At 56.4% G+C, this 57,671-nt stretch carries 40 protein-coding genes (2 of these 40 running past the window's edge); 23 read left to right on the top strand and 17 right to left on the bottom strand.

The features are described from left to right. Positions 1–1,464: the 3' portion of a glutamine-hydrolyzing GMP synthase gene (gene guaA, locus ACZA91_RS06545; RefSeq protein WP_099532244.1), read on the top strand. The gene continues 144 nt to the left of window position 1, outside the view; only the last 1,464 of its 1,608 coding nucleotides appear in the window; its start codon lies beyond the left edge, outside the window; its stop codon occupies positions 1,462–1,464. A 290-nt stretch (positions 1,465–1,754) separates the two neighbouring features. Here guaA and cdf31 read toward each other — a convergent pair whose 3' ends face one another. From cdf31 to ACZA91_RS06520, 5 genes are all read right to left on the bottom strand, one after another. Continuing rightward, entirely contained in the window at positions 1,755–2,696 is a 942-nt protein-coding gene (cdf31, locus tag ACZA91_RS06540; RefSeq protein ID WP_099532243.1) for a CDF family zinc efflux transporter Cdf31, read from the bottom strand. A 114-nt stretch (positions 2,697–2,810) separates the two neighbouring features. Continuing rightward, positions 2,811–3,146, bottom strand: coding sequence for a hypothetical protein (locus ACZA91_RS06535; protein WP_463185419.1), 336 nt, complete (start codon positions 3,144–3,146; stop codon positions 2,811–2,813). A 290-nt stretch (positions 3,147–3,436) separates the two neighbouring features. Further along, positions 3,437–4,222, bottom strand: coding sequence for a hypothetical protein (locus ACZA91_RS06530; RefSeq protein WP_463185416.1), 786 nt, complete (start codon positions 4,220–4,222; stop codon positions 3,437–3,439). A 444-nt stretch (positions 4,223–4,666) separates the two neighbouring features. Beyond that, on the bottom strand, positions 4,667–8,650 hold the full coding sequence (locus ACZA91_RS06525) for a PAS domain S-box protein (protein ID WP_463185414.1): 3,984 nt from the start codon (positions 8,648–8,650) through the stop codon (positions 4,667–4,669). A gap of 376 nt (positions 8,651–9,026) precedes the next feature. After that, positions 9,027–10,028: a phosphoribulokinase gene (locus tag ACZA91_RS06520; protein WP_099532239.1), complete on the bottom strand. Its 1,002-nt coding sequence runs from the start codon at positions 10,026–10,028 to the stop codon at positions 9,027–9,029. An 825-nt stretch (positions 10,029–10,853) separates the two neighbouring features. Here ACZA91_RS06520 and petH point away from each other — a divergent pair. After that, positions 10,854–12,080: a ferredoxin--NADP reductase gene (gene petH / locus ACZA91_RS06515; protein ID WP_190530852.1), complete on the top strand. Its 1,227-nt coding sequence runs from the start codon at positions 10,854–10,856 to the stop codon at positions 12,078–12,080. Between the two features lie 212 nt (positions 12,081–12,292). Here petH and ACZA91_RS06510 read toward each other — a convergent pair whose 3' ends face one another. From ACZA91_RS06510 to ACZA91_RS06500, 3 genes are all read right to left on the bottom strand, one after another. After that, positions 12,293–13,342 (bottom strand): hypothetical protein, encoded by a 1,050-nt coding sequence (locus ACZA91_RS06510; RefSeq protein ID WP_190530853.1) that lies wholly within the window; start codon positions 13,340–13,342, stop codon positions 12,293–12,295. A 189-nt stretch (positions 13,343–13,531) separates the two neighbouring features. Beyond that, positions 13,532–14,248, bottom strand: a complete 717-nt coding sequence (locus tag ACZA91_RS06505; protein ID WP_463185410.1) for a flavin prenyltransferase UbiX — start codon at positions 14,246–14,248, stop codon at positions 13,532–13,534. Beyond that, on the bottom strand, positions 14,245–14,790 hold the full coding sequence (locus ACZA91_RS06500; protein ID WP_242027746.1) for a thioredoxin family protein: 546 nt from the start codon (positions 14,788–14,790) through the stop codon (positions 14,245–14,247). Before ACZA91_RS06500 ends, ACZA91_RS06505 begins: the two co-directional genes overlap by 4 nt. Positions 14,791–15,686: 896 nt before the next feature. On the opposite strand from ACZA91_RS06500, the gene ACZA91_RS06495 reads away from it, so the two are divergent. The 7 genes from ACZA91_RS06495 to ACZA91_RS06465 all read left to right on the top strand — a co-directional run bounded on the left by ACZA91_RS06495 (position 15,687) and on the right by ACZA91_RS06465 (position 25,517). Then, positions 15,687–17,366: an Hsp70 family protein gene (locus ACZA91_RS06495; RefSeq protein ID WP_463185407.1), complete on the top strand. Its 1,680-nt coding sequence runs from the start codon at positions 15,687–15,689 to the stop codon at positions 17,364–17,366. A 1,060-nt stretch (positions 17,367–18,426) separates the two neighbouring features. Beyond that, positions 18,427–19,551, top strand: a complete 1,125-nt coding sequence (locus ACZA91_RS06490) for a GGDEF domain-containing response regulator (RefSeq protein WP_099532042.1) — start codon at positions 18,427–18,429, stop codon at positions 19,549–19,551. Between the two features lie 263 nt (positions 19,552–19,814). Beyond that, on the top strand, positions 19,815–20,372 hold the full coding sequence (rfbC, locus tag ACZA91_RS06485) for a dTDP-4-dehydrorhamnose 3,5-epimerase (protein WP_190526243.1): 558 nt from the start codon (positions 19,815–19,817) through the stop codon (positions 20,370–20,372). Between the two features lie 12 nt (positions 20,373–20,384). After that, on the top strand, positions 20,385–21,263 hold the full coding sequence (gene rfbD, locus ACZA91_RS06480) for a dTDP-4-dehydrorhamnose reductase (RefSeq protein ID WP_463185402.1): 879 nt from the start codon (positions 20,385–20,387) through the stop codon (positions 21,261–21,263). Positions 21,264–21,465: 202 nt separating this feature from the next. Further along, entirely contained in the window at positions 21,466–22,539 is a 1,074-nt protein-coding gene (locus tag ACZA91_RS06475) for a glucose-1-phosphate thymidylyltransferase (protein ID WP_463185400.1), read from the top strand. Positions 22,540–22,705: 166 nt separating this feature from the next. After that, positions 22,706–23,587 carry a glycosyltransferase family 2 protein gene (locus ACZA91_RS06470; RefSeq protein ID WP_463185398.1) on the top strand — a complete coding sequence of 294 codons (882 nt, stop codon included), beginning with the start codon at positions 22,706–22,708 and terminating at the stop codon, positions 23,585–23,587. Positions 23,588–23,627: 40 nt separating this feature from the next. Then, positions 23,628–25,517, top strand: a complete 1,890-nt coding sequence (locus tag ACZA91_RS06465; RefSeq protein WP_463185396.1) for an ArnT family glycosyltransferase — start codon at positions 23,628–23,630, stop codon at positions 25,515–25,517. A gap of 138 nt (positions 25,518–25,655) precedes the next feature. Here ACZA91_RS06465 and ACZA91_RS06460 read toward each other — a convergent pair whose 3' ends face one another. Beyond that, the gene (locus tag ACZA91_RS06460) at positions 25,656–27,458 is read right to left on the bottom strand and encodes a hypothetical protein (RefSeq protein ID WP_190530859.1); all 1,803 of its coding nucleotides are present in this window, start codon (positions 27,456–27,458) and stop codon (positions 25,656–25,658) included. A gap of 630 nt (positions 27,459–28,088) precedes the next feature. Between ACZA91_RS06460 and psaA the strand changes: the two genes are divergently transcribed. Further along, a complete protein-coding gene (gene psaA, locus ACZA91_RS06455) occupies positions 28,089–30,347 on the top strand; it encodes a photosystem I core protein PsaA (protein ID WP_099532036.1) in 2,259 nt (752 codons plus the stop codon). A gap of 74 nt (positions 30,348–30,421) precedes the next feature. Beyond that, positions 30,422–32,635: a photosystem I core protein PsaB gene (gene psaB, locus ACZA91_RS06450; protein ID WP_190529260.1), complete on the top strand. Its 2,214-nt coding sequence runs from the start codon at positions 30,422–30,424 to the stop codon at positions 32,633–32,635. Positions 32,636–32,953: 318 nt separating this feature from the next. On the opposite strand, the gene ACZA91_RS06445 is transcribed toward psaB, so the two are convergent. From ACZA91_RS06445 to ACZA91_RS06430, 4 genes are all read right to left on the bottom strand, one after another. Beyond that, a complete protein-coding gene (locus tag ACZA91_RS06445; protein ID WP_099532034.1) occupies positions 32,954–34,492 on the bottom strand; it encodes an HlyD family efflux transporter periplasmic adaptor subunit in 1,539 nt (512 codons plus the stop codon). 81 nt (positions 34,493–34,573) lie between these two features. Then, positions 34,574–37,639 (bottom strand): ABC transporter transmembrane domain-containing protein, encoded by a 3,066-nt coding sequence (locus tag ACZA91_RS06440; RefSeq protein WP_463185393.1) that lies wholly within the window; start codon positions 37,637–37,639, stop codon positions 34,574–34,576. Between the two features lie 250 nt (positions 37,640–37,889). Beyond that, on the bottom strand, positions 37,890–38,642 hold the full coding sequence (locus ACZA91_RS06435; protein WP_099533061.1) for a peptidylprolyl isomerase: 753 nt from the start codon (positions 38,640–38,642) through the stop codon (positions 37,890–37,892). 413 nt (positions 38,643–39,055) lie between these two features. Further along, positions 39,056–39,214 (bottom strand): hypothetical protein, encoded by a 159-nt coding sequence (locus ACZA91_RS06430; protein ID WP_234406860.1) that lies wholly within the window; start codon positions 39,212–39,214, stop codon positions 39,056–39,058. Here ACZA91_RS06430 and ACZA91_RS06425 point away from each other — a divergent pair. Further along, on the top strand, positions 39,193–40,911 hold the full coding sequence (locus ACZA91_RS06425; protein ID WP_099533060.1) for a methyltransferase domain-containing protein: 1,719 nt from the start codon (positions 39,193–39,195) through the stop codon (positions 40,909–40,911). The genes ACZA91_RS06430 and ACZA91_RS06425 overlap by 22 nt on opposite strands. 549 nt (positions 40,912–41,460) lie before the next feature. Here ACZA91_RS06425 and ndhO read toward each other — a convergent pair. Both ndhO and pip read right to left on the bottom strand, forming a co-directional pair. After that, complete coding sequence (gene ndhO, locus ACZA91_RS06420; RefSeq protein ID WP_099533059.1) at positions 41,461–41,679, bottom strand: NAD(P)H-quinone oxidoreductase subunit O; 219 nt, start codon at positions 41,677–41,679, stop codon at positions 41,461–41,463. Positions 41,680–41,766: 87 nt separating this feature from the next. Further along, on the bottom strand, positions 41,767–42,717 hold the full coding sequence (pip, locus tag ACZA91_RS06415; protein ID WP_463185387.1) for a prolyl aminopeptidase: 951 nt from the start codon (positions 42,715–42,717) through the stop codon (positions 41,767–41,769). A 91-nt stretch (positions 42,718–42,808) separates the two neighbouring features. Between pip and ACZA91_RS06410 the strand changes: the two genes are divergently transcribed. The 9 genes from ACZA91_RS06410 (at position 42,809) to crtB (ending at position 53,125) form a co-directional block, all read left to right on the top strand. Next, positions 42,809–43,402, top strand: coding sequence for a peroxiredoxin (locus ACZA91_RS06410; RefSeq protein ID WP_099533057.1), 594 nt, complete (start codon positions 42,809–42,811; stop codon positions 43,400–43,402). Positions 43,403–43,735: 333 nt separating this feature from the next. Beyond that, complete coding sequence (locus ACZA91_RS06405) at positions 43,736–44,164, top strand: sll0565 family protein (RefSeq protein ID WP_190353386.1); 429 nt, start codon at positions 43,736–43,738, stop codon at positions 44,162–44,164. Beyond that, positions 44,137–45,441: a hypothetical protein gene (locus ACZA91_RS06400; RefSeq protein WP_463185384.1), complete on the top strand. Its 1,305-nt coding sequence runs from the start codon at positions 44,137–44,139 to the stop codon at positions 45,439–45,441. The genes ACZA91_RS06405 and ACZA91_RS06400 overlap by 28 nt, the downstream gene beginning before the upstream one ends. Positions 45,442–45,772: 331 nt before the next feature. Next, on the top strand, positions 45,773–47,929 hold the full coding sequence (locus ACZA91_RS06395; protein WP_099533053.1) for a polyribonucleotide nucleotidyltransferase: 2,157 nt from the start codon (positions 45,773–45,775) through the stop codon (positions 47,927–47,929). Positions 47,930–48,727: 798 nt separating this feature from the next. Beyond that, positions 48,728–49,120 (top strand): hypothetical protein, encoded by a 393-nt coding sequence (locus ACZA91_RS06390; RefSeq protein ID WP_099533052.1) that lies wholly within the window; start codon positions 48,728–48,730, stop codon positions 49,118–49,120. Between the two features lie 4 nt (positions 49,121–49,124). Further along, positions 49,125–50,390, top strand: coding sequence for a glutamate-5-semialdehyde dehydrogenase (locus tag ACZA91_RS06385; protein ID WP_199291350.1), 1,266 nt, complete (start codon positions 49,125–49,127; stop codon positions 50,388–50,390). A gap of 218 nt (positions 50,391–50,608) precedes the next feature. Continuing rightward, positions 50,609–51,385, top strand: a complete 777-nt coding sequence (nth, locus tag ACZA91_RS06380) for an endonuclease III (RefSeq protein ID WP_190530865.1) — start codon at positions 50,609–50,611, stop codon at positions 51,383–51,385. 129 nt (positions 51,386–51,514) lie between these two features. Next, positions 51,515–51,979 (top strand): CBS domain-containing protein, encoded by a 465-nt coding sequence (locus ACZA91_RS06375; protein ID WP_463185376.1) that lies wholly within the window; start codon positions 51,515–51,517, stop codon positions 51,977–51,979. 171 nt (positions 51,980–52,150) lie between these two features. Beyond that, a complete protein-coding gene (gene crtB, locus ACZA91_RS06370; RefSeq protein ID WP_463185372.1) occupies positions 52,151–53,125 on the top strand; it encodes a cyanoexosortase B in 975 nt (324 codons plus the stop codon). Between the two features lie 122 nt (positions 53,126–53,247). On the opposite strand, the gene ACZA91_RS06365 is transcribed toward crtB, so the two are convergent. Continuing rightward, positions 53,248–54,462, bottom strand: coding sequence for an amidohydrolase (locus ACZA91_RS06365; RefSeq protein WP_190530867.1), 1,215 nt, complete (start codon positions 54,460–54,462; stop codon positions 53,248–53,250). Between the two features lie 340 nt (positions 54,463–54,802). On the opposite strand from ACZA91_RS06365, the gene ACZA91_RS06360 reads away from it, so the two are divergent. After that, positions 54,803–55,285 (top strand): tellurite resistance TerB family protein, encoded by a 483-nt coding sequence (locus tag ACZA91_RS06360; RefSeq protein WP_099533047.1) that lies wholly within the window; start codon positions 54,803–54,805, stop codon positions 55,283–55,285. 217 nt (positions 55,286–55,502) lie between these two features. Here ACZA91_RS06360 and ACZA91_RS06355 read toward each other — a convergent pair whose 3' ends face one another. Continuing rightward, the gene (locus tag ACZA91_RS06355; protein WP_463185369.1) at positions 55,503–56,711 is read right to left on the bottom strand and encodes an aldo/keto reductase; all 1,209 of its coding nucleotides are present in this window, start codon (positions 56,709–56,711) and stop codon (positions 55,503–55,505) included. A 259-nt stretch (positions 56,712–56,970) separates the two neighbouring features. Here ACZA91_RS06355 and ACZA91_RS06350 point away from each other — a divergent pair, with 259 nt between their 5' ends. Then, on the top strand, positions 56,971–57,671 hold the 5' portion of the coding sequence (locus ACZA91_RS06350; protein ID WP_099533045.1) for a DUF2325 domain-containing protein. The gene runs 325 nt beyond the window's last position; only the first 701 of its 1,026 coding nucleotides appear in the window; it begins with the start codon at positions 56,971–56,973; its stop codon lies off the right edge, out of view.

The raw sequence follows: 57,671 nt of genomic DNA, 5'->3' as shown, positions 1-57,671 counted from the left end.
CTGTCCTATCGCACCTCCGCAGAGCAACTGCGACAACTTAGCCCCAAGGGCATCATTCTGTCTGGCGGCCCCAGTTCCGTCTATGCCGATGGTGCGCCCCTGTGCGACCCGGAACTCTGGAACCTGGGCGTTCCTGTGCTGGGCGTTTGCTACGGAATGCAGTTGATGGTGCAGCAGTTGGGCGGCCTCGTGGAAGCAGCCGATCGGGGCGAATATGGCAAAGCGGCCCTGTTTGTGGATGATCCCACCGACTTGCTCACCAACGTGGAAGATGGTTCCACCATGTGGATGAGCCACGGCGATTCTTGCACCCAGTTGCCCAGCGGGTTTGAGGTTTTGGCCCACACGGACAACACCCCCTGCGCCGCGATCGCCGATCACCAACGCAAACTCTACGGCGTGCAATTCCACCCGGAAGTGGTGCATTCCGTCGGAGGCGCGGCCCTAATTCGCAACTTTGTTTATCACATCTGCCATTGCCAACCCACCTGGACCACGGAAGCCTTTGTGGAAGAGTCCGTGCGCGAAGTGCGGGCCCGCGTGGGCGATAAGCGGGTGCTGTTGGCCCTGTCGGGCGGGGTTGACTCTTCCACCTTGGCCTTTTTGCTGCACAAGGCGATCGGGGACAACCTCACCTGCATGTTCATTGACCAGGGCTTTATGCGCAAAGGCGAGCCAGAGCGCCTGTTGAAGCTGTTCCAAGAGGAATTTCACATTCCCGTGGAATATGTCAACGCCCGTCGCCGCTTCATCAATGCCGTGGATGGAGTTTCCGATCCTGAGCAGAAGCGCAAAATCATTGGCCATGAATTCATTGCCGTCTTTGAAGAAGAATCCACCCGCTTGGGCCCCTTCGATTACCTGGCGCAGGGAACCCTGTACCCCGACGTGATTGAGTCGGCGGACACCAACATGGATCCCAAAACCGGCGAGCGCGTTGCCGTGAAAATCAAGAGCCACCACAACGTGGGCGGGTTGCCAGACAACTTGCGCTTCAAGCTGGTGGAACCGCTGCGGAAGCTGTTCAAAGATGAAGTACGCAAGGTGGGCCGGGCCCTCGGCTTGCCCGAAGAGATCGTGAAGCGGCAGCCCTTCCCCGGGCCGGGCTTGGCCATTCGGATCTTGGGCGAAATCACCGATGAGCGGCTGGATATTCTGCGGGATGCGGATTTGATTGTGCGGCAAGAAATTAACCGCGCTGGCCTTTACAACGATGTTTGGCAGGCGTTTGCGGTGTTGTTGCCCGTGCGTAGTGTGGGGGTGATGGGCGATAAGCGCACCTATGCCTACCCGATCGTGCTGCGGATGGTGACCAGCGAAGACGGCATGACGGCCGATTGGGCCAGGGTTCCTTACGATTTGCTGGAGACCATTTCCAACCGGATTGTGAACGAGGTGGAAGGGGTCAACCGGGTGGTCTATGATGTGACCTCCAAGCCGCCGGGCACGATCGAGTGGGAGTAGGGCTGATTAGGGGTTGGCTCGATCGACCTTGATTAATCTTGATTGGTCTCGATTAACCTCGATTCACGGAGCTTGATCGAGATCCCTTGAGGTCGATCGAACCAGGTGCTCTCCAAAGCAAACCCTTCAGCTTAACGAAATTTCCCCAATTAAACCGATCGCTCCCCAATTTCCCCGCTCAATTCGTTGATGCGGGGACGGTTATCCTGTGGAAAACTAAACATTTTCTGTGGAAAACTCGGCCGCTCTTGTGGAAAACTCAGGATTTTTAACCAATTATTAAATCTTCTTTAAACTTCCTTATGGGTGAGTGAGTCCATGCTGTAGGTCAACTGATCACTCTGATAACCGTTGGGTTCCACATGGATGGTCATGCGCACGGGATGGTAGTGATCGCAAAGGGCTGACTCCACCGCTTCCGTGATGTCGTGGGCCCGGCGCACGTCCTCCGCCTCCACCACCAAATGCATTTCCATAAAGACTTGCCGCCCCAATACGCCCCGTGAGGCGATGTCGTGGCAATTGACCACACCCGGCACGCTCATCACCAGACTGTGAATTTCTTCGGGGGGAACAGCCATGGCATCAATCAACCAAGGCAGGTTCGATCGCAACACATCCCAGCCACTCTTGAACACCAACAGGGCCACGGGGAACGCCAGGGCCACATCCAGCCAGCGCTGTCCCCACCAAACGCCCAATAACCCCCCAATCACGGTCATCGTGATCCATACGTCACCCATGGTGTGGCGAGCGTCGGCTAGCAGAATGTTGCTGTGGAGCTTTTGGCCCCAATGGCGTTCGTAGAGGGCCACCAAAATATTGATCCCCAACACCAGCACGGTCAGCCCGATCGCAGGGCCGGAGACGTTCACGGCCTCGCCCTGGCCGGTTAATCGCTCGATCGCCCCTTGCGTAATTTCAAAGCAAGCCACTCCCAAAAACGCAGCGATCCCCAAGGCTCCCAGGGCTTCGTATTTTTGGTGACCGTAGGGATGTTCCCGATCGGGGCGAGGATCGGCGAGCTGGCTGGTAACCAACCCCAGCACGTTGCTGGCGCTATCTGTCACGCTGTGCAGGGCATCGGCCAACAGGCTCAGGGAACCGGTGGCCCAACCTACGAGGGCTTTGATCACCAACACCAAAAGATTCAGCAGCAGCGTCAGCCACAGGATATACCGAATCTTTCGCTGACGTTTATCGGGGCTAAGGAAACTGGCAGAGGCAGACATGGTGTTAGGCGGTGGTCAAGCCAAGAGACCGCGAGGGAGGTTGAAAAAGGGTCAATGCTTTTGGGCATTGCGGCATCACTTCTAAGCATTACTTCTGGGCATTGCTTCTGGGCATCAAGACTCATCAGAGTGACTGGATGCATCGAGGGCGGGGCGATTGGGAGCAGATTCAACATCCAACTTTTTCGCCCGTTGTTCTTGGAATTGTTGCCAAATGCCAGCAGACCAAAACGACACCAGGGCGATCGCAAACCAGTTCACGCGATCGTTAGAAGCGCCCAGGGCCACCGCTGGCCAAACGTAGGGAGCAACGAATTGCAACAGGGCGATCGTGCCAAACAAACCCCAGCCCAATTGGCCATAGCGTTGCCAAATCCAGATGCCTGCGAGGGCCGCTAGGATGGGCATCCAACCATAAAGGAACTGCAAACCAGCATCGAGCGTTTCCATGAGCCTTGTCAGTGATTGGAAAGATGGGGTGTTTGGCAACTTGTTTGGTTGGCAACTTGTTAGTTAGTGACTAGTCTATTGTCAGCTAGTTCATCGGTAACTCATTCACAAGTGCAAACTCAGAATAAATCACCATCAATTCATCGCCAATTCAGCACTGATTTAGTGTGAATTAACTGATGTGAATTAACTGATTTGCCAACCAATTATCTTCCCGGTGAATGAGTTTGGCTGATTAACTAGAAGATTAACTAGAAAACCAACCAGACAACCAAAAGCCAACCAGAAAATTAGCCCGAAAACTGGTAGGCAAACTGTGTTTTAGTAATAGCCTTCGGGTCATACCAATCGGTGAGGGATTGGAGTCCATCAAACAGTTTTTTGGCCCGGAGAGCGCTGCGGGCGGAGAAGTTTTCCGCGTCTTCTCCGTAAGCAAAAGAAAACTCAACCACTGAAGGCTGCTTTTGGCGCTCGGGGTCTACATACCAGGCGGTGAGGGCCACTTCTGCGTCCTGTTTGCCAAAGTCAATGATCGCCCCGCGTTGCACAAACTCTTTGGCAACAAACTGATTCACAACGGTCAAGGGTTTGCTGGCCGATAGCTCCAGGGAATCAACCCCCGGGAAGTTGGTGGCCAAGTCCCCGATCGTTGTCCAATTTGCTGATTCCACAACGGCACTCGTGGAATGGGAAAACTGACTGCGGAAGGGGGGAACAATGTCCTCTTCAAATTTGGTTTCGCCCTTGAGCGTGGGGGTGGAAACATCTGCACCCCAGGCAATGTAGCGATCGGGCGATCGATACTTCAGCATCACCTTCGTGCGGGCGGGTTTGCCGGCCTTCAGTTCCACCCGACGGCGCACGATGTAGCCGGTGTCGAGTAGGTCATGTTCTGGTGTGTCCAAAAACACCACTTCCCGCTTCACCAATTCGCTGAGTTCGCCTGTCACCTTCAGTCCCAAACCTTCTGCAAGGTTGCGCACAACTAACCAAAATCGATCGACTCCAGCCGCTCGATCGGTAAATTGATTAGCCTGCAAAATCACTTTGTATTCACGAGATGCAACACAAGACATGGGCAAGCCTTCTAGAAAGTAGCGTTCTGGGGAGGGGAAGCATTGGGGCGATCGGGGCCATCAGGGAAATTACCTATGGATCGATCGCCCATCAGAATCGGTGCTGATCAATACCTGAGATGGCTGAAAATACCTCGGTGATCACTCAGACTGCCGTTCCTTATCCTTCATAACCCAAATTCTTTGAAAAGAAAAACTCAAGTTCATGAACTGTCACTCAGAATTGCTCCATCATGGCTTCGTAACTGCTAATCATTGCCGTTTGCTGGTAACCATGATTGCGATTCATTCGTGACAGCAACATTGCAAGCATGAACCAGCGATCATCGACTCATGACTAGCGCCTTGATCGCCAGCCATTTGCTAGTGATTAACTTGCCAATGATTTGCCAATGATCTATTCATTATTTGCCATTGGCCAACCCGCTTGTTTGCTATTCATTGCTAATTACTGAAAATAGACATGGCCTCGGCCTCATCCGTTTCGCTTTGAGATTGGGGTTTACGACCTAAGAGCCAATAGGTGGTCATCATGCCGCGTCCTTTAACTTCCAGTTCACCGCGCGGCTCTAAGAGGAATTCTTGGCGCAAAATTTCGTAAACCGCTTCGGTAACCTGAATTTTGCCGGGTTCCCCCTGGGTTTCCATGCGGCTGGCCACGTTCACCGTGTCGCCCCACAGGTCGTAGGCAAATTTCTTGATGCCAATCACCCCGGCCACCACGGAGCCGGTGTTGATCCCAATCCGAATTTGGAAAGGCTTGCCACTGGGGGTGGTGAATTTGGAGATGGCCGCTTGCATGTCCAAGGCCAGTTGGGCCACGGCTTGCACATGGTCGGGCTTGGGGACGGGCAAGCCGCCCACGGCCATGTATTCGTCCCCGACGGTTTTGATTTTTTCGAGGTCGTGGTTTTCGGCCAGTTGGTCAAAGGTGGAGAAGATTTGATTGAGGAGGTTCACTAGCTCGATCGGGCGCATTTGGGCAGAAACGGGCGTGAAACCAACCAAATCGGCAAACAGAATAGTTGCTTCGGCATATTGTTCCGCCAAGGATCCTTCGCCCTGTTTGAGGCGCTCGGCGATCGCCTTGGGCAAAATGTTCAGCAACAGGCGATCGGACTTTTCTTGCTCCATCACCAGGGCTTCTTCCGCCTGTTTGCGCTCGGTGATGTTTTGGATCGTGCCTTCGTAATACAGCAGTCGCCCATCCCCATCGAACACCGTGCGGGCATTTTCGGAAACCCAAAAGGTATCGCCATCGCGATCGAACACTTGCGACTCAAAGTTATAGATCGTGCCTCGATCGGCAATGACCGTGAGGAAGCTGCCCCATCGTTCTGGATCCACATAGAATCGGCGGGTGCGGTTTAAGCCCAAGGGGCCGAGCATTTCCTCGATCGAGTCAAAGCCAAACATCTTGGCCAAGGATTGGTTACCCCCCAAAAACTGACCATGGGGGGCGCACTGAAAAATCCCTTCCACCGCGTTTTCCACAATGCTGCGGTAGTTTTCTTCGGCCCGTTGCAAGGCCTCTTCCATTTGCTTGCGATCGGTCACATCCCGGGCCATCGCCAGGAAAATTTTCTGGCCTTGGGATTCGCGCATTCCCACCCGAGTTTCCACGGGCAAAGTGCGGCCGCTCTTGCAGCGATACATGCCTTCCACGGTCACGGGTTGCCCCGGTTTCATCATGGCCCAGATTCGATCGTGCTGATCCAAGGAAGCCAGGGTGTCGATCGCCCGCACATTCATTTGCAGCAACTCCGCCTTGGAGTAGCCCAACACGGTGCAAACCTGTTGGTTCGCATCCAAAATTTGCCCATGCACGTCATGCACCAACATCAGGTCGCCGCTGGCCTGTTCCGTCAGCATTCGGAATTGGGCTTGGCTTTCACTGAGGGCCTGTTCCGCCTGTTTGCGCTGGGTGATGTTGTCCGTAATGCAAAGCAGATATGCCACGCCTCCGTTGGGATCAAACAGCGGCACTTTCACCGTGCGCAACACCAGGGATTCATTGGGCCCAGTCACCTGCTCTTCGGGAATTTCCAGCTCGCGCCGTTCTTCCACGGCCTGCACGTCCTGTTCCAGGATGGTGGTGGCTCGCTTAATGGGAAACAAATCATCGGCGTTTTTGCCCAATGCCCGATCGCGCGGAATGCCAAAGAGCTTTTCGCTGGCTCGATTCCAGAGCACAAACCGGAAATTCTGCCGCACATCCTTGACATAAACCGCCAACGGAATATGTTCAATGATGCCGTCGATGAAGCGCTTGGCCCGCAGCACCTCGGCAATCAGCCGCTTGCGCTCGGTGATGTCTCGAATCGCCAGAACGGCACTGGTTTGGTTGTGGTTGGGTGCGCCGTCGGGATCCGGTAGCGTCACATTAGACCAAGCAATTTCCAGGGAATAGCGATCGCCTGCTGAGTTGTGAAATTCATAAGCCGTGTTGCCCGAACCGATTTCCAACGCCCGGGTGACCGGATGCAGAGGTGCGGGCAGTTGTTTGCCACGATGGATCAGAGGCAAGCAGTCAATTAAATCTTGGCCAATGACTTGCTCATGGGACTGCTGGACTAACCGCTCAAAGGCAGGATTACACCATTGCACCTTGCCCGCTGGATCCGTCCAAACGAGGGCATCGCGTACGGAGCCAAGAACCGTTTCCAGCTTCTCTAGGGTCGATCGCAACTCATCGCGGGACACCTCCAACAGCGCCAAGGCCCGCCGCCGCTCCATTTCCTCCAGGCGCTGTTGGGAATAGCGCAGGTCTTCTTCTAGGCCTTTGTAGTCCGTGATGTCATGGACTACCAACAGGGCGCATTCCATTCCGTGGAGATAGAGCAACTCCGCCGACAGCAGCACCGTGCGGATATCTCGGCCCTTGGTGCGGACTGGAATTTCCTGGTTGCGGATGCTGCTGCCCCGTTGCAGGGCCTGCATCACGGCCAGGCGATCTTCCGCCCGCAGCCAGATGTTGAATTCCATGCTGGCAAAGCCCATCATTTCCTCGAAGCTATAGCCAAAAATGTCGAGGAAACTGTCGTTGAAGTCCAAAACGCAACTGTTATCCAGTTGCATCAGACAAATGCCGCTGGGGCTGGCGTAAAAGATTTTGGAAAACTTGGTTTCGGAAAGGCTGAGGGCGCTGGTGCGTTCGCGGATGCGTTCTTGGAGGGTGTCCCGATCGCGCTCAAAGGCCGCCATGGCCGCCCGCAACTCCCGCATCATCAGCCGCACTTGGCGGGCCGCTTCATCTAGCTCTCGCAGACCCGTGGGTTCAATGGGGCCCGTAATGTGACCGCTGGCCATGGTTTGGGCCGTTTGGGAAAACCGGGCCAAGGGTTGTTCAATCAGCCGCAGCAACAACCAGGCCACACCCAGGGCACAGCCCAGGGAAAGGAAAAGAACGGCGACGGTGAGGGCATTGCTGCCCGGATCGCTGAGGCTATCGATCGGGGCGGCCACCAACACCACCCAGTTAGGTAAATTCGGATTCTTCAGAGGTTGGGCCCAAAGGCGATAGGTTTGGTTGCCCAGGCGAATTGTGGTCGATCGCTCCCCATCCCACTGTTCCAAGGGGCCGCTGGCCTGCTGCCAACGCTCCAGCAACAGGGGCCAGCGATTGCGGGCTGGCGGCTGACCGGCCTGGGTCGATCGCTCACTCAGGGCCAACAGTTGCCCTGATCGATCGACCACCGCCACATCCACATCCCCCAACTGGGCCAGTTCCACCCCCAACGGTTGCAAAGACACCGCCGACACCGACACCCCCAAGCGCCGGCCATCGGCCCCCACCACCGGCTCCGCGATCGCCGCGATCGGGGTTGCCGTCTGTTCGCTCAGGGGCCACAGAAACCAAGTGGGCCGGCCCGCCAAGGTGGCTGCCCGAAACCAAGCCTCCCGCTCGATCGCAAAATCGCCCTGGCTGCGCAGCAGACCCGATCGATCTCCTTGGCTGTTGGTGTTGTAAATGGCCAGCCCCTGATTCGGTTTCGGCGGCGCAGCCCACAGCAGCAAAGATCCCGTTTCCGTGCGTTCCACCGCCGTCAGGGCCCCATTGTCTCGGCCAAAGGCCGCAAATCGCAGGGCCCGTGATCGCTGGGACTGTTGCCACAGCCAACGCTCCAGGTCTTGGGGACTTTGGGCCCACTGGCCCCAGCGGGCCCCATCGCCCAAGGATTGATTAAGCTGAATTGCACCTTGCAAGTGGCTCACCAGTCGATCGCTAGCCCGGGCCCCCAACACCTGCTGCCATCGTTGGGCCGTGCGATCGCTTAAATCGCGCACCTGCCAGCCATAAATCCCCTGGCTAATCACCAACGCCACCCCCACCGGCAGCACCACCCCCAGCCCCAGCAGCCAACGCAACGACAACCGCCTTGGGCTGCCGCCGATGCCATCGCCTGTCTGTCCTCCCACCAAACCCATTCGCTTCGTTCCTTTGTGGCCGTTGGGCAACCCGATCGCGCGGCCCCAACCCCTTTTATCAGGCTTTGGTCAGCCCATCAGCCTCGCTGCGTCCAGTTTGTCCTGCGCTCATGTCCTAGCTTAATCAACAAAATCATCAATCCAATATCACCACCTCGATCGCCACTTCGATCTCCACCCCGATCGACATTCCGATCGACAAAAAAGGAGGATGTCCCCATGGAACATCCCCACCATTATCTTCAAATTGTTTCAGATCCCCGGATTTCAACGAAAAGGATCCAGAAATTGAGTTTCCAAACCTGCTTCGAGGCGGGTTTCTATCTGTTTCCTCAGCCTAGTCTCGAACCAGCTTCGAGGCCAGAATTCAGAACGCTTACAGACCCACACCCACCAGCGTCTTTTGGGTCAAACGCTCATAGGCCGCCCGCATCTTCAGACCCGTCAGCACTTGGAACAGACCCGAACCATTGTTCGAGCCGGGGTAGTCGCGGTGCTTCAGCAACAGCTCCGTCATTTCGCCGTAGTACTTCGCAGAGGTGTTGCTCAGGTGGCTCTCTACGTAGATCATCTCTTCGAGATTCTCGAACTGGCCATCTACTTCCAGCACCGAAACTTGGTTGCCGTAGTAGGTGTCAGGCCCATAGAACAGCTTCATGCCGGGGTAAGAGCAGGTCAGCTTGCGGCCGCAGGGAGTCCAGTGAATCGTGGAGCCTTCATCAAACAGATACACCGGCTCGAATCCTTCAACACCCGTGCGTTGCATCATCCGCACCCGCAGGATCTTGCGCTCTTCGTCGTTGGCAATCAACTGCGTCGGCAGAATTTGCAGCACCACATCGGCATGGGTCTTCTGCGGGTCAATGTAAGCTTCAAAGTCCGGACGACGGGCCTCGATCGCGGTCAGCACATCCTCATAGGTGTGACCCCGTTCAGCCATGTCGCGTTGAATCTTCCAAGCGATTTTCACCTCATCGCTGATATCGAGGTAGACGCTAAAGTCCAACAGACTGCGAACGCGCTCGTCATAGAGCGGGTGCAAGCCCTCAATCACCACAATGTGGTTGGGGTGTACCACTTCCGGCGGATCGATCAGGCCGGTTTCGTGGTTGTAGATGGGCTTATTGATGGTTTCGCCATTCTTAAGGGCTTTGATCTGCTCATACATCAGATCAAAGTTATTGGCTCTCGGATCCAGAGCCGTCACACCCGCTTCCTTACGTTGCTTGCGGTCTAGACTGTGGTAATCGTCCAGACAGATCACGGTCATTAACTCTGCGCCGAACAAGTCTTCTAGGCGACGCAAAAAGGTCGATTTACCGCACCCGGAATCGCCGGCCACACCAATTAAGACGACGCGATCTGGCTTGCTGGTCATAAGTTTCCTCTATATCACTAGACACTTTGGCTGGGATGTGTGGCGTGCTCGGCAGCGAACAACGCCTAAGAAAATCCCTGCAATTATCGCAGTCAATTGATGCACGATCAAAGCGACTCGATCAAAATCATGCACGACATCGGGTCTGCGCTCTATTTGGCATGAACCCCAAGGGCATGAATTACACCGAGAACCGTTGCTTTGGGAAATGAATCGGCCATTGATGATCTCCAAAGGAGAGGGCAGCAAGTGCTGATTCGAGACCCCAATGAAGCGGCCATTGACCTGTCGCGATCGCTGCGACCAGCGATGTGCAGGGCCGGAGCCGATCGAACTGTTTCGTCAATTGCTGGGTGACCGTTGCGAAGTTACCGTTGCGAAATAACGAAACCGCGATCGGTCATCAACGCATTACCGGAAGCAGGGCATTGCCGAAAGGCATTACCGGAAGCCGGTTACCAGGGGATTGGTGACCAAAGGATTGCTGGAAACCAGTGCTCCCCAAGCAACTTCCGCAAGCGTTAACCGCAACGTTGCGATCGCACAAGTTGTTTAACGAGCACGTTGTCTAAAATTAATAGTTCGTTAAGTATTTTTACCAAGCGAACCGTCAGTAGCGTATCAGACTGATATCGTTCGTGCAAGTTTAGGTTAATGGGGGTCTTGCCTGGCCGATCGCCCCATTCTTTACCTGGCCAGCGAGCTGCCATTGCCCCCGCAAGCGCAACCGTTTCTCGAATCCCAGCGAAGGCCTTGCATCAGAGGGGCTAAAATCTTTGCAGATCGAAACCCACTCCTAAACGTTGATTAGAGTCATAGCAAGTCATGTATAGTCCCAGTGCAGCCGGGAGCGCCAGCAACACAACTGCCGGAAACCGCGTATTTCGTTACGAAGTAACCGGGTTACGTCAAAGCAGTGAATCCGATAAAAACGGTTACGCGATTCGCAAGAGTGGCAGCGTGTTCTTTAACGTGCCCTACAGCCGCATGAATGATTTCATGCGTCGCATCGCTCGGCTCGGGGGCAAAATCGTCAACATTGTGGCGGTGACCGTGGATTCGGGCCATGATGGCTTGACCCCAGCCGCTCCGGTGGCCGCCGCCGCCGCTCCGGAACCGACCCCGAGTGCTCCGGCCGAGCCGCCCGCCGCCGTCAGCCATGAGCATATTTTCCCCACTGATGTACCGGTCAACACCTACAAGCCCAAAAATCCCTTCACGGGCAAGGTGATTTCCAATGAAGGTCTGGTGCGCGAAGGTGGCGAAGGGGTGGTGCAACACATCACCTTTGACCTGAGCGGCGGCAACCTGCGCTATCTGGAAGGCCAAAGCATCGGCATTATCCCGCCCGGAACGGACAAGAACGGCAAACCCAACAAGCTGCGTTTGTACTCGATCGCCTCGACGCAGCATGGTGACTTGCTCGATGACAAAACGGTTTCCCTCTGTGTTCGCCAATTGGTTTACACCAACGATGCGGGCGAGCGGGTTGAAGGGGTTTGCTCCACCTTCCTTTGCAATGTGAAGCCCGGCGATGACGTGACCATCACGGGGCCCGTGGGCAAGGAAATGCTGTTGCCCGTGGATCCAAGTGCCAACATCATCATGATGGGGACTGGAACCGGGATTGCACCGTTCCGCGCCTTCCTGTGGCGGATGTTTAAGGAAAACAACCCGGATTATCAATTCAAGGGTCTTGCTTGGCTGTTCTTTGGTGTGGCTTATACCGGCAACGTCCTGTACAAGGACGATCTGGAAAAAATGCAGGCGGAAAACCCTGACCACTGCCGGATTACCTACGCCATTTCCCGGGAACAGAAGAACGCCCAAGGCGGCAAGATGTATATCCAAGACCGCATTAAGGAAAATGCGGATGAGCTGTGGGCGTTGGTGCAACAACCCAATACCCATGTTTACATCTGCGGTCTGCGCGGGATGGAGCCGGGCATTGATGAGGGGATGTCGGCGGCCGCGTCTAAGTTTGGTGTGAACTGGGCGGATTATCAGAAGCAGATGCGCAAGGAAGAGCGCTGGCACGTGGAAACCTACTAAACCTTGAGGATTCAGCTCCTACCCCGGTTTTGGGCTGGAATGGCTGAGTTGGTTTAGGGATTGCCACGAAATTGAGGGGGCCGTTGCGATCGCGACGGCCCCTTTGTATTGAGTATTGAGTTTGATTGGCTTTGGGTTGAATGGGCGTTGAATGGCGAGTGCAAGTTCTACCAATTCAAGTTCTATCAATTCAAGCTCTACCAATTCAAGCTCTACCAATTGTCGTCCCAGTCATCATCGGGGGCCGATCGATCCCAATCGTTGACCTGAGGGGCGGCGGATTGGGGGGCGGGGGGAGTCAGAACGCGATATTCCGCATCGGTGACGGAGCGCGATCGCTCGGCGGGCGGCGGCAATTCTGATTCTGGCTTTGAAGGTTCTGTGCCTTGGGCCGTTGCGGCGCGATCGGCCTTGGGTGGTGCTGCCGATCTTGCGGGTGCTTCTACTTTTGGTGCTTCTACTTTTTTGGGTGCTTCTGCTGCTGGTTCTGCTAAATCGTCCTCGTCCCGTTGATAGCGAATGGAGTAGCTGGTTCCTTCGCGGCGGGTGGCAGCGGGGCGAGCGGGCGCTTCAAGGGGCTTAGGTTCTGGTTTTGGGGGGGCGGCCTGAGGGGCTTGGGGGCGAGCCGGGGCCGGGTCGGGGTCAAAGGGGCGATCGATCCGATTGGTCGATCGGGGACGATCCTGAGGCGGCGATGGGTTCGATCGGGGCGGACTCGGCTGGGTTCGGTTGCTGTCGGGAGCCGCTTCTGACCATTCATCCCACTCCGGATCGTGATTCCAACCTTTCTGCGGGCGATCGGGCACAGTCCAATCGGCCAATTCCTGCTCCAGTTCGGCGGCAGTTGCAGAAGGGCGCGGTTCCGCTTGCAGGGAAAACAGATGCGATCGCCAAGAGGCGTTGCCCGGTTGACCTTTCGCTTGGCCCTCGTTGGCCGATTCCCCGCTGCCCCACTCGTCCTCCAACTCATCGCCTAAGGGCTGATTAATCAAACGCTGACGGGGCGATCGAGACTGCTCGGATTCGGGGGCTGGCCGTCGATCGATCACCGGACGGCGAGGCGGCCGGCCCAATTGAACCAACAGGCCAATCAGGCCCATCGTTGCGGCCCCCGCAGCCACCGCCCCAGCCAGCCACCACCCCAACGGCAAAACCACCATCGGCCGGCCAAACACCACCAAAGGCAGCAGGGGCAAGGGGTTTTGAGCTGCTAACAACAGCAACCCCACCACCAACAGTAGCAATCCCAACAGGCGCGCCATTACCCGCTCTCTCTCCTTCTCCGGACGACCTTAGCTGTTTCGTGACCTGGCCGTTCAACCAACCTAGCTCGGATTGGGGCCGATGGGAGTGCTTCCGCTGGAGGAGGGATGCGGAGCGGTCTGGCCTTGGGTTTGTAATTGGGAATCCCTGAAAAATGAGAATGGCTGCAAAAAGTTCAACAAGGGGGTTTAGCCCGGCAAGTCTTCGGGCGTTTCGTTGCCCCCTTGCCAGCGCCGGAGAGGCACACAGTCGATCGCCAGGCGATCGAGCGCCCTGGCCACCACAAAATCCACCAAGTCCTCAATCGATTGCGGTTGGTGATACCAAGCGGGGATGGCCGGCACGATCGCCGCGCCGGCCTCGGCCAACTGGGTCAGGTTCCGCAAATGAATCAAGCTCCAAGGGGTTTCCCGAGGAACCAACACCAACGGTCGCCCCTCCTTCAGTTGCACATCGGCGGCCCGTTCCAGGAGATCGCTGCTTAAACCCGCTGCCAATTTGCCCACGGTGCTCATGCTGCAAGGCATCACCACCATGCCCAACGTGCGATAGGAACCGCTGGCAATGGTCGCCCCCACGTTGCCGAAACGATGGCAGATGAGCTGCCCTCCGGTGGGCACGCCGGCCTGCGATCGCCAAAAAGCTTCCTGGGTCAAGGGTTCAAGGGGCATCTGCACTTGGTTTTCTGACTGCCAAACCATGTGGGCCGCCTTGGAAGCCACCAGTTCGATCGCGTAGCCCGCTGTTAACAGCCACTTCAGGGCCCGCACCGCGTAGATCAAGCCCGAAGCTCCCGAAACTCCCAAAATCAACGGTCGCTGATCCGCTTGATCGCGCGATTGAGATTGATCAAGATTTGGGGAGATGTTGGGGCTAAGTTCTGTGTGCTCAACGCTGCCGATCATCGGCCGGGCCGCCATTTCACAGAACAACCGATCGCCTCCGTGAAGGCAATCGCGATCGGCTGTTCATCCAAAAAACTGGTGATCGCATCCCGCAAATAAGCCTGCGTGACAACGGATGGATCCTGGGGGCTGTCATCCACCGCGCCAATGTAGCGCATCACGCTGTTGGCATCCACTAAAAAAGCCTGGGGCGTTTTCTTGGCCCCGAAGCAGTCCGCCACATCCTGGGTGGGATCCCACAGGTAGGGAAAATTCAGCCCCCGCTCCCGAGCAAAGACCTTCATCGCATCAAAGCTATCTTCGGGGAACTGATTGGCATCATTGGCATTGATCCCGATGAGCGTTACGCCCTGTGGCTCAAATTCCGCTTGCAGAGCCTTCAGCCGATCGAGATACATCCCCACGTAGGGGCAGTGATTACACATGAAAATCACCACCGCCGCTTTGTATTGACCGAGATAGGTCGCAAAGTGGTGTACTTTGCCATCGGCCCCAGGAATTTCAAAATCGGGGGCGTATTTTCCGATACGTTCCATAAGCATGGGGGTAAGCCAGTTGCGCCGCGCTCAGACGGCTAGTTTGCTGGGGGTCTCAGCGAGGGGGTGCCACTTCGCCGAGAGCCGTCTATCCGGAAGCACACTTCCATTGATTCTACGAGGATTCGGCCAGATTCGTGCGCTGGAATCATTTAACCTCAAGAACCCTAAGCCGTTTGCGCCAGGATGGGAATTGATGAACTTGCGATCTTTGGTCGATCGCTGGGTGTGCAATATTAAAGCGACCTTGAAGCGGGGTGTGATCGGCTGTCGTCGTTGAGATTCCGGCTTGGCTCAGGATTGGCTACGGATTTGCCATAGATTCACCCTGCCATGCGGGCGCGATCGGTTGGTTTCTAGTTCCGAAATCAGCGGCTCAGTAAGGCTCAGGATGGGCAAGCCTTGGCAAGTCATGGATCGGCCATGCCATGCAAGCTCTCTGCAAGATCTCAATTTCGGATTGCGAGATTTCAGTAGGGGGTTGCAAGTCAGGATGGGATGGACAATTCGTCGGAATTTGTCAGGATTTGCCGGGCGATCGGGCGCTTTGTAAAATATCTACGTGAAATTACGCAATTAATTCGCAAATCTTGGCATTAAATCGCACTCCGCAAGAATCGGGCCAAGGGATGCGGAAAACAGAAACCGATCGCGAATGGCTCGAAAAATTGGGGCGATCGGGGTTTGGGCAGCACCTGAGGCCATGCTTGAGACCAAAATTTGGAAAAAGCAGTGGGGAAAGGCAGCGGCAAAAGGCCATTGGGAAACCCGTTGGGAAACTGGCACAATACCGAATTGGAGTTCTGAATCCCCAGCATGGCTTGCTCCCGGTTGGTTGGCTGGTTGTCGGCTGAGCCATGGATTCATGATCCAACGCACCCTATTGCACCTTTGCCACTGCCATGACCATTGCGATCGACTTTGGAACCAGCAACACGGTGGTGACCTATCTCAACCCCGTAACCGGCAATCCCGAAACCCTGGATCTCAGTGGACTTTCGGTGCGACAGTCTCCCAACCCGCCGCTCATTCCCAGCCTGTTGTACGTGGCCCAGGCGGCCGAAGGTCAGGTGGTGGCTGGTCAAGCAGTGCGCGATCGGGGGCTGGATCAATTGGCCGATGGGCGCTTATTTCGGGGATTCAAGCGGGGGATCGGAACCGCCGTCCAAGGATTTGTGCCCGAGTTAGACGGGCGATCGGTGGACTTTGAGCAGGCGGGGCAGTGGTTTTTAGATGCCATCGCCCGCGCCCTGACAGAGCAGCAGTTTTTGGGCGGTGCAGGGGCTGGGTCACAACTGATTTTGACCGTGCCGGTGGATAGTTTTGAGCAATACCGCAATTGGTTAACCCGGGCGATTGCCCAGTCGGCCTTGGGGCAAATTGAACAGGTGCGTTTGCTGGATGAGCCAACGGCGGCGGCTTTGGGCTATGGCGCAGGCGATCGGGACTTGGTGTTGGTGGTGGACTTTGGTGGCGGCACGTTGGATCTGTCCCTGGTGCGGCTCGATCGCCCCAGTGCCACCAGCGCCGGCCGGCCCTTGGGGTTTCTGTTGAAGTGGGGGAACCGCGCCATCGAGGATTCCCAACAAACCGTGAAAACCGCCAGGGTTTTGGCCAAAGCAGGCTTAAACCTGGGCGGATCCGATTTGGATAACTGGATTGTGGACTATTGGAGTCAACAGCAATCTGCGGTGGATTTGCCAAGCAATGCCTTGGGTAATTCCTCGGGCAATCTCGCGGGTCATTCCTTCCAGAAAACGCCAATTTTGCTGCGATTGGCGGAGCGGGTCAAAATTGCCCTTTCGCATCAGGAAACAGCCCAGGAAGTCTACTTTGATGACGCGACGTTTAATAGCTTGGAACTAAGCCTTTCACGCACGGAATTGGAAACCATTTTGCGCGATCGGGGTCTGTTTCAACAACTTGATCGCGCGTTAGATCAAATTTTTCAGCAAGCTATTCGCCAGGGACTAGAACCCCAGTCGATCGAAGCGGTGTTATTAGTAGGTGGCACTAGCCAAATTCCTGCCATTCAGTCCTGGATTCGCAACTATTTCCCTGCCGAAAAAGTGGCCACCGATCGCCCCTTTGAAGCGATCGCCCAAGGAGCCTTGAAACTGGCCAGCGGCTTAGAAGTGCGCGATTTTCTCTATCACGGCTACGGAATTCGCTATTGGAACCAACGGGAAAAACGCCACAGTTGGCATCCCATCATCCCCAAAGGTCAGCCTTATCCCACCGCCAAGCCCGTTGAATTGCTCTTGGGAGCTTCCATTGAAAATCAGCCCCAAATTGAACTGATCCTTGGAGAATTGGGCGACGAAGAACAGCGCACTGAAATCTTTTTTGATGGCGATCGATTGGTCACCAAAACCATCGGCGGTCAAGCCTCAGTGCAACCGCTAAATGATCGGGATGGCGCACGCAGTTTGGCTCAACTGGATCCGCCTGGAATGCCTGGCATTGACCGAATTCGGGTGGCCTTTGAAGTGGATGCCAATCGCACCTTGCGAGTCACCGTTGAAGACTTGCTGAGCGATCGCACCCTGCTTAACCAATGCCCGATCGCCCAACTGAGTTAAGTTCTGGTAAGTCCCGCCATCCCTGAACTTGCTGTTAATCCCTAATTCATCCCTGAACCAGCGCCATGGGCTGCCCAAGGGGTGTTTCGCCAGCTCGCAGCTCCCCCAACCGACAGGCCACATTGGGGCACGATGTGCAAGGGTTGGCGAGTATTGACTCGTATTCGTTAGCATGAGCAAGATAAAACATTCAACTTCAGTCTTGGCTGCATTGGGCTTCATTGGGTGCTATTGGGTGCAATAGAACTCCGATGTGGTCTAAGCCCCCATGCTGAATTCACCTGAGTTCGGGATAGTTTGAAACCTCGCAACTTCTAATGGGTAAGCTAGATCCCAAAAGGCCGTTAGCAAACCATTAGGTACTTGGGGTGGGTAAGGGTAACTTCAGAAGTTCCAACCCCAACCCAAGATCAACAACAATTGACGGTTTCTGCCTATCCCTTGCTCACGTTGTAACTGTTGACTGGTCTCCCAATTTTGATCGCCCTGATCCCGATCATGCGTCCTCGATTTTGGGTTGGGGAACCGAAATTGCCATGGCTAAACCTAGGGTGTCTTTAGGACTTTCCCGGGGTCTGGTTGTGTCATTTTTTACAATCAATTTCCGACTATTGTTTCGATTGTTGTCGCCGCTTGATCCAGCCAACCTGACTTAGTTGAGGGAAATTTGACCTGAAAGTCGCTGAAGCAGGATGAAAGATTCAACAAACTCCACCTGCAACCCGACTGATATCAACCACTAGCGCTTTAGGTCTTAGGAATTTGGGGGGTTAGAAATTTTTCAGCATCGATCACCACTAGTCCTTGGCCCATGGATCCCAATCCCAGTGCGCTCATCACCCATCGGAGCTAGTTGTCTCTTGGTGCATATCATTCCTGTCCATTGACCGCGATCGCTTTCGAAACGCGATCGATTGCCAAAAATAGTGCTATTCAGGAGTTTGAGTTAGGGGGTAACCAACAGCGCTCTGGAGTGCTGAAGCGGGGTGAATCGCCCCCCTAGTTGCATCACTCCAGTGCAGCAGAATCCAGTCGTGCTGAGTGAGGATCACCTGTCAGAATGCGCAATTCGATCACCGCCCGCACCGATGCCAATGTTGCGGCCAGTTACCCATCACTCTCATCTAGTCCTCTCTCCCACCCGATCGCATCGCCAGACATGGAGTCCAGCCGCAAACACTACTCACTGTTGATCGTTGACGACACTCCCGACAACGTGGATCTGTTGCGGCGCTACCTGATGCGCTTCAAGAAATTTCGCATTCAAAGTGTTGAAAACGGTCAACTGGCCCTTGAATATCTGCAAAATGTGCCACCTAAGGATCATCCTGACCTGATTTTGATGGATGTGGTGATGCCAAAGCTGAACGGGTTTGAGACCTATCGCGCTTTGCAAACCCTTTATCCTGACTGGGATGTGCCCGTGATCTTCATGACGGGCCTTTCGGACTTGTCCAGCAAGCTCGAAGGGTTGGAACTGGGCGCAGTGGACTACATCATCAAGCCCTTTCAAAAAGAAGAAGTCTTGGCCCGCATTGAGCTGCAATTGCGGCTTTTGGACTTGACCCGGCAGTTACGCGCCAAAAATGAAGAACTGGAGCGGGAGGTGGCGGAGCGGCAGCGGGTGGAAGCCACGCTGTTGACGGTGAATTTGGAACTGGAGCGCCTGGCCACCAGCGACGGCCTGACGCAGGTGGCAAACCGTCGCTGCTTTGACACCACGATTAATCGCGAATGGCAACGCCTGGCCCAGGATCATCGCCCAATGTCGTTGGTGCTCTGTGATGTGGACTATTTCAAGCGCTTCAACGACCATTACGGTCATCAAGCGGGAGACGATTGTTTGATTCAAGTGGCCCGCACCTTGCAGGATGGCACACGCCGGGCGACGGATTTGGTGGCTCGCTATGGGGGGGAAGAGTTCGCGATTCTGTTGCCAGACACGGACTTGACGATGGCAGTGGAGGTGATCGATCGACTGCGACGGGCGATCGAGAACTTAAAAATTCCCCACGAGCGATCGGAAGCTAGCCCCTGGGTCACGATTAGTTTGGGCTTAGCCTGTCAGTTTCCCAAAATGGGCAATACTCCCCAAAATCTGATCGCCGCCGCCGATGCGGCCCTCTATGAGGCCAAACAGCAAGGGCGCAATACCTACTGCAAGCGCTATCTCTTGGAGAGTTAGGGCCAGCTAACCAGTTGCCAAAGGCTGGGTGCTTCGATCCCTGAGCATTCATCCCCCAAAATCAACGACTTAAAATCAGCGGCTCAGAATCAGCGGCTCAGAATTTGCTGCCCAGAATTAACCGCCCAAAATCAGCAGCTCAGAATTCGCTGCCCAGAATTAACCGCCCAGAGTTAATCGCTCGCAATTTGCGATCGGTTCTGTTGCCGGTCTGTTGCCGGTCTGTGGTAGTCTCAGGCCGGTTTTGAGCGATCCCCAGCGCCATGAACGTCACGCCGACCGAGATTCCCGATGTTTTGCTGATTGAGCCGAGGGTCTTTGGAGACGATCGCGGCTTTTTTTATGAGAGCTTCAACAGTCGCACCTTCGCTGAAAAAACCGGCTTGGATGTGACCTTTGTGCAAGACAACCATTCCAAGTCCGTCAAAAATGTCCTGCGCGGCCTGCACTACCAGGTGCAACAACCCCAGGGCAAATTGGTGCGGGCCGGAGCCGGGGCGCTGTTTGATGTGGCGGTGGATATTCGGCGCGGGTCGCCCACTTTTGGTCAATGGGTGGGCTATGAGCTGAGTGCCGAAAACAAGCGCCAACTCTGGATTCCGCCGGGATTCGCCCATGGGTTCCTCACCCTGACCGATACGGCGGAATTGCTCTATAAGGCGACGGATTTCTATTGCCCCGCGGGCGATCGCTCGATTTTGTGGAACGATCCGCAAATCAACATTGCCTGGAACCTGGATGGTGAACCGATCCTGTCGGGCAAAGACCAGGCGGCCAAGCCCTTGGCGGAAGCGGATCTGTTTGAGTACGGGCAAATCTAGGATCGCGGAACCATGCGGATTTTATTGACGGGCGCACAGGGGCAGTTGGGCGAGGCCCTGCAACCGATGTTGGGGGCGATCGGGGAGCTGACGGCGGCCGGGCGTGATCGGGTCAACCTGGCCGACACCGCCACGCTCTACGACGCGGTGATGGCGCTCCAGCCGGATTTGATCGTGAATGCCGCCGCCTACACGGCTGTGGACAAGGCGGAAACCGAAGCCGACTTGGCGATGGCCGTCAACGGCACGGCTCCCGGAATTTTGGCCCAAGCAGCCAAGGATTTGGGCGGGCGACTGATCCATGTATCCACGGATTACGTGTTCAACGGGCAGCAGGGGCGACCCTACCGGGAAACTGACCCCACCGATCCGCTGGGCAGCTACGGGCGATCGAAGTTGGCGGGAGAAACGGCGATCTTAGCCACAGCCCCGAACCAGAGCGCGATCGTCCGCACCGCCTGGGTCTATGGCGCGGGCAAAACCGGCAACTTTGTGAAAACGATGATTCGGCTGGCGACCGATCGCCCGGAGCTGCGGGTGGTGGCGGATCAAATCGGTTCGCCCACCTGGACGCGGGACTTGGCCGGGGCGATCGGGCAGCTTGCCGGCCGCCTGGATGCCGACACCGCCGGGGTCTACCACTACACCAACAGCGGGGCCGTTAGCTGGTATGACTTTGCCGTAGCCATCATCGAAGAGGCCCGCGCCCTGGGGCTGGAACTTGCGGTGGAACGGATCGTCCCGATCGCCACGGAGGATTACCCAACCCCAGCCCAGCGCCCATCCTATTCGGTGCTGTGGGGCGGCAAATTGGCGGCGTTGCTCGGCAGTCCGGCTCCCCATTGGCGGGCCAGCCTCCGCAAAATGCTGCCAGAACTGCTGAACCGCTAAATGGCTACCCGAATCCCAGCCCCGTAGGTTGGGTTGAGGCACGAAACCCAACATCAGCAGACCTTGCCAAAATCACGTTGGGTTTCGCAAAGCTCTACCCAACCTACTAGCGCTCACCCCAACGACTCCAGACAAGGGGCTTAAGCCCCTTGCCCCCAACGATTCAACGATTACTCAACCGCGATCGCAGCGAGTTAACAACATGAAAGCCTTGATTCTTTCGGGTGGCAAAGGAACCCGCCTGCGACCCCTGACCTATACGGGTGCAAAACAGCTCGTGCCAGTGGCCAATAAGCCAATTCTTTGGTATGGCATCGAGCGAATTGTGGCGGCAGGCATTACCGATATTGGGATTATTATCAGCCCGGAAACCGGCGACGAAGTGCGCGAAAAAACCGGCGATGGAAGTCGGTTTGGCGCAAACATTACCTATATTTTGCAAGAGCATCCATCGGGGCTAGCCCATGCGGTTTCCGTGGGGCAGGAATTCCTTGGTGACTCGCCGTTCATTATGTATTTGGGCGATAACGTCATCCAAGCGGATTTGGGGCAGTTTATCGACCAATTCAAAAAGCCCGGTGTGGATTCGGTGATTATCCTGCGGGAAGTGCCCGATCCGCGTGCTTTTGGAGTAGCAGAAGTGGACGCGGCGGGCCGGGTGATTCGGTTGGTGGAAAAACCGAAAAGTCCCCCCTCGAATTTGGCGATGGTGGGGATTTATTTCTTTCAGCCCGTGATTCATGAGGCGATCGCCCAAATCCAACCCTCAGCCCGGGGCGAATTGGAAATTGTCGATGCAATCCAAAAGCTGATTGACACGGGCAAAACCGTTGAGGCTTGCACCCTCGAAGGCTGGTGGCTAGACACCGGTAAAAAGGATGATTTGCTGGAAACGAACCGGATTATTCTGGACACCGATTTACAGCCTTGGAACTATGGCGAAGTCGATGAATCGAGCAAAATTATCGGGCGGGTGGAAATTGGTAAAGGCTCAAAGGTCGTCAATTCAACGGTGCGCGGCCCGGCGGTGATTGGCGAGAATTGCACGATCGAGAATTGCTACATTGGCCCCTACAGCAGCATCAGCGATCGCGCCCATTTGGTGGATGTGGATTTGGATCACAGCGTGGTCTTGGAAGGGGCGGAAATTGTGGGGGTTACGGAGCGAATTATCGACAGCGTGATCGGTCAACGGGTGAAACTCCACGTGGGGCCAAAACGCCCGAAAGCCCTGCGTTTTATGATCGGCGACGACTCCCACATCGAGCTGACCTAACAACAACAGTAGGTTGGGTTGAGGAACGAAACCCAACACCCACAATCCTCGCGTGGATCGCGTTGGGTTTCGCAAGGCTCAACCCAACCTACAAGAATGTGATGGGATTCAGGGTGTATGGCTGATTGAGGGCGCACGGCGGTGCGCCCCTACAAAATGGGGCGAAATGCCGATTTTTTATTTCGTGATTGTGAATTATTGGTGTGGGGAATCGATCACCCATTTATTACGATCGCTTGCCCAAGATAGCCCCGACCAGAATTACCAAATCCTGATTGTCAATAATTCACCGGAGGATCGATCGCTTGATGCCTTCAGCGCTGAATTTGCCCATTGCACAATCCTGGAAACCGGCGAAAATCTGGGATTTGGGCGGGCCTGCAATCGGGCGATCGCCTGGGTGGCCGATCGCGATCCAGGGGCGATCATCTGGCTGATTAATCCCGATGCGTGGCTATCGGCGGGGACGATCGCGGCGGCCCGATCGCTCCTGAGCCAGACTGATTGGGCGATTTTGGGCACGGCGATCGACCAGCCCGACGGCCGGCCAGAGTTTCGGGGCGGCCGGTTCGATCGGCGATCGGGCCTCATCGAGCCGATCACCCAAGAAGCCCCCACCGATCCCAAAATTCAGCCCACGGATTGGGTGAGCGGATGCAGCTTGTTGATTCATTTGGCGGCGTTTCGAGTCTTGCCCCAGTTCGATCGCCGCTTCTTTTTGTATTACGAAGATTTCGAGTTTTGCCGCCGCTACGCCCGCCAAGGCTATTCGGTGGCGATCGCCCCGAGTTTGCGGGTGATTCATGCCACCTCGACGGTGACGGGTCGCGAGCCAGAGCGGAAACTGCGCTGGTCGATCGGGGGCTATCTGTTGGCCCTGGCGATTCACGGCAGTCGTTGGGCGCTGGTCTACCGGTTGGCGCGGATTTTGATCAGCGCGATCGCCCAGTGGCCACAGCATCCCGCCCGATCGCGCGCCAAGCTCCAGGGCGTGGCCGATGCTTGGCAAAGTTGGCGATCCACACGCAACGGCTCCCCACGGCGCTAAAGTAAAGCTCGACTTGCTTGGCCCACTTTTTCGGAAACCTATGCTGGACTTGCGCTTAACTCGATCGCTGCCGGAGCCGTTGCGCTCTTGGATGGGGCGGCTGGCGGCTTTGGACGATCGGGGGCGGGGCTGGCTGGGCCTGGCTTGGGTGCTGCTGGTTTGGGCGATCGCCTTGTTTTGGCACTCGGGCAGCGTGGGGTTGGTGGACGAAACGGAGCCGATGTTTTCGGAAGCGGCTCGCCAAATGACCGTCACCGGCGATTGGATTACGCCCTATTTCAACGGAGCGACCCGCTTCGACAAGCCCCCGTTGATCTATTGGCTGACGGCGATCGCCTACAAAATTTTGGGCGTGAATGAGTGGGCCGTGCGGTTGCCCTCGGGGTTGGCGGCTCTTGCGACGATCGGGCTGGCCTTTGCCACCCTTTGGCGCTTTTCCGTCACTGGCGAGGCGCGTCAACAGGCCCCTTGGCGACCTTGGCTGGTGGGGGCGATCGGGGCCGGAACGATCGCCTTTTCACCCCACATGATCATCTGGGGCCGGGTTGGCGTGTCCGATATGTTGCTCACCGGCTGCATCAGCACCGCCCTGCTGGCCTTCTTTTGGGGCTATGCCAGCGATCGCCCCCAGGTCAAAACCCTGGCCTATGGGGGCTGCTATCTGTCCATGGCCCTCGGCGTGCTCACCAAAGGGCCGATCGGGGTGGTGCTGCCGGGGCTGATTATTCTGGCTTTTGGGCTATATCTCGGAGAATTCAAGCTGCTCTGGAAGGAAGCGAAGCCGCTCTGGGGTTTGCTGCTGGTGGCGCTGCTATCCGTGCCCTGGTTTGTGCTGGTGATTTTGGCCAATGGGGATGCCTACGTTGAATCCTTCTTTGGCTACCACAACATCGATCGCTTCACCCGCGTGGTCAACCAGCATTCGGCTCCCTGGTTCTTCTACTTCATTGTGGTGGCTTGGGGCTTTGCGCCTTGGTCGGTGTATCTACCGATCGCCCTGGGGCGGCTGGAACTTTGGCGGCGCAAGTGGTGGCTGCGGCGATCGCGCGCGGAGCGGTTGCCTCTGTTTGCGGGTGCTTGGTTTTTGGGGGTGTTTGGCTTTTTCACGATCGCTGTGACCAAGTTGCCCAGCTACGTAGTGCCCTTGATGCCAGCGGGCGGGCTGCTGGTGGCGCTGCTGTGGCGGGACTTGCTGAGTGGAGACCTGGCTCCCCGTCGATCGATGCCTCGACCGGGTTTGAGCGAACCGCCGATCGCCACGGAAGATATGGTGTCGCCGGGATTCCACCGCACGGCGATTGCTGCCGTCGTCGTGATGGGCATTTTAGCGATCGCCCTCAGTGCCCAAAACCTCTGGCTCCCGTTGATCAAGGATCCAACCATGCCCCGAATTCGGGAGGTGCTGATCGAATCCGGAGCCATTACGCGGGGGGCGATCGATTGGGCGATCGCTGCTGTCTTCGGTGCGGTGATGATTTACCGGCGGCGCTATCGCTGGCTGTGGCTGATCACGTGGGTGGGTGGCGTGCTGTTTTTCGTGGGCACGATCGTGCCGGTGACCTTTGCCCTCGATTCCCAACGTCAATTGCCCCTGCGGATCCTGTCGACGGACGTAATTCGGGTGCGGCAACCGGAGGAAGAGTTGATGATGGTGGGGTTTGCCAAACCGAGTGTGGTGTTCTACACCCAGCAAATCGTTAACTTCTCCCAACGGGCGACTCCGTTAATTGAAGGAGAGCGGGAAGCGCTCAAAATTAACCCCAACCCCAAACCGACCACGGTGTTGTTGTTGGGCGATCGCAAAAAATTGGCGGAAACCGGTTTAGACCAAGTGGGTCAACCGATCGCCGCCGCGGGTTCCTATCAATTATTCCGGGTCGATCGGCGTGCCTTCGCCAACCACCAACCGCCCACCGATCCAGACGATTAACCCGCAAGGTTCAACGAAGGTTCAGCGCTAGAAAGTGCTTGATGAGGCAAGGGGTTGAAACCCCTTGTCTGACTTGGTTTTGCCCCTTGTCTAGATTTGACCTGCCTAGCTGGGGGCTGTCTGGATTGGGATTGTTGCCTAATCACCCGACGGAATCGGCACTTGCTTGATGTCGAAGGGCAGGTTCAAATCATCCGGCAACTGCTGTTGAGTCTGTTTCAGCCACTTCAGAAATTGTTTGCGCAAGCCCTTGAGGGGGCGATCGGGCGTTGCCGTGGCCGATGGGGTTTCCGATGGCGTTGGCTCAACGATCGGCTCCGGGGTCACCGGCTCGATCGACTCAAGCACAATCGGCGGTTTTTCTTCTGTTGAAGGCGCTGACTTGGGTGTAGCCACCGCTGCCGGTTCCGGTTGGGCTGCCGGTTCGATCGGCTCCGTGGTGGGAACTTCCGTTGCTGACGCTTCCGGCTGTGTTGCCTCCGCTGGTGCAATCACATCCGGTGGAGCAGCTTCCGGCTCCGGTTCGCTCACCAATGCTGGCGAAGCAGACTCTTCGCGGTCTTCGCTCAGGGAACGGTCGATTCTCTGGGCCTCTGCTTGAGGCAGGGCTGCATCCGGTGGCTCTGGGCTAGCTGGCTCTGGGCTAGCTGGCTCGGCACTGGGTTCCGGCATTGGCTCCGGTTCCGGAGCCGCAGGCGGGTTAATGATCGCTGACTCCTCGGCCGTTTCCGGTTCTGGAGCCAGAGCGGTGGCCTCCGCCGGAGTCACAGCACTGGGCTGTGGAGCTAGGGTCTCACCCGGGTCGATCGTGTCGTTATTTGTTGCCTTCTCGTCGCCTGCGTCCTCTGGCTCGACCGCTTCCATCGACGGGGCCGCCGGTTCTGATTTTGGGGCGATCACCTCCGGTGCTTCGGTCTTTGGCGCTTCGGTCTTTGATTCTTCGGTCACGGCCGGCAGGTCTTGCGGCAACGGTGCGATCGGCGCGATCGGCTCAGGCGCGGTCACTGGTTTCGGTTCCGGGGCCGGTGGCTCATAGGTTGGGTCAATCAGCGCCCGAGCTTCCGACTCCGGCAACGCACCCTTCAGCAGTCGGTCGATCGCGCTCGTCTGGTTGGGGTCAAACTCCACCAGCGCCACCGACTCATTAAACGCATTCTCCAGCAGCTCTCCCCGATCGTCGATCAGCTCCAACTTCACCCAGTTTTTGCCCCGACGGAATCCCTTCAAATAAATAGACTGCCAATCATCCAGCAAAAAGCTGTCGCCATTGACCGTCACCCGCACCTTCCAATCCACAATCTCATCATCATCCCGCTCCCGAGCCAGCAGATGCAGCGGTGCATTGGTCAAGTAAAAGTCCAGCAACACCGGCTCCGTACCCACCGTCCCGATCGGTTGGTTATAGGTCAGCAGTGGCCGGCCCGAGTCGGGAACCTGGGTTTGGGTTTTTGCAAACACATGGAAAGAAACCTGAGCATAGGCCCCATCATTCTTAAAGCTTTCATGCCAGGGACGTTCCGCAAAGGCCCGGATTGTGTGAGTTCCCGGCGTTAAGTCGCTAATCGTAATCGGATCCGTGACATCAAAAATCTCCGCCACCGGGCGATCGTCCAACATCAGCTTTAAATGTGGCCCGGCGGCCAGCGCTTCATCCTTAAATAGCGGCAAATCCTGCACCCGCAACTGCACTGCCACCTGTGTTTGCGTCAGGGTTTCATCGGGCCTTGGCGCAATGATCTGCACCTGGGGTTGATAGCGATCCAACTCCCGATTCAATCGCTGCACGATCGATGGTGGTGCTACCTCATCAATGGCCCCCACCACCTTGCCTTGATTGGGTTTAGGCGGCGTGGCCGTCGCCAGCGGTGGTGGCTCCTTGGCGCATCCCCCGATCGGCAACAGGAGGCATCCCCAGACCAACACCACGCATCCCCAGGCCATTCGCCGCCCTAGCCCTCGACCCAGCGCCCCGAGCCACCTCATCTCGTTACCTCTTTGCAATCTTCAGTAATGGGTATAGGAACTGATATGACCTAGGCGATCCTAAGCAAACCTAGGCAATGCAGAATTTGGAAAACTTGCGAAATCTGCGAAATTTGCGATCTGAAGGCGATTTGAAATCGAGTCCAGTGTATCCGAGAACCATAGCCGGGCCGCGGTTTCCAGCCTTTACCACAAAGAACTACCCAACTCGACCTCAGATGCTTTGCAATTCTTAATCAAACTGTTTGTAAAGTTTATAAACCTAACTTTCTGGATCTTACTACTGAATAAAAAAGCTCCAATGCCTCATGGGATGAGGCTTTACGGATTTTGAAATATTGTTAACCCCCTCAAGTCCCTTGAAAACCCACGTCTATAATCTTCAAGAGAGAAGCCACCCCGGTCGTTCACTGCGAGCTAGATGCGACGGGAATTCCAGGCAATCTGGCTGTGATGCGTGTCTTGATCCCTGCTATCCAAGCCGTGATCAACACCATCGCTGACCCGCTGTACCCCCCTGTTTGGGGCGCTGCGAAGGCCAGCCGGGTGGATAGTCCTCGTTTCCTGTCTTGAGAGAGGAGAATCTCGATGACGATTAGCCCTCCAGAGCGAGAGGCAAAAGTCAAGGTCTCGGTTGATAAGAATCCGGTTCCGACTTCTTTCGAGAAGTGGGGCAAGCCGGGTCACTTTGATCGAACTTTGGCTCGGGGTCCCAAGACGACGACTTGGATCTGGAACCTCCACGCTGACGCTCACGATTTTGATAGCCATACCAGCGACTTAGAAGACGTTTCGCGCAAAATTTTTAGCGCTCACTTCGGCCACTTGGCCGTGGTTTTCGTTTGGTTGAGCGGCATGTACTTCCATGGTGCACGCTTCTCGAACTACGAAGCCTGGTTGAGCGACCCGACTCATATCAAACCCAGCGCCCAAGTGGTTTGGCCGATTGTGGGCCAAGAAATCCTCAATGGCGACGTGGGCGGTGGATTCCACGGTATTCAAATCACCTCCGGTCTCTTCCAAATGTGGCGGGCCGCCGGTTTCACCAATGGCGATCAACTCTATGTGACCGCGATCGGTGGGCTGGTGATGGCTGCCCTGATGCTGTTTGCTGGCTGGTTCCACTACCACAAAGCAGCACCCAAGCTGGAATGGTTCCAAAATGTCGAATCGGCAATGAACCACCACCTGGCAGGCTTGCTGGGCTTGGGCTGCTTGAGCTGGGCTGGTCACCAAATCCACGTTTCTCTGCCCATCAACCACCTGCTGGATTCGGGTGTGGCGCTGAAGGATATTCCGCTGCCCCATGAATTCATCCAAAACAAGGATCTGATGGCGGAGATCTACCCGAGCTTTGCTCAGGGTCTGACCCCCTTCTTCACGCTGAACTGGGGCGCTTACGCCGATTTCCTCACCTTCAAGGGCGGTTTGAACCCCGTCACTGGTGGTCTGTGGCTGTCGGATACGGCTCACCACCACTTGGCTTTGGCTGTGCTCTTCATCGTGGCTGGTCACATGTACCGCACGAACTGGGGCATTGGTCATTCCATGAAGGAAATCCTGGAAGCCCACAAGGGCCCTTACACCGGCCAAGGCCACAAGGGTCTCTACGAAATCTTCAATACCTCGTGGCATGCGCAACTGGCCGTTAACTTGGCTGTGTTGGGTTCGCTGACGATTGTGATCGCGCACCACATGTACGCGATGCCCCCTTACCCCTACATTGCGACGGATTACCCGACGCAGATCTCGCTGTTCACCCACCACATGTGGATTGGCGCGTTCTGCATCGTGGGTGCTGGCGCTCACGCGGCGATCTTCATGGTTCGTGACTACGATCCGGCGAAGAACGTTGATAACTTGCTCGATCGCGTGATTCGTCACCGCGATGCGATCATCTCGCACCTGAACTGGGTGTGCATTTTCCTGGGCTTCCACAGCTTCGGTCTGTACATCCATAACGACACGATGCGTGCTTTGGGTCGTCCCCAAGACATGTTCTCGGATACCGGTATTCAGTTGCAGCCGGTGTTTGCGCAATGGGTGCAAAACCTGCACGCCCTTGCGCCTGGTAACACGGCTCCTAATGCCTTGGAAATCGTCAGCCACGCTTTTGGCGGCGGCATCGTGGCGGTGGGTGGCAAGGTGGCAATGATGCCGATCACCCTGGGTACGGCGGACTTCATGGTTCACCATATCCATGCGTTCACGATTCACGTGACGGCGCTGATTCTCCTGAAGGGCGTGCTGTATGCGCGTTCGTCTCGCTTGATCCCCGATAAGGCGAACTTGGGCTTCCGGTTCCCTTGCGATGGTCCGGGTCGTGGCGGTACTTGCCAAGTGTCCGGTTGGGATCACGTGTTCCTCGGTCTGTTCTGGATGTATAACTCGCTGTCGATCGTGATCTTCCACTTCTCCTGGAAGATGCAATCGGATGTGTGGGGCACGGTGAACCCTGATGGGTCGGTGGCTCATATCACGGCGGGCAACTTCGCTCAAAGCGCCATTACCATCAATGGTTGGCTGCGTGACTTCCTGTGGGCGCAAGCTTCGCAGGTGATCACCTCCTATGGTTCGGCTCTGTCGGCCTATGGTCTGCTGTTCCTGGGTGCTCACTTTGTGTGGGCGTTCAGCCTGATGTTCCTGTTCAGCGGTCGCGGCTACTGGCAAGAACTGATTGAGTCGATCGTGTGGGCGCACAACAAGCTGAAGGTGGCTCCGGCGATCCAACCCCGTGCTCTGAGCATCACTCAGGGTCGTGCGGTGGGTGTTGCTCACTACCTGCTTGGCGGCATTGTGACCACTTGGTCGTTCTTCCTGGCTCGAATTATTTCGGTCAGCGGCTAATCCCTTTAGCCCCGGATTGCATCTGAGGTCGAGACGCGACTTCGGCAACGAGGATTAAGACAAAAACAGGACTTATGGCAACCAAATTCCCAAAATTTAGCCAGGATCTCGCCGCTGATCCCACGACGCGGCGGATCTGGTACGGGATTGCCACAGCCCACGACTTTGAAAGCCACGATGGCATGACGGAAGAAAATCTTTATCAAAAGATTTTCGCGTCGCACTTCGGTCACCTGGCAATCATCTTCCTGTGGACTTCGGGCAACCTGTTCCATGTGGCCTGGCAAGGCAACTTTGAGCAGTGGGTGAAAGATCCCCTGAACGTCCGTCCGATCGCCCACGCGATTTGGGACCCGCACTTCGGCCAAGCCGCCGTTGATGCGTTTACCCAAGCGGGTGCGTCGGGCCCTGTGAACATCGCCTTCTCGGGTGTGTACCACTGGTGGTACACGATCGGGATGCGCACTGTGGGCGACCTGTACCAAGGCGCTGTGTTCCTGCTGGTGTTGGCGGCTTTGATGCTGTTTGCCGGTTGGCTGCACTTGCAACCCAAGTTCCGCCCCAGCCTCTCCTGGTTCAAGAACGCAGAATCGCGTCTGAACCACCACTTGGCGGGTCTGTTCGGCGTGTCGTCGCTGGCTTGGACGGGTCACTTGGTGCACGTGGCGATTCCTGAATCGCGCGGTGTGCATGTGGGTTGGGATAACTTCCTGTCGGTGGCTCCTCACCCGGCTGGTTTGGCTCCTTTCTTCACCGGTAACTGGGGCGTGTATGCCGAGAACCCCGATACGGCTGGCCATGTGTTTGGCACGGCTCAAGGGGCTGGCTCCGCAATCTTGACCTTCCTGGGCGGTTTCCACCCCCAAACGGAAGCCCTGTGGCTGACGGATATTGCTCACCACCACCTGGCGATCGCGGTGATCTTCATCGTCGCCGGTCACATGTACCGTACCAACTTTGGTATTGGTCACAGCATCAAGGAAATCTTGGAAGCGCACAAGCCACCTTCGGGCAAGCTGGGCGACGCTCACAAGGGTCTGTTTGATACGCTGAACAACTCGCTGCACTTCCAACTGGCTCTGGCCCTAGCTTCGCTGGGTGTTGTGACCTCGTTGGTGGCTCAGCACATGTATTCGATGCCGTCGTATGCCTTCATTGCGAAGGACTTCACGACTCAGGCTGCCCTGTTTACTCACCACGAGTACATTGCTGGCTTCCTGATGGTGGGTGCGTTTGCCCACGGCGCAATCTTCCTGGTGCGTGATTACGATCCCGCCCAGAACAAGAACAACGTGCTCGATCGCGTGCTTCAGCACAAAGAAGCGATCATCTCGCACCTGAGCTGGGTCTCGCTGTTCCTCGGTTTCCACACCTTGGGTCTGTACGTTCACAACGATGTGGTTGTGGCGTTCGGTACGCCTGAGAAGCAAATCCTGATCGAACCCGTTTTCGCTCAATGGATTCAAGCGGCTCACGGCAAACTGCTCTACGGCTTCGATACGCTGCTGTCGAACCCCGATAGCTTGGCGGCGACGGCTTGGCCGAACCATGGCGATGTGTGGCTGCCTGGTTGGTTGGAAGCAATCAACAGCAACGCTAACTCGCTGTTCCTGACGATCGGTCCTGGCGACTTCCTGGTTCACCATGCGATCGCTCTGGGTCTGCACACCACCACCTTGATTCTGGTGAAGGGTGCTTTGGATGCCCGTGGCTCCAAGCTGATGCCCGACAAGAAGGACTTTGGTTACAGCTTCCCTTGCGACGGTCCCGGCCGTGGCGGTACTTGCGACATCTCGGCTTGGGATGCGTTCTACCTGGCCATGTTCTGGATGCTGAACACGATCGGCTGGATCACGTTCTACTGGCACTGGAAGCACCTGTGCGTGTGGCAAGGCAATGTGGCTCAATTCAATGAGTCCTCGACTTACCTGATGGGCTGGTTCCGCGATTACCTGTGGCTGAATTCGTCGCAGTTGATCAACGGCTACAACCCCTATGGCATGAATAACCTCGCTGTTTGGGCTTGGATGTTCCTGTTCGGTCACCTGATCTGGGCAACGGGCTTCATGTTCCTGATTAGCTGGCGCGGTTACTGGCAAGAATTGATCGAAACCCTGGTTTGGGCGCATGAGCGCACTCCGCTGGCGAACCTGGTTCGCTGGAAGGACAAGCCGGTGGCCCTGTCGATCGTGCAAGCTCGTTTGGTTGGTTTGGCCCACTTCACCGTTGGCTACTTCGTGACCTACGCAGCCTTCTTGATCGCCTCGACTTCGAGCAAGTTCGGCTAAATCTAATTGCCTCCTAGGTAACTAGCAAAAATCCCCCGGTCTCTTTGAGATTGGGGGATTTTGCTATTGCAGAATGGGGCGATCGATTCAATTCAATTCAATCGATTCAGATTCTAATGGCTTGTTCCAATGGCTCGCTTGGTAGGGCGCTGCAATCTCTGGAGACCTAGGGCGATCGATTCAGGATCGCTGGATCGCTTGAATGATGTAAGTCTCCACGGATTCAAGAAAAGACCCATGCAAAAGCGGGGCGCACAGGTTGCCCTGCCTTCGCCCCGCTTGCCATTGCAGTTCTGATTGTTTGAAAGAGGATGAAGCTTAGCGCACCGTCTCGAAGCTGTCAGCACGCGACTTGAATTGCCCCAGGAAGATATCCAAAACCGATCGCTTGCGGGTCTTGATCCGTGCCGAAACCGACATCCCAGCTTGAATCTTTAACTCCAAGCCCCGATTAGTTTTCAGGGTCTGCCGTTCCAGCTCAATCCGAATGGGAAACGTATAGGTGGGGCGCTCTTGGGTGGGTGCTAGGGCATCTGACCCGATCGAGACTAATTTCCCCTTGATGCTGCCAAATTCCAGCGAGGGGAACGTGTCCACACTCACCTCCACTGGCATTCCCACTTCCACGAACCCGATATCCTTGTTGGTTACATAAACCGATGCCACCAACTCGCCATCGGGCACAATGCTCAACATGGGTTCCGTGGGGCTGGCCACATAGCCCGGACCGCTAGCCTTAATATCAAAAACCGTGCCAGCAATGGGGGCGCGTAGTTCTTGATAGCGTACCGCTTGCTCTGCTTTCACCAATTGGCTTTGCACCTGGGCAAGCTGGCCGACCACGTTGGCATCCTGGCGGCGGTTATCCAGACGGGACTTCGCCAACTGGGTGTCAATATCGGCGATCGCCCGATCGTTGTCCGCAATGCGGTTTTCCAAATCCGCCGCCCAACTGGTTTGGGTGGTGCGAATTTCCGCCAACTGCGTCCCAATTTCCGCCTGCTTGGTTTGCATGGAAGCCATCAGGCGAGCTTCTTGCTCATTCAAACTGGCGATTTGCCCCTCCAGGGTTGCCACCGCATCAGCATTCGACAGCACAGCCTGCTGTTGGTTTTTGAATTGCAGTCGGGCAACGGCCCCTTCTTCAACGAGGGGCTGCAAATCAGCGATGATTCCCTCATTGATATTCAGGCGTTCTTGGGCCTGTCCCAATCGAATTTGGATGGCCCGCCGTTGGGCGCGAGTGTTGGCCACATCACTGCGCAATTCGTTGATTTGCGAGTTCAGTTCCGCCACGCGCGATTGCAGTTGCGACAGTCGAGAAGCTTGGGCCGCGCGGTTTTCTGCCAAACGACCGGCTTGGCCGGCCGGAGCCGCGCGATCGCCCCGCAGCAGCGCCCGCAGATAGATATTTTCCGCCACTCGCACAGCTCGGTTGCGTTGAAGGTCAATAATACTAGCCTGGCCCTCGCGGGTTAAGCCCAAGCCAGCGGCCTCCGCTCGAATCAGTTGCTTTTGGCGTTCGAGAGAGTCCTGGTTGGCCTTCAGGGATTGCACATCCGCCGCCTGCCCCGTGGGGTCAAAGGTGGCGAGCAATTGGCCCTTTTCGACCCGTTCGCCGTCTTTGACCACAATTTCCCGCACCACCCCGCCGGCCGGTGCTTTGATCGGTTTTGTGGAGTCCTTGGGCTGCAACTTACCGGCCGCCGGGACGGACTGGTCAATCTGGGCCACTGCGGCCCAAGTGATACCGCCGACCACAAAGGTCACAATCAACCAAATAAATCCACTGGCGAGCAATGCCGGCCGTTGTAGCAAGACCGGTTGCTCTTCCCGTTCGATAAAGGCCTTTAGCATTGAGTTTCACCAAATAGCAGACTGAAAGGACTGAAAGGATTGACGGGTTACAAACAAACGGGGTGAGGACGGGGGGAATCGCTAGCTAAACGACCCCTCCTGTTGTTGGAACAGGCAATAGTAGCGACCCTTCATAGCCATCAATTCCTCGTGGGTTCCCTGTTCAACCACGGCCCCCTTATCCATCAGGATGATGGAGTCTGCGTTCAGAACCGTGTTCAATCGGTGGGTGATGAAGAACACCGTGCGGTTTCGGAACTCAACGGCCAGGTTATTACAAACCTGACGTTCTGAGTTGTAGTCCAGGGCGCTGGTGGCTTCGTCCAAAATCAGGAGTTTGGGCTGTTGCAAAACGGTACGGGCGATCGCAATCCGCTGTCGTTGTCCCCCAGAAAGTCCGGTTCCCCGTTCCCCAACCACGGTGTTGTAGCCGTTGGGCAACTGCATGATGAAGTCGTGGGCGGCGGCCACCTTGGCGGCGTGAATCACTTCCTCGGTGGTGGCATCCGGGTTGGCCAGCATGATGTTTTCTTGCACCGTGCCCGTAAACAGAAGGGTGTCTTGGAGCACCATCCCGATTTGTCGGCGCAGGGAGTAGAGTTCTACCTTGCTGATGTCGTAGCCATCAATTTGGATGTAGCCAGCGGTGGGAGCGTATAGCCGCTGGAGGAGTTTCATGAGGGTGGATTTCCCGGAACCGGATTCCCCTACAATTCCTACAAAAGTGCCCGGGGCAAAGTCGAGATTGACGTTGGCTAGCTGCAAGGGCCCCGTTTCTGCAAAGCGGAAGGAGAGGTCGGAGAACTTGACGGAGCCGACCAATTCCGGCATGGGAATATTGTCGCGATCGGCATCGCTGGACTCCGGTTGGCTGTCAACAATATCCGCCAGACGTTCCACAGAAATTGAAATCTCCTGCACCTGTTGCCAAGCACCCACCAGGCTGAGGAGGGAACCCGTGACGTTTCCGGCCAGGATTTTGAAGGCGATCAATTGCCCCAGGGTGATTTGGTTGCCAATCACCAAATAGGCCCCCGCCCAAAGCAGGGCTAGGGTAGACAGGCTGTTCAGGAAGGAGGTGGCCCCCCCGATCGTGGTGCCGGTCATGATCGTTTTGAAGTTTGCCTGGATCATGCGGGCGTAGCGCTCTTGCCACTGCCACAGCACCTTGGTTTCGATGTTCTGGGCCTTAACGGTTTGGGCCCCGGAAATCACTTCCACCATGTAGGAGTCCACGTCGGCGCGGCGTTCCGCTTGGCGACGAATGAGTTGGCGGATGATCGGGGCGGCAAAGACGATAATCCCGCCCAAGATGGGGACGACCGCCAGGGCTACCAAGGTGAGCAGCCAACTGTAGACCACCATCACCACGATGTAGATCACCGAGAAGATGGCGTTCAGGAAAACGGTGAGGGCTGTGCCGGTCAGGAAGTTCCGAATGCTGTCGCGCTCATTGACCCGACCCGCCAGCTCACCCACCCGGCGCACGTCAAAGTAGCCCAGGGGTAGACGCATCAGGTGACTGATGATGGCGGAACCGACGTTCATGTCGATTCGGTTCATGGCATCGACAAACAGGTAAGTCCGCAGGATGTTGAGGATCCCTTCAAAGACGGCCACACCCAACATGAAGAAGCCGAGGGCATCCATGGTTTCGATGCTGCCTTGGCCCAACACTTTGTCGATGATCACCTGGGTGATGATCGGCTGCACCAACCCAAAGGTTTGAACGAAGAAGGACGCGACGACCACTTCGATCAGGGCGCGTTTGTAAGGCAGGATCCAGGGAACGAACCAACTGAGACCGAATTTTTCCGGCAGTTCTTCTACGGGGGCTTCGAGAAGCAACACCATGCCGCTTTCGCCCCAGCTTTCTAGGAACTGCTGGGGGGTCTTGCGCATCACGCCTTCTTCGGGGGTGGCGAGGATGATGCGGGTTTCGGAAATGTCGTAGATGACGGCGAAGCTATCTTTCCAGGGGGTGAGGGCGGGTGCTTTCAGCCGATTGATGAGGACACCGGAAATTTGGATCAGTTGGGGCCGAAAGCCGATGGTTTGGGCGATCGCCCCGCAAACCTGCATGGAGATTTGCCCGGTGGCCCGCAGTTGATCTTCCAGGAGCCGCCGAATCCGGTCTTTGCGGAATTGCAACCCGGGCACGAATTCATTCAGCATCTGGAAGCAGGCCAGAGTGCCGTTGACGGGCCCCCGTCCCCGCACATGGGGATAGGTGGCGGGCTGGGTTAGCAGGGCTTCTCGGGGGAGTTCGGGCGGTTTTTCGGGGGCGAAGGGAATTTCGGGAACGGGAACCGGAGCTGCCGCAACGGGAGCCGGTTCGGTGACGGGGGCGGCGTTGCCGGTGACGATATCAACCGGGGGGGGAGGTGGGGCGATCGCGGCTTCGGTTTGGGGGGTGCGCTGCCGGAGCCAGTCTTGGGTGAACCCAACGACGCGGGCCGCATGGCCGCCGGTGATGGTAACGGAGCCGCTGCCGGCCCATTGCAGTCGATCGCCCGCGATCAGTTTGCCGCTGACGGTTTCCGCTTGGCCACCACTCAGGAGCCAGACGAGTTGCGGATCAATCAGCCGTTCAAGGGTGGCCTCATCGACAAGTCCTTCGGGAATGCCCATCACCTGCACTTCATCGAGCATCCGCAGGGTGATGTCTTTTAGGTTGCCACGTCGATCGGCTTGGCGCTGAAGCTCCTGGCTGAGCAAACTGAAGAGTTCACAGAGGTTGCAGCGCGACTCCCAGGCCTGACGGAAGGTGGCCTCTTCGGCCATCACGGTCAGAAAGTCGGCGGCGGGAATGCTGATGCAGGTGGTTTCGGTGGAGGCGATCGCCGTTTCGCAGGCCACGCCTCGCAACAGCCCAGCCCAACCGAGAATTTCGCCGGGAGTGGCTAGTTTGAGGCTGACGGGCCGTTGCGATCGCTCGTCAAATCCCAAAACCCGCACTTGCCCTTGGAACAAAACCAAGACTTGGGCCGGTAGGGTTTGGCGATCGAGCAGTGGTTGCCCCACCCGGTAGCGCAGTAGCTGGGCCCCCTGGAGTAAGCGTTCCAAACTGGCGGAGCTGAGGCGGCTGAACGGATCGATCTCCGCCAGAAACACTTGAATGGGCTGATGGCTAGCAGCTTGAGTCATAACTCCAGGCACGGGCAAAAACGGGTCAAAGCAGTCAGGCGGGGCGATCGAGGCGGGCGGCGATCGGGATTGAGAGCCAAATCAGCGCATGGGTTCACGGCTGGCTAACGGTTTCGCAAATTATGGATCGTTTTTATGGATCATTTGCGGAGTCAGGAGCTGAATCAAGATGGGTCAAATTGGATGGGTCAAATTGCCCTTGATCAAACTAACCGTAGCGGGCGATCGCCCTGGCTCATCCCGATCGCCCTCAACTTCCCGAATCGGAAGCGGCCCAAAGTAACTGGGGCGAACCAAGGGCTTGAATTTGTTCGCGCATCCAGTTTTCAAACATTTCATCGATCATTTGTCGGCGCATGGCTTCATCAAGCTGCGACGGCAAAAACTGTTCCAGCCGCACAATAATAAACCATTCCACCAGGGCACGCGGGGGCCACAATTGACCCGGCTGGCTCACTTCCAACATGCGGGCAATGAAGGGGTGAGGCTGGTTCAGAGGCACGGGCCCCAAAAGACCATTGGTTTGAGCTTCTGGACCTTGGGAATAGGTGCGAGCCATTTCTGCGAAGGAAGACTCGCCCTCTTCAATGCGGTAATAAATTTCCTGGGCCAGCCCTTCATCCTGCACGCGAATCAGGGAGTAGACCACCTTATCTAGGCGGCTCTTTTGACTGACAAAATAGTTTTCTACTTTGCGCCCAAATTGGGACTCTTTGAACTTTTCCAGCCGCATGGGCCGAATGGCCAGCTCTTCAAGCCCTTCAATGGAGAGGTTGTTTTCCTGCATCCAACGGGTAATGTCTGCGTCCTCAATAATCCGATGTTGCTTCCGAAAGTTGATCACGGCCTGTTGCCGTTCTTCTTCGGTGAACTCCACATCGGCGATCGCCCGATCGATCACCAATCCGCGTAGGAATTGCGGCATCAGGTGATAGCGACTGAGCAGCGAGAGCATCTCATGCGCTTGGATAACATTCGGACCAATTTGGAAGAGACCTGCCATGGTGAATTGATTTGCAGCGATTGCAGGCAAAACGAACAAAAAGTGTAAACGAAACGTTAACGACTAACTGGTGATTGGCCAATGGATTCAGTCAGTCATCAACTAACCATTAAGCAGCGATCGGGTAACCATCACAGGGTTGGTGTGGCACTTTGGGGTGCGCATCAGTTTTGTGTTTGGGTTGCCCTGTCAGTTAAGCCGCTCATTCAATCGTGGCTGAATGGGGTGGAGCATGAATCTTCCAAAGAATACCATCGCGCCTGGAATCAAGCCGGATAGGTTGTTGCGTTGGGAAAACGGGTGCTCAATGCCTTGGGGACAGGACATAGGGAACAAAAGCCTTGGCCAGAATGCATTGGAACGCGGGGATAGATCTAGATCATGAATTTGATCACTTCAATCACAAGGGCGGATTAAGGTTGTGGACGCAGGGCCACCGGGGGAGGTTCCGTTGATGGAAAGTGGCGGCTGTGGCTTGTGTCGGGCGATCGGGCGCGATAGCCTAGGGCGGTGATCTGTTCACCCAATCGCTCGCCATCCTCCTGTTCCGATGACTTCTGAACCCGCCGCATCCCTGGCCTACAGCGACATTCACAATGCCGATTTGTTGAAACTGCTGCCCGGAGATGCCCGATCGATTGTGGAAGTGGGCTGTTTCACAGGGGCCTTGGGACAGGCCTACAAACGAATTAACCCCTTTGCCCAATACATCGGCTTAGAGCAAGATCCAGCGGCGGCCCAAATCGCGGCGGGCCGGCTCGATCGCGTCTATGTGGGCAATGCGGAAGATCCCCAACTGGGGGCAGAGATTCCCCCGGAAAGCATGGATTGCCTGGTTTATGGGGATGTGCTGGAGCATTTCATTAATCCTTGGCAAACCCTGACCCACCATGCACGCTGGCTGGCTCCCGGTGGCCAAGTGATTGCCTGCATTCCCAATATTCAATATTGGGGAGCCATTGTGGATTTGCTGTCGGGTCGTTGGGAATATGCGGATTACGGCATTTTCGATCGGGGCCATTTGCGCTTCTTCACCAAGGATTCCATTACCCAGCTTTTTCAGCAGGCGGGGTTAGAAATTGAAGAAATTCGGGGTCGCAGTCGCCCCGACGAAATGCGCGACAAATTCCAAGAGGCGATCGGGCCGCTGCTGGATCGGTTGGGGGTCGATCGGCAGCGGTTTAATCAGCAAAGTGCTTCGGTGCAATACCTGGTGCGAGCCATGCGGCCGGGCGATCGGCCCCAGCGACACTTCTTTGCCCAAACCCTGGTGATGGAAGCCAAGGTTTGCAAACGAGTGCGAGTGACCGAACCGAATGAGTTTTTAAATCGAATTCCCGGAATGCGGGCGATCGCCCAGGATCGCACCGCCACCGCCGGAGCCGTGCAAGCCCACGAAGAGCCAATTTTTATTTGGCAACGGGCAATTTTGAACCGAGAACAGGACTTGGTGCAGCAGCGCAAACTTCTGGCCCGAGGTTATCTGATCATCTTGGAAGTGGACGACGACCCCTACCGCTGGGCCCGCACCGAAAAAACCGACTTTTTCGCCTATCGCAGCGTCCACGCCATCCAAACCTCCACGGAACCCCTGGCCGCCTTCCTGCGCCAAGTGAACCCCTACGTGGCCGTGTTTCCCAATCAGTTGGCGGAATTGCCGCCACCCGCCGCCATCGATCCACAACGACCGGTCACCCTCTTTTTTGGGGCCCTAAACCGGGAAAACGATTGGAAACCGCTGATTGACGGCATTAACCGCGTACTCAATCAACGGGGCGATCGAATTCTGGTGCATGTGATTCACGATCGCCGCTTTTTTGAAGCCCTGCAAACGCCCCACAAAACCTTCCGCCCCTTCTGTCCCTATGAGGAATATGCGGAACTGTTGCACCAAAGCGATGTGGCCCTGTTGCCCCTGGAACGCACCCGCTTCAACGGCATGAAATCAGACTTGAAGTTCATTGAGTGTGCCGCCCACAGCACCGCCGCCCTGGCCAGCCCCGTGGTCTATCAACAAACCCTGATCGATGGTCAAACGGGCCTGCTCTACTACAGCCCAGCGGACTTTGAGCAAAAACTAGCTGCCCTGGTTGACTACCCCCAATTACGCGAAACCCTGACCCAAAACGCCTATCAGTGGGTGTCTCAAAACCGGCTGATGTGCCAGCACTATCGCCAACGATATGAGTGGTATCAATCCCTGCGCGATCGCCTGCCGGAGTTGAATGCGGCCTTACAGCGCCGAATTCCCGATCTATTTGCAGGATGACCCCAGGGCTATTGACCTCTAGCTTGTCCTCGCCGTTTCAGTCAGCCCGGATCCTGTATTAGCGCAACTGATTCCAGGGTGAATGCTGGATTATTTGATTGGATTTTGTTAATTGAAAAGATAAATAATTCAAATTTTCTGAGATCATTTCGGCAGCTGGCTAAAGAGCTGAATTGAGGAATTAAAAATTCGGATTTTGATGATCTTTAAATGAATCTGGATTTGATAAAAACTTAGTTAGGAATTGCTAAATTCTTGCCATCTGTATTGACTGACTGCAATAAATTTGAAATTCAATTCATGATTGATAGATGCTCTGTATGAAAAAATCAATCTCTAAAATACTAGATAGATCTTGATAAAAAATTGAAGATTTAAATCAAAAATATCTAATTCACTGAAAAATAAAAATCCGTGAAAAAGTTAGATTTATCTTGAAATTAAGATCAGAGAAAAATGCCCGATCGGTAGCCAAAAGGTTTCTGATCGGACACTTTAGAAAGTTTTTGAAATGAAATAAGCCAAGATTGACTTAAGGCAATTAGAGCATTAACCTGAAAATTCTTCGAGTTGATCCAAGCGGAGCCAAATATTGGGGGTTGGCACTTTGCACCACTTCACCAAGGCATAGTCACCGCGCAGATCTAGCACCTCTCCTTTGCTTTCAAATAGGTAGGAAGAAAAGCGCTGATCACTGGCGGTTGCTTCGACGCTGTTTTCTAGCTTTTCGCGAATGGCACGAACAAAGGAACCTTTTTTGACGGGCATAAGAGTTAATGGCGCGATCGCACGTAATTGTTAACTGAGAACAACCGTTTCCAGGTTGATGCAGATTGTCCCATTTTAAAGCTGAGATCAGACTTTCAGTTGGGCAAAACGTTGGGTTGCCGCCACCAACGCCTTCAGAATTCCCGGTTCCGCCATGGAGTGGCCTGCGTCGGGGATGATCTGCAACTCGGCTTCCGGCCAGGCTTGGTGTAATTCCCAGGCGGAAACCACCGGGCAAACCACGTCATAGCGGCCGTGGACAATGACGGCGGGCAAATGGCGGATCCGATCGACCCGTTGCAGCAGTTGATCGGCCGGGTCAAACCAGCCCCCATGGACAAAGTAGTGGCACTCAATTCGGGCGAAGGCCTCCGCAAAAAAGGGATCGGCAAAGGCCGCCTGCAAATCCGCATCGGGAATGAGCTTGCTGGTGCTGGCTTCCCACACGGCCCAGGCTTTGGCCGCTTGTCGTCGCACCGCTGGATTCTTATCCGTGAGGCGACGATAGTAAGCCCCCATCAAGTCATGTCGCTCGGCTGGGGGAATTGGCTCTAGGTATTGGGCCCAGGCTTCGGGAAACAAATAGCCGGCTCCCTCTTGATAAAACCAGCGCAGTTCCTGGGGCCGCAGCATGAAAATTCCCCGCAAAATCAACCCCAAACAGCGATCGGGATGGGTTTCTGCATAGGCCAGGGCGAGGGTGCTGCCCCAACTGCCCCCAAACACCACCCATTGCTCGATCGCCAAATGCTCCCGCAAACGCTCAATATCCGCCACCAAATCCCAAGTGGTGTTGTCGGTCAAGTCCGCATGGGGCTGGCTGCGGCCACAACCGCGCTGGTCAAATTGCACGATTCGCCACTGGGTCGGGTCGCAATATTGCCGATAGCTCGGTTGGCTGCCACCGCCGGGCCCGCCATGCAGAATCATGATCGGCTTGCCAGTGGGATTGCCACTTTCTTCAAAGTAGAGGGTGTGGCGATCGGAAACGGGCAGTGTCCCTTGGCGATAGGGGTCGATCGGCGGAAATAAACTCATGGCAATCCGTCATGTCAAAATCGTAATGACTATGATATTCTCGTAACAGTTCGTAATTCGTCTAAAACAGCGCAACAGGAGACTCACTCCCATGACCGAAGGTTGCCTCCGTGTGGGCCAAGTTGCCCCTGACTTCACCGCTACGGCCGTTTCTGACCAAGAGTTCAAAGAAATTAAGCTGTCGAACTACCGTGGCAAGTATGTAGTCCTATTTTTCTATCCCCTGGACTTCACTTTTGTCTGCCCCACGGAAATCACGGCCTTCAGCGATCGCTACGCTGAGTTCTCGCAACTGAACGCCGAAGTATTGGGCGTTTCGGTGGACAGCGCCTTCTCGCACCTGGCTTGGATCCAAACCGATCGCAAGTCCGGCGGTGTGGGCGATCTGAGCTACCCGTTGGTTTCGGACATCAAGAAGGAAATCAGCACCGCTTACAACGTACTGACCGAAGAAGGCATTGCCCTGCGCGGCCTGTTCATTATTGACAAGGAAGGTGTGATTCAACACGCCACCATCAACAACCTGGCCTTCGGCCGCAGCGTGGATGAGACCTTGCGCGTGCTGCAAGCAATTCAATACGTGCAAACTCACCCCGATGAAGTGTGCCCCGCTGGTTGGCAACCGGGCGAAAAGACGATGAATCCGGATCCTGTGAAGTCGAAGGACTATTTCGCCGCCCTGTAATTGACGCAAATTTCGGCGTTTTGGCCGGAATTGGTCGGCTGATGGCCACCGTTGCGATTGCCCTCAGGCTTGGGTAATGGTGGCTCAAGCTCCTCCTTCCTAGGAACCCAACCCGATCGACCGATGAGCCAAAACCTCTCGATCGACCTGTAGGGTTGGAGATTATTTCTTGGACATCGTTTTAAGGTTGGCTGAACTGACTCCTGAGAGAGGGTCGCTGTCTTTTGGCAAGATGGCGACTTTTTTTGTTAGTTGGGCGTTCGGGATTGGGGTTCGATCGATTCGGTAGACTTTGGGATGAATTGCCCTGCTGAATGGTCTCAAGGCTGTCCAATGAGTCGTCGCCCATCCCCATCATCTGCCGATCGCCCGGATCCTTTGCCTAAGGAGCCTTTGTCTGAGGAGGCGGAGTTTTCGGCTTTTTTAGCCCAGTTGAGCGATCGGTTAGCGGCGACGGAAACCGCCATGGGCCAGGTGCGATCGCGCCTGGAGCAGGTGCGGGCCGATCGAGAGCGGCGAGCCAGTTTGGGCCATCAGGTGGAAGTGGTGCGGGCGGATTTGGCCCGGGCGCGCGATCGAGAAATTCGCAGCGAATTAACGCAAACGATCCAGACTTTGCAGCGGGAACTGGAAGAGCTGGACTTGGCCTTGGAAAGTCGCCTCTTTGCAGACAGCGGTTTAAAGGAAGTGTTTTGGCAAGCGGTGCGGTTTGGCAGTTTGGGGGTGGTGTTGGGTTGGTTGCTCAAGCTATGGGCCGGTTAATGGCGGGTGGGGCGCTGGTGTGGGCGGTTCTGTTGGGTTTGGGGATCGATCGAGCTGATGCCGATCGGCCGATCGAGCCGCCTCAACCCCCCGTGGATGCGCAAACCCTGGATGCGCAAACCTTGCTCAAAAACTGGGAAGCGCCCTTGCCCCCGGAGCGTCGGCGGCCCCTGTGGCCCCTGACTCCGCGATCGCCGGTTTCGCTCGATCGCGCCCGGTGGGGGAGTCCTCGGTTGGAATCGCAGTTGCGGCTCTATCGGCAATATTTGGCGACCCATGGCCAGCCGCCGGATTTGTTGATTGTGGGCAGTTCCCGATCGCTCCAGGGCATTGACCCGACGGTTTTGGCCCGTTCGTTGTCAACAACCCTGCGGCGGCCCGTGCGGGTGTTTAACTTTGGCATTAACGGCGCAACGGCCCAGGTGGTGCGCTGGTTGCTGATGGATTTGTTTCCGCCGGACTGGTTGCCTCGGGTGGTGGTTTGGGGCGATGGCTCGCGGGCCTTTAACAGTGGCCGGATCGATCGCACCTTTGCCAGCATTGCGGCTTCCGAGGGCTTTCGACAACTGGCCATGGCCCGCGCCCGGGGCGGTCACCCCTGGTCTGTGGCGCGGTGGCGGGAATCTCCTTGGGGGCGATCGGTCAACGGGTTGCCATCCTTGACCCTCAACAGCAGCACCTATCCCAGTGCAGCCCTGATGCCCGGCCTGATGCCCGGTTGGCTTCAACGACAACCACCCTTGCCACTGCGCCCAGAGCCAGAACTCGATCGGCTGGGATTTTTGGCTGATTTGCGCCGTTTTGCGCCCGATCGCTACTACCAACAATTTCCGAAAGTGCCCGGTCGCTATGACGATATGTACAGCGGTTTTCAGTTGGCAGGCGGTGTTCAAGATCGAGCGGTGCGCCAGTTGATCACCTTTGCTCGATCGCGCGGCATTCGTCTGAGTTTTGTGAACTTGCCCCTCAGTCAGGATTATTTGGATCCGGCCCGGCTGACCTATGAACGGGAATTCCAGACCTATTTGGCACAACTGCGAGATCAGGGGTTAATCGTTCAAGATTGGTTGCTGCGCTGGCCCGATCGCCACGACTATTTCGCAGACCCCAGCCACATCAACCGCTACGGAGCCGCCGCGATCGCCCTGGATTTGGCCCAGGATGCCTGGCTGCGTTGGAATTTGACCCCGATCGCCGGTCGGCCTGCACCGGTTTTGAATGGAGCGCCAAATCGGGAGAACAGTGGGCGATCGGGGCCACTGCGGCCAGCCCCTTAAAAGATTGGCTTTCGCGTTAGAAATCCGAATGGTTGTGGACTCTGATCGTTGGCAATAATCGTTGGCAATGATCACTGGCAATTGCCCTTGGAATCAACCTTGCGATCGGGGGCGAGATCATGAACCGCGATCGGGTAGGTGAGTGGAACCCAAAGGGGGGCGATCGGCTGAATGAGCCACCGAAGCGATCGGGACTAAATCCTTATGGAGCCTTGTTTTACGTCGTTTTGTCGAGACAGTTGGCCGTGAATTAACAAACGGTCTAGTATCTAACAAACGGTGTTAGGATTGCCACAGTAATAGAAAGAATCTCCAAGGATCATCATCATTCATGCAAGAAATTGACAAGTCAATATCCTTTGATGGAAGGGATATTCGGCTGAAGATCGGTTTGCTCGCACCCCAAGCTGGTGGATCGGTACTGATTGGGTCGGGCGATACCGCAGTGTTAGTAACCGCCACCCGTTCCTCAGCGCGCGAGGGCATTGATTTTCTTCCCCTCACTGTTGATTACGAAGAACGGCTGTATGCCGCCGGCCGCATTCCGGGTAGCTTCCAACGCCGCGAAGGTCGCCCGCCGGAAAAGGCGATCCTGACCGGGCGCTTAATCGATCGCCCCCTGCGCCCGCTGTTCCCGAATTGGTTGCGCGACGATATCCAAGTGGTGGCCACCACCGTGTCCCTCGATCCCGACGTGCCGCCGGATGTGCTGGCCGTGACGGGTGCTTCGATCGCCACCTTGCTGGCCCAAATTCCCTTCCAGGGGCCGATGGCGGCGGTGCGCGTGGGTTTGGTGGGCGACGAGTTCATCATCAACCCCACCTATGCGGAAATTGAAAAGGGTGAATTGGATCTGGTGGTTGCCGGATCGCCCGATGGCGTGGTGATGGTGGAAGCGGGGGCCAATCAACTGCCCGAAGCGGACATCATCGAAGCGATCGACTTTGGCTATGAAGCCGTGCGCGACTTGATTCAAGCGCAACGGGACATCATCGCTGAATTGGGTCTGGAGCTGGTGACGGCGGAACCCCCCGCGATCGACACCACCCTCGAAGACTTCATTCGATCGCGCACCACGGGCGAAATCAAAGGCATCTTGTCGCAATTTGAGCTGGGCAAAACCCGGCGCGACGCGGCCTTGGATGCCCTGCAAGCCACTGTGGCCCAGGAAATTGCCGATCGCGCCGATGACGACGCGATTAAGGTGGCCGCCACCGCTGACCCCAAGGCTCTGCCCAAGGTCTTCAAGGCCGTCACCAAGTCCCTGATGCGTCGCCAAATCGTTGAAGATGGCGTGCGCGTTGATGGTCGCAAACTGGATGAGGTGCGGCAGGTCTCCTGCCGGGCCGGGGTGTTGCCCCCGCGCGTCCATGGCAGCGGCCTGTTCCAACGGGGCTTGACCCAGGTGATGTCTGTGGTGACGCTGGGAACCCCCGGCGATGCCCAGGAACTGGACGATCTGCACCCGGACGAGCAGAAGCGCTACCTGCACCACTACAACTTCCCGCCCTACTCGGTCGGTGAAACCCGCCCGATGCGATCGCCCGGTCGCCGGGAAATCGGTCACGGGGCCTTGGCAGAACGGGCCCTGGTTCCCGTGTTGCCGCCGAAGGATGCCTTCCCCTACGTGTTGCGCGTGGTGTCGGAAGTGTTGTCCTCCGATGGTTCCACCTCCATGGGGTCCGTTTGCGGCTCTACCCTGTCCCTGATGGATGCCGGTGTGCCGATCGCCAAGCCCGTCAGCGGCGCAGCCATGGGTCTGATCAAGGAAGGCGAAGAAATTCGCGTTCTGACGGACATCCAAGGTCTGGAAGACTTCTTGGGTGACATGGACTTCAAGGTGGCGGGCACCGACAGCGGCATCACCGCCTTGCAAATGGACATGAAGATCACCGGGTTAGACATGGGCACGATCGCCAAGGCGATCGAACAGGCCCGCCCGGCGCGTCTGCACATCCTGGAAAAGATGATGGCGGCGATCGATCAACCGCGTGGCGACCTGTCGAAGTTTGCCCCGCGTCTGCTGACCTTCCGGATCGACCCGAGCGACATCGGCATGGTGATCGGGCCCGGCGGCAAAACGATCAAGGGCATCGTCGAAGAAACCGGCGCGAAAATCGACATCGAAGACAGCGGCTTAGTCACCGTGTCCTCGAATGATGGCGAAAAGGCCAAGCGCGCGGCCCAAATTGTCCAAAACATGACCCGCAAGATCGAAGTGGGCAGCGTGTTTGTGGGCAAAGTCACCCGCACCATCCCGATCGGGGCCTTTGTGGAATTCTTGCCCGGCAAAGAAGGCATGATCCACATTTCCCAACTGGCCGATCGGCGTGTGGGCAAAGTCGAAGACGTGGTGGCCGTGGGCGATGAGGTGATCATCAAGGTGCGCGAAATCGACAATCGCGGCCGGATCAACCTGACCCGTTTGGGCATCCATCCCGACGAAGCGGCGGCGGCCCGCGATGCGGCCGAAGCGGCGGCCACCTAAAGAACTAGGGCCTAAAAGCCCCGCCCCGGCCTCCTCCAGCAGCCTAGTGGCGAGAGGTATGGGGCCAATTCCATGGCTCTTGCATGAGGGCTAACCAACCTGAAACCGGAGATCGAACAGTCGATCTCCGGTTTTTTGTGGGCATTGTTCTGAGTTGGTTCTGAATTGTTTGCAGAACGGCGCTCAACAATTGCAGGCGATCGAACAAAAACGCCGATCGCCCCATGCCGTCAGGCCTCTAGGCAAAAATCACTAGCGAGGTTAACCAGAATCACAGGGAATGATGATGGCGATCGCAGGACTCAACTCCCGAAATCCTTGACCATAGCTCCTTAGCAGAACGGAGGGAATCTTCGTTGTGACGCTTCCCTCCGCTGTTACCAATCTCTCGATGCCTGACCTCATCCTTGTGGGAATGTTCCCCATGGGTGGGGTCAAGCCTCCATATTAACCAAAGAATTTGCTCAAGCCCGACTTTGCCAGCGCGTGGCCTTTTGATGGTTGGTATTCGGCTCAGATTGTGGTGAAATGCGGACATGAGCCGCCTTTTGTAGCCTTGAAATCAACTTGAAACAAAACCGAAGCCGGTTGAATCTTAGATCTTGAATCTTGAGTCTTGAATCAAGATGGAATTCGTATTGAACGCCTATGGAACTCCTATGGAATTCGGATGGGATCCGCGGGTGATTGGGGTTTGGATCAGGGGTGTTTCCTTGCGGTTGGGGCGGCCCTGTTAAGCTAAGAGCATGAGAAACCCCTGGCCAAGTCGTTTATTCCCACCGGGCGATCGGGCGATCGTTGAAGACTTCTCAGATTGAGCTAACGGAGTCCTACCCTTGTCCCTGTCGGCAACGGGGCACCCTGCGGCCGATCGCACTCATGGACGCATTTGGCTGCGATCGCTGCCAGCAAATTTTTGTGGTGACCGAATCGGGCGATCAAATTGAGCAGGTGTCTTCTGGGGCAATCTACCGACGGCTGTGGCGATGGACAGGAACGCGCTGGCTCTCCGTGCGTCCACCCTTGCGTGAAAATTATTTGCCCATTACCCTTTGGGCTGGATTTGTCTTGGTGTTGGCTTGGTTGCCCCTGATTGTCAAAGGACTGGCAGGCACGGCGGCTTGGCTGTTGCCGGGATTGCTGGTGATTGGGCTACCGCTGTTGTTGTTATGGCTGGCATACCGGCGCTGAGATTATGGTTGGAAATCCCCTGGTTAATTCGGGAGCGCTGGATTTATTTGGGGCATTGGCGGCGGCGGCCCGAGGGCGATCGGCCCTGGTGGCCATGCGTGGTGGCGAGCGATCGCGGGCGCTGAAAGTGATGGCCAAGGCTTTGCGAGCCGCCCAAAACGAAATTTTGGAAGCCAACACGCTGGACTTGGAAGCCAGCCGCGAAAAGGCCAACAGCGGCTTACCGTCCCTGTGGATTAAGTTCACGCCCGATCGACTGCAACAGGTGGCCGATATGCTCGATCGGCTGGCGGATTTGCCCGACCCCACTCGGCAGGCCATTCGCGCCACCCACCAAACCCAATATCTACAAAGCTATTGCCAACTGATGCCCCTGGGGACGATCGCCCTGGTGCATGAGGGACTGCCGGAATTGGGGGCGATCGCGGCGGGCATGGGCATCAAAACCGGCAACAGCATGATTTTGTATGGCAGCAGCGACACCAAGCACACCAACGCGGCGATCGCGGCGGCCCTCACCGATGGGCTGACGGCTGGGGAATTGCCGCCCGAATGTGTCACAGCCATTCCGCCCGATCGGGATATTTCCATGCGCGACCTGCTGGCCCAGGAGCGCTACTTGAACCTGATTGTGGCCTATGGCCGGCCAAAGCTGGTGCAACAGGCCAGTCAGTTTGCCACCGTGCCCATTCTGGGCGCAGCGATCGGCAATTGCTATCTCTACTGGGCCCTGTCCGGCGAGTTAGACGTGGTGCGTTGGGCCATTTCCGACAGCCACCAGGGTGATCCGGAAGCGGTGAACGCGATCGAAAAGGTGCTGGTTCACGAGCGCCACAACCGATCGATGCTGGGGGTGCTCTTTGGCTCCTTGCAAACGGATGGGTTTGAAGTGCGGGTCGATGCCCATTTGCAACAGGATTTTCCCGACTTGCCCTTGGCGGCCGATGATGAGTGGAATCGGCCCTATTTAACCAAAACCGTTGCGTTTCGCACCGTGGCCAGCGTGGAAGAGGCGATCGCGGTGATTCACACCCAAAGCAGCGGCCACGCGGACTGCATCGCCACCGAGTCCTATCGAGAAGCCCACCAATTTGCCTCCCGCCTTGACAGCGCCTCCACCTACATCAATGCCTCACCCCGATTCCAGCGCAATCCCCGGGGCAGTGCTTCGGTGTTTTTGGGCATGTCGAATCAAAAGGGCTACCGACGCGGGGCGATCGGCCTGGACATGTTGACCACCATCAAGCAAATTGTCCAAGGGGATGGCTAAGTTGGCCCCATTCCCAGGGCTAGTGATCTGTGTGATCAAATTCAATTTTGATCACGGATCTGATGGATTGTTGCAATAGTTGATTATCCTCGCCCAATTGCCCCCAACAAGGGGCTTAAGCCCCTTGTCCCTCGACCTTGCCACGGCAGGATCGGAGCCTTGGGGATTGGATGACGGCTTCTTCATAGGTTCAGGCTCCTTTCAACTGATTCCCAACCATGCCGGTAAGCACTCGTAAGTGGGCCGCCAAACAACAGGTGGCGATCGAAATTCTCGATCGCCTGAAAGTGCTCTATCCCGATGCCACATGCAGCCTGAATTATGAAACCCCCGTGCAATTGTTGGTGGCGACAATTCTGTCGGCCCAATGCACCGATGAGCGGGTGAACCTGGTTACGCCAGCTCTGTTTGCGAGGTTTCCCGACGCGGTGGCCCTGGCCGGGGCCGATCGGGCCGAGTTGGAAGCCTTGGTGCGATCGACCGGCTTCTATCGCAACAAAGCCAAAAATATCCAGGGCGCTTGCCAAATGATCCTGGACAGATTTGGCGGCGAACTGCCCAAGCGGATGGAGGAACTGCTGTTGCTGCCGGGGGTGGCGCGTAAAACGGCGAATGTGGTGCTGGCCCACGCCTTTGGCATCAATGCGGGCGTGACGGTGGACACCCATGTGAAGCGCCTGGCCTATCGCTTGGGCATGACTGAGCATCAGGATCCGGTGCGGATTGAGCGCGATTTGATGCGGCTGTTGCCCCAACCGGACTGGGAAAATTGGTCGATTCGGCTGATTTATCACGGGCGGGCCGTTTGCGATGCCCGGAAACCGGCTTGCGATCGCTGCCAGTTGGCGGATCTATGTCCCCAAAAGGGACTGGGCGCAACGACAACCAAGGCCAAACCCCAATCCACTGCCCGATCGACCGGCAAAACCAGCAGCAAATCTAATAGCAAAGCCAGTTCCAGCACAGCTAAGGCCAAAACACCCCCCAAACCCTAGCCCCCGTTCAACGATCAAGTCCTTCGCTTCCGAGCTGGGGCCACAGAGCGTGTCAAATCGTTACCAGTTGCGCTCTCCAACCGATCGCCCGTCCTAGAATGAGGGCAGAAGCATTTAGGGATCGAGCGAATGGCTGCAACGGTTGCCGATGTAATGAGCCGCGATCCGATCGTCGTCCGTCGTGACACCTCCCTCATCGAGGTCATCAAACTCCTGGCGGAACAGCGCATTAGCGGCGTGCCCGTGGTGGATGAAGCGGGGCAGTTGGTTGGGGTTGTGTCGGAAAGCGATCTGATGTGGCAAGAGACCGGCGTGGATGTGCCGCCGTTCATTACCATTTTGGACAGTGTGATTTATCTCAAAAATCCCCTGCAATTTGAAAAGGAATTGCACAAGGCCCTGGGCAGTACGGTGGCCGATGTGATGAGCGATCGGGTGAAAACCACCAAGCCCGATACATTGCTGCGCGATGCCACGCGGCATTTGCTGGAAGGCAATATTCACCGAATGCCCGTGGTAGATGATGCGGGGGCGATCGTGGGCATCCTGACTCGGGGCGACATCATTCGAGCCATGGCCAACGGGTTGCAATAGGCCAGCATTGTCTGGGCTGTTGAGTGATGGCTGAGGCATGATTTTGGACAGTTTGGGCTGATCGAGCCGGATTTGTGGCCGATCGCTCAGCATCAACAGTGGTTAGGGGTCGGCGGCTGTGGCATTTTGGAAGAGGCCGCTGGAATTTGCTGATCGCTGAGGTTGAAGTTCATGACTGCCGATCGCCCCGTTGCAAATCGTTCTGACTGGCTCGATCGGGCCCTGTTGCCAGCGGGGGCGGCCTGCTTGGCCCTGGCCTATGGGCCGCTGTTGGTGCATTGGGTGCGCGGTTGGCTCACCAAAGACATCAGCATTGAGCATGAATATTTCAGCTACGGCCTGATTGGGCTGCCCTTTGCGGCCTATTTGGCATGGGAAAAGCGATCACGCTGGCAGCAATTGGCGGATCGATCGCACCCGGTGGGTTGGGGGCTGTTGGGGTTGAGTGTGGCGTTTTACCTGAGCGGTGTGGCCGATTGGGTGAACCTGTCGTTCCCGATTGCCCTCTGGGGGCTTTGTGGTGTTTGGAAAGGGGCGGCCGGTTGGCGGCTGATGGCGGCTCCCTTGGTCTTCACCACCCTGGCCACGCCCAACGAGGTTCCCTACCTCATTTCGCCCTACGTGGTGGGGTTGCAGCGGTTCATTGCCGCCATGGCTGGTTTTTTGCTGAACCAAGTGGGACTGGAAGCGCAGGTGGAGGGCATTTATCTCTACGTGCGCGATCGGGCGGTGGAAGTGGCTCCCCACTGCGCGGGCCTGAAAATGCTCCTGACCTGTTGGTATGTGGGACTGATGGCCATCTATTGGTGCGGCACGGTGCGGGGGCGATCGCCCATCGCTCTGTTTTTGGTGGGAACGACGGTCATCAGCGTGTTGATGAATGTCTTTCGGAACACGATTTTGGCCTACTTGCACGGTACGGGTCAGGACGGCCTGTTCGACTTCATGCATGAGGGAACCGGCGGCGACCTGTATTCAGCCGTGATGTTGCTGACTGTGGTGCTTTGGTTCCGAATCATTGAGCGGTTTGTGGGCGAAGGGCCGGATGCTGCCCTGGCCCCATCGCCCTCGAAGGTTGCGCCCCGACCTGACCCGATCGCGCCGGAGGATCAACCGGAAGTCGCAGAACGAGATCCCGATTTCTAGCGATCGGCTCCTGTGGCTGCAAAACCCTAGATAAACCCTAGAAAAAGGGATTCAGACCCTTGCCCCCCCGATCGGGACGTGGCGAGATCGGGAGTGGAGAGATTGGGTCTAGGACTTTGAGTTTAGGGCGTGTTAAAGGATTCGATGATCCGCAAAAACAACTCCACTCCCATGGCCAGCGCCGTTTCATCAAAATCAAAACGGGGGTGGTGATGGGGGAACGCTAAGCCCCGATCGGGATTGGCCGCCCCCACAAAGAAATAGCAACCGGGGACTTCCTTTAGGAAAAAGGACATATCCTCACCGCCCATGGTTTGGCAGTTGGGCACAACCCCGATCGGCGTTTCAATCACCGTTTCGGCCACCCGTCGCACCCGATCGGCTGCGGCCGGATCGTTGACCGTGGCCGGATAAATCGATCGATAGTCCAGTTCGTACCGGGCCCCGTGGGCGGCGCAAATGCCCGCAATAATCGACTCCACCCGCTCCCGAATCACCCCTTCTAGGGCCGGATTGAAATAGCGCACCGTGCCAGCCAAGCGGGCCTGATCTGCGATCACGTTTTTGGCCGTGCCCGCGTGAAATTCGCCCACGGTCACCACCGCCGAATCGATCGGGTCAATGTTGCGAGCCACAATCGTTTGCAGAGCCGTGACAATTTGCGCCCCCACCAACACCGAGTCGATCGTTTGGTGAGGCATGGCTCCATGGCCGCCTTTCCCAAACAGCGTGCAAGCAAACAGTTCCACCGCCGCCATCAATGGCCCCGGCCGCACGCCTACCGTACCCAGCGGCAAGTTATTCCACAAATGCAGCCCAAAGATGGCATCCACATCGGGATTGTGCAGCACCCCGGCTTCGATCATCGGTTTTGCGCCGCCGGGCCCCTCTTCGGCCGGCTGAAAAATCAGCTTGATGGTTCCGGCCAGTTGCGATCGATGGTGGGCCAAATAATAGGCCGTGCCCAGGGCGATCGCCGTGTGGCCGTCGTGGCCGCAGGCGTGCATTTTGCCCTCGTGGCGCGATCGATAGGGCACTTCGTTTTGCTCTTGCACGGGCAAGGCATCCATATCGGCCCGCAAGGCAATGGTTGGGCCCGGTTGGCTGCCTTTAATGACCGCCACAATGCCGGTTTTGGCGATGCCCGCTTGGTAATCAATACCCCACTCTCGCAGGCGATCGCACACAAAAGCGGCCGTCAGGGCCTCTTGAAATCCCAACTCTGGGTACTGATGAAACTGTCGCCGCCAAGACACCAATTGCGGCAACAAATTTCGCACATCTAACCGTAACTTCGATAGGTCAATTCCTGGAGCGGTGGGTAAGGTGGAAATCACGGAAGTTCAGATACTTTTCAGATTTTCCTTAGACCTTAGCTTAGAGTTTTTCCGTTGGGCCGTGCACGAATAGCGATCGGGAGAGCGATCGGGACAGGGGCAGAATCCAAAACAGCGAGATCGCCCTGAAAATGCGGAAAGCACTCGGTCTGGAAACCCTGAGATCTGCCATAAATCTTGATGCAATTACCCCAAGGTGACGGTCGGTGACGATCAATTGTGGACTTTCATCAACTTCCATCGCGAATTGATCCAGAACGCCCCGATCGCCCTGGCCATTGGCTAGATCGAAAAGAGAATTCAGCGCTAATCACCGGATCCCAAACCGGAGGGAGCCACCATGCTAAAACCGCCACCACCTCCCCCGATCGCCCCCAAGCAAATGAACCTGCTGCGGGTGGTTGCTGCCATGGCCTGGGCCGACGGACATTTGGCCGACGAAGAAATTGAAGTGATGCTCGATCGCTTCAGCCAACTGTTTGCCCGCGACGGCCAACAATCGATCGAACTGAAACAAGACTTGCGGGAATATTTGGTGCAAAATCTGCCCCTGGCAGAAATTGTGCCTAAGCTCACCAACGACGCTGACAAAGAATTGGCCCTGGAATTGGCCTATGAAACCATTGCCTCCAGCGCCCGCACGCCCGATGAAGCGGTGATTAATGCCGAAGAATCCGCCGCCTATGGTGAATTGGTGCGGCTGTTGGCCCTGTCGCCGGACGTGGTGAAACGGATTGAATCGAACAGCAATCAGGCCGGGGCTTCCAAGCAAGACCTAATTGAGTTCTTGGCTCAAAAGCTCGCAGAAACCGACCTGTCCTAAGGCTCGATCGGGAGCAGACCGGAAGCAACGATCCGCCGCCTGCTCCCAGAATCAACCCAGACAAGGGGCTTAAGCCCCTTGTCCCCGTGAGGGTTGGTGCTTGATCAGTCTCCCAAAATACTGATCAGGCATCTGCTAAGACCTTCGCCAAGATTTGGCCAAGATCTCGCCAAGATCTCAACAAAGCCCTCCGCCAAAATCTCCGCCAAGACTTCAGCTAAGACGATTGCGAAAGGCGCTTCACCGCCCCGCCCGCCAGTAACTGGTGCGCCTCCGTCAGAATATTCAAGACCCGATCGGGATAGGGACTGCGGGCTAAACAGGGGCGCAAATCTAGCTCCGACAGGCGATCGCCCCGTTGTCCCGGAAACCAGTGGCCCCCATTGCCCAACAGGTTGTAGCGCATCTTGCCATAGGCCACCATGTCAAAGGCCTTCACCAAATTCCAAAGCCACACGATCGTCCGCACACTGATTTCGCCCGGCACTTCTTCCGGCTTTGGTAACCCCTGTTCCCAAGTGCGCAGCCAGGCCTTCCCTTCCCCGGGGCCAAACTCGCGATCAAACGCCTCGATCGCCGCTTGCTCCAACCGTCGCGTAATCATCGGCAGCAACTGACCCGGTTGATCCAAAAAGGACAGGGTTTTCAGATGCTCATCAAAATCGCTAGGCCGAGCGGCCCCCAGGCTCAGGGTATGCACCTGCGGATGGCTTAAACAAAACAAATTGTTAAACACCATCGGACTCAGGGGCTTGCAGAGTTCCACCAATTTGGGCGATGGCTCGTATAGCAGCCCCCCTTTATTGGCTGGACTGATAATAAACACGCCCATATCCAACTGGGTGGCCGCCTCGATCGCCCGCCAGTTGGTTTGGTTGATGTAATACCAATGCAAATTGACGTAATCAAATTGGTTGGACTGAATCGTCTCCATGATTACGTCCAGGGGCCCGTGGGTGGAAAATCCAATGAACCGCACTCGTCCCTCCGCCTGCCAGCGTCTGGCGCGATCGAGGCAGCCCCCCGGCCGCAACGTCCAGTCCAAATGCTCACGGGTGTTAATTCCGTGAATGCCCAGCAAGTCCACATAGTCGAGCTTGAGGTAGCCCATGGACTGTTCAAAGTCCCGCTCAAAGTCGGCCACCTGGGCAGCGGGCCCCACCTTCGTTTGCACAATCAAATCCTGGCGGGGATATTGCGGCAGCACCCAACCGAGTTGCATCTCGGAGCTGCCATAGCCCCTCGCCGTCTCGATGTGGTTAATGCCCACAGCAAGGGCCCGCTCGATCGTGGCGGCCAAATTGGCTTGGCCCGCCGCGTCAATTTGTGTGGGTGAGAGGTCTTGCCAGGCCTGTTGGTAGCGCATTCCACCACAGGAAAACACCGGCATTGATAGCTCTGTGCGCCCAAACCGTCGATAAAGCATGGGTTTTTGGGATCTGAGGAATTGTTTTAGAAACAAGGGAATGCGTGGCAAGGTTCAATAACCCAATGCTAGACAGCCATACCCCATGCTAGACAGCGATGCTGAATGCCGCGCCGGATCGCCAGTTCAGCCATGTTGGCTGGGGCGGACTGGATCCGTGGCCCATAACGCACCGTTGAAGGGAAGCGATAGGATTAAGTCATGTTTAAAATGGCCGCCCATTTCCTAATCCCCAACCCCTTGTGTTAGGAGTCTTCCCATGGATATCACAGAACTGAATGAACTCGAAAGTTCCGTCCAAGACCTGATTTCGGCGGCAAAGGTCGAGCTAGAAGCGAAACGCCTAGAAAAGCAGCGAGACGAATACTATCAACATGCCCTTGCGGAAATCGAAGCCCGGTTGAACGCGGTGTTAGCGCAAGTGCAAACCACCCTCAAAGAGTTGCCGGCCGATGAGTTTGGCGACAGCATAACCCGCCGCAAACTCCAAGAGAAGGAAGCGGATATTTTGCAGCAACTGGCCGATGCGCCGCGCTTGGCTTCAGAAGCGGCCGATCGGCAGTTGATTTTGCAAGAAGAACGACTGATTGAGGAACGCTTACTGGATCAAACAAACCGGTGGCGCTATGAGCTAAGGGAAGACCTGCTGGACATGATTCGCGACCAGCAGGATTTTTATAGCGCAACGGACGCGGCCGTGGCGATTCGGGGTTATATGCATGACCTGAAGGCGATCGATGCCCTCACGGAAGTGCTGGAAGCCTTGATGGATCAAATTAACCAACACAGTGAAGAAGGGCCGGTGGCCAAGCGTCGGGGCAATGATGAACAGACGCTGATGTTTATTTATGAAAAGGCGATGCAGAATCGGGCGCGAGTGGAGCGCAGTCCCGATGTGCGGCCCCAAACGCGGCACCGATCGTCTGAGCGCCGTCCCAATCCCTACTCGGAGCTGGCGGG

The sequence above is a fragment of the Limnothrix sp. CMB-01 genome (assembly GCF_055193175.1).
This window is presented reverse-complemented; position numbering and strand designations above follow the sequence as displayed.

Bases quoted from the DNA above. Each gene is read 5' to 3' on its own strand.
- cdf31 (WP_099532243.1), bottom strand. From the start codon at position 2,696: ATGTCTGCCTCTGCCAGTTTCCTTAGCCCCGATAAACGTCAGCGAAAG.
- ACZA91_RS06535 (WP_463185419.1), bottom strand. From the start codon at position 3,146: ATGGAAACGCTCGATGCTGGTTTGCAGTTCCTTTATGGTTGGATGCCC.
- ACZA91_RS06530 (WP_463185416.1), bottom strand. From the start codon at position 4,222: ATGTCTTGTGTTGCATCTCGTGAATACAAAGTGATTTTGCAGGCTAAT.
- ACZA91_RS06525 (WP_463185414.1), bottom strand. From the start codon at position 8,650: ATGGGTTTGGTGGGAGGACAGACAGGCGATGGCATCGGCGGCAGCCCA.
- ACZA91_RS06520 (WP_099532239.1), bottom strand. From the start codon at position 10,028: ATGACCAGCAAGCCAGATCGCGTCGTCTTAATTGGTGTGGCCGGCGAT.
- petH (WP_190530852.1), top strand. From the start codon at position 10,854: ATGTATAGTCCCAGTGCAGCCGGGAGCGCCAGCAACACAACTGCCGGA.
- ACZA91_RS06510 (WP_190530853.1), bottom strand. From the start codon at position 13,342: ATGGCGCGCCTGTTGGGATTGCTACTGTTGGTGGTGGGGTTGCTGTTG.
- ACZA91_RS06505 (WP_463185410.1), bottom strand. From the start codon at position 14,248: ATGATCGGCAGCGTTGAGCACACAGAACTTAGCCCCAACATCTCCCCA.
- ACZA91_RS06500 (WP_242027746.1), bottom strand. From the start codon at position 14,790: ATGCTTATGGAACGTATCGGAAAATACGCCCCCGATTTTGAAATTCCT.
- ACZA91_RS06495 (WP_463185407.1), top strand. From the start codon at position 15,687: ATGACCATTGCGATCGACTTTGGAACCAGCAACACGGTGGTGACCTAT.
- ACZA91_RS06490 (WP_099532042.1), top strand. From the start codon at position 18,427: ATGCGCAATTCGATCACCGCCCGCACCGATGCCAATGTTGCGGCCAGT.
- rfbC (WP_190526243.1), top strand. From the start codon at position 19,815: ATGAACGTCACGCCGACCGAGATTCCCGATGTTTTGCTGATTGAGCCG.
- rfbD (WP_463185402.1), top strand. From the start codon at position 20,385: ATGCGGATTTTATTGACGGGCGCACAGGGGCAGTTGGGCGAGGCCCTG.
- ACZA91_RS06475 (WP_463185400.1), top strand. From the start codon at position 21,466: ATGAAAGCCTTGATTCTTTCGGGTGGCAAAGGAACCCGCCTGCGACCC.
- ACZA91_RS06470 (WP_463185398.1), top strand. From the start codon at position 22,706: ATGCCGATTTTTTATTTCGTGATTGTGAATTATTGGTGTGGGGAATCG.
- ACZA91_RS06465 (WP_463185396.1), top strand. From the start codon at position 23,628: ATGCTGGACTTGCGCTTAACTCGATCGCTGCCGGAGCCGTTGCGCTCT.
- ACZA91_RS06460 (WP_190530859.1), bottom strand. From the start codon at position 27,458: ATGGCCTGGGGATGCGTGGTGTTGGTCTGGGGATGCCTCCTGTTGCCG.
- psaA (WP_099532036.1), top strand. From the start codon at position 28,089: ATGACGATTAGCCCTCCAGAGCGAGAGGCAAAAGTCAAGGTCTCGGTT.
- psaB (WP_190529260.1), top strand. From the start codon at position 30,422: ATGGCAACCAAATTCCCAAAATTTAGCCAGGATCTCGCCGCTGATCCC.
- ACZA91_RS06445 (WP_099532034.1), bottom strand. From the start codon at position 34,492: ATGCTAAAGGCCTTTATCGAACGGGAAGAGCAACCGGTCTTGCTACAA.
- ACZA91_RS06440 (WP_463185393.1), bottom strand. From the start codon at position 37,639: ATGACTCAAGCTGCTAGCCATCAGCCCATTCAAGTGTTTCTGGCGGAG.
- ACZA91_RS06435 (WP_099533061.1), bottom strand. From the start codon at position 38,642: ATGGCAGGTCTCTTCCAAATTGGTCCGAATGTTATCCAAGCGCATGAG.
- ACZA91_RS06425 (WP_099533060.1), top strand. From the start codon at position 39,193: ATGACTTCTGAACCCGCCGCATCCCTGGCCTACAGCGACATTCACAAT.
- ACZA91_RS06430 (WP_234406860.1), bottom strand. From the start codon at position 39,214: ATGCGGCGGGTTCAGAAGTCATCGGAACAGGAGGATGGCGAGCGATTG.
- ndhO (WP_099533059.1), bottom strand. From the start codon at position 41,679: ATGCCCGTCAAAAAAGGTTCCTTTGTTCGTGCCATTCGCGAAAAGCTA.
- pip (WP_463185387.1), bottom strand. From the start codon at position 42,717: ATGAGTTTATTTCCGCCGATCGACCCCTATCGCCAAGGGACACTGCCC.
- ACZA91_RS06410 (WP_099533057.1), top strand. From the start codon at position 42,809: ATGACCGAAGGTTGCCTCCGTGTGGGCCAAGTTGCCCCTGACTTCACC.
- ACZA91_RS06405 (WP_190353386.1), top strand. From the start codon at position 43,736: ATGAGTCGTCGCCCATCCCCATCATCTGCCGATCGCCCGGATCCTTTG.
- ACZA91_RS06395 (WP_099533053.1), top strand. From the start codon at position 45,773: ATGCAAGAAATTGACAAGTCAATATCCTTTGATGGAAGGGATATTCGG.
- ACZA91_RS06385 (WP_199291350.1), top strand. From the start codon at position 49,125: ATGGTTGGAAATCCCCTGGTTAATTCGGGAGCGCTGGATTTATTTGGG.
- nth (WP_190530865.1), top strand. From the start codon at position 50,609: ATGCCGGTAAGCACTCGTAAGTGGGCCGCCAAACAACAGGTGGCGATC.
- ACZA91_RS06375 (WP_463185376.1), top strand. From the start codon at position 51,515: ATGGCTGCAACGGTTGCCGATGTAATGAGCCGCGATCCGATCGTCGTC.
- crtB (WP_463185372.1), top strand. From the start codon at position 52,151: ATGACTGCCGATCGCCCCGTTGCAAATCGTTCTGACTGGCTCGATCGG.
- ACZA91_RS06360 (WP_099533047.1), top strand. From the start codon at position 54,803: ATGCTAAAACCGCCACCACCTCCCCCGATCGCCCCCAAGCAAATGAAC.
- ACZA91_RS06355 (WP_463185369.1), bottom strand. From the start codon at position 56,711: ATGCTTTATCGACGGTTTGGGCGCACAGAGCTATCAATGCCGGTGTTT.